Consider the following 57,671-nt stretch of genomic DNA (forward strand, 5'->3'; position numbering starts at 1 on the left):
TTCGAATTGGTGGCACGGCATTGCGACCGTTATCCAGACAATATTTATCTTTTAATTCTTCAATTATGAATGAAAAGTCGACTAGTTTTTTAATTTGGCGAAGCATATTATCTTTTGGAACAATGAGATCATAAATTCCTATATATGGGCTAAGATTAAATGAATCTTGAAAGGAAATCATTTCGGTACCACCTTTAAAGTCTTGTTACCTTAATTATAAAATAAAAAGCAGTTGAAGGGTTGATAAAATCAACCTTCAACTGCCTCAAAACAAAGGACTTTTTCAGTGCCCTCGCTTCGCGTCTGTGGGGTCTCGACTTTTCCTCTACATCCCGCAGGACAAGGAAGGCTACGGCAGCGAAACATCGCACGAAGAAAATGTGGTTTTCATTTTCGAGGAGTCAAGCACCTTTCTCTCCAATCCACTCTGCTCTTTCAATTTTAATAAGAGCAACAATCTTTTAGAAAAGAGCCTATTTTTTTTTAAAACGATTTTGGACTTTATTTTGTTTCCGGTCGCGGTGGAAAATAAATCCTGCTACAAACCCTAGTCCGCCAATAAATAAGACCATTCCGATAATAAATTGCAGCCCTAACAGAGGGATGGGCGGTTGCAGAATCCCAAAAGTCATGTCACGCATTAATTTAATCCCGTATCCAGCCAATACACCTGGGATCACTAAAATAGTTAGAGCAATAATTCGCTTCATAAAGTAGATCCTTCCAATTATTTAATAGAAAAAAAATTACCTCATGAAAAATATTAGTATATAGATAAAAATTGTCAAGGAAAGATATTAGCGATAAAATAATAAATGAAAAAAATTGCATATTATCGATTAGTAGGTCTGAAATAATTTTCTGGTTTAGAATTACAGAAGACCGATTAAAAGAAGGGGCGAAAAGATGCAAAATGTCATGGTTGTTGGTGCAGGAAAAGGTGGTACCGCTATCCTAAAAATCCTAAGGGAAACAGAAGTGTTGAATGTGTTTGCGGTTATTGACAGGGATTTGAATGCGCCTGGCATGATTCTAGCAGAGCAAGAGGGAATTAGAACAGGAACAGATTGGAAGCACTTCATAGGGGAAAATATTGATATCATTATTGAGGTTACCGGCAATGTAGAAGTCTTTCAACAACTTCGAGATGCAAAAACTAAAAAGACGGTTTTAATACCGGGCAGTGTTGCATTTTTACTTTCTACCCTTCTAGAGGAAAAAGAGGAATTACTTAATAAACATCAAAACGAATCCTATCAACAGGAATTAATCTTTAATGCCACCCATGATGGAATGGTCGGTATTGATGCTAATGGAATGATTATTTTATTTAATCGCAGAGCTGAAGAGATGATCGGTGTCAAAAAGGATCGGGTGATTGGGCGAAACATCATGGAGATAATTCCTAAAAGCCGTCTGCCCCACCTTTTGGAAACAAGACGAATGGAAACGAATCAAGAGATGGTTCTAGGCAATGGGAAAAAAATCATCACAACACGAATTCCAATAATTGAAGAGAATGGGACGTTAATTGGCGCCTTTGCTGTTTTTAAAGATATAACAGAGGCTGTTAACCTTGCAGAAGAAATCACGGATTTGAAAGAAATCCAAACCATGCTGCAGGCTATTATCCATTCTAGTGATGATGCCATTTCTGTCGTCGATGAGCATGGGAGAGGTATTCTAATTAATCCTGCATACACCCGCATCACTGGACTTACAAAAGAACAAGTAATTGGCCAGCCTGCAACTGCGGATATATCTGAGGGTGAAAGTATGCATATGAAGGTCCTTCAGACAAGGCGGGCAGTCCGCGGTGTTGCTATGAGGGTCGGCCCTAATAAGCGTGAGGTAATTGTTAATGTTGCTCCGATTATTGTAAAGGGTAAATTAAAGGGCAGTGTTGGCGTTATTCATGATATGTCCGAAATTAAAATGCTTAATAGGGAGTTAAATCGAGCAAGACAAATCATTCGCACATTAGAAGCGAAATACACCTTTGAGGATATCATTGGCCAATCAGAAGAAATGATGTTGGCTATTGAACAAGCTAGGCTTGGTGCCAAAACACCTGCTACGGTTTTACTTAGAGGTGAATCAGGAACAGGTAAAGAGTTATTTGCTCACGCTATACATAATGCGAGTGACCGAAAGTATAACAAGTTTGTTCGTGTGAACTGTGCTGCAATAGCCGATTCGCTTCTAGAAAGCGAGTTATTCGGCTATGAGGAAGGAGCGTTTTCAGGTGCTAGGCAGGGCGGGAAGCGGGGGCTTTTTGAGGAAGCTAATAACGGGAGCATATTTTTAGATGAAATCGGTGAACTGTCGGCAAATACACAAGCGAAATTACTTAGAGTATTGCAGGAAAATGAGATTATTCGTGTTGGAGGAACAAAGCCGCTAAATATCAATGTTAGAATTATTGCCGCCACCAATGTAAACCTAGAAAAGGGAATTGCAAAAGGTACTTTTAGGGAAGACTTATACTATCGTTTGAATCGTATGCCGATCCAAATACCACCATTAAGAAAGCGGCGAGAAGAGATTCCTTTATTAAGTGAGAGACTGATACAAAAAATAAATCGTGATTACGGGCGAAATGTTGAAGGGGTATCCCAATCAGCAATGTCCCAACTAATGGGATATGATTGGCCGGGGAACGTAAGAGAACTGGAAAATGTCCTAGGCAGGGCGATGATTTTTATGAGTAATTATGAGAATCTAATATGTGTGGAGCATTTGCCAGAGCTTAGGAATAAAAAAACGGACCGGGAAACACCATTAGCTTTTGCAAGTGAAGATACATACCAAGAGAGAAGGCTTTCGGATTTATTAGAAGAATATGAAGCCGAAATTATCCAGAATACATTAACTAGATTGAATGGGAACAAAACATTGACCGCAAAGACACTGGGTTTATCGGTTAGAAATCTGTACTATAAGCTTGATAAATACAAGTTTGAAAAAAATGGCATGCAATAAGTTGCATAATTTGCAAAAAATTGCAGTATCGGTAAACTGGAGTGAAGCGGTTTCACAGCTAATCAGTTTGGCACGAATCTTGCATCTAAACTTAACGGAGTGTAGAGATAGGGGTTGATGAAAACTTGTTGCTTGAATCACTCATAGACAAAGCAGCCCAACGTAACAATTATACTGTTGCCGTTGCTGCTGCCGAGGATCATGAAGTAATAGAAGCGGTATTAGAGGCGGTAGAGCGTCAACTCGCAAATTTCATTTTATATGGTGAGAAAGAAAAAATTAACACCATCATTAAAGCTCACCGACTTGACTATACCAATAGTAAAAGGATTGAGATTGTTCAAGCTGACACAAAGGAAATGGCCGCAGAGCAAGCGGTAAAAGCCGTTTCTAGTAATGAGGCAACTGTATTAATGAAGGGGAATATCCCTACTAATATTCTCTTAAAAGCGGTGTTAAACAAGGACTATGGCCTGCGTACGGGTAATGTTTTATCACATGTGGCTGTTTTTGAGGTTCCTGAATATGACCGTTTTATCCTTGTGACAGATGCAGCCATGAATATTGCCCCAGATGTGGAACAAAAGGCACAAATCATAAAAAACTCAGCTGCTGTTGCTAGGTCAATTGGAATTGAGGTTCCCAGAGTCGCACCGATCGCGGCAGTAGAAGTAGTTAATCCTGCTATGCAGGCAACACTAGATGCCGCTGCTTTAACATCTATGAATCAAAGAGGACAAATAACTGGATGTATCGTAGATGGCCCGCTAGGGTTAGATAACGCTGTTTCCTTACTAGCTGCTAATCATAAAGGAATTACTAGTGACGTTGCCGGTAGAGCGGATATTTTGTTAGTCCCAACTATTGAGGTTGGAAATGTCCTATATAAATCATTGATGTATTTTGCAAAAGCTAAGGTCGGGGCTGTTATAGCAGGTGCAAAGGCACCGATTGTACTAACGTCAAGGGCGGATACGGCAGAAAGCAAGCTATATTCCCTTGCGCTGGCCGTTTGTTCTGTAACCAAATAGATATTTATACTAGAGGAGGAATTTTGTTATGGAGATTTTCAAGTACTTAGAAAAATATGATTATGAGCAGGTCGTCTTTTGCCAAGATAAACAATCTGGATTAAAAGCAATTATTGCTATACATGATACAACGTTAGGACCAGCATTAGGCGGTACTCGTATGTGGACATATGAATCTGAAGAAGCAGCGATTGAAGATGCGTTAAGATTAGCAAAGGGGATGACTTATAAAAATGCGGCGGCAGGCTTAAATCTCGGCGGCGGCAAGACAGTCATTATTGGTGATCCTAGAAAAGATAAATCTGAAGAACTTTTCCGAGCTTTTGGCCGTTATATTCAGGGCCTAAATGGCAGATATATAACAGCTGAAGATGTTGGTACAACTGTGGCTGATATGGACATGATTCATGAAGAAACTGACTATGTAACTGGTATCTCACCTGCTTTCGGTTCCTCAGGAAATCCTTCTCCTGTAACAGCTTATGGTGTATACCGAGGAATGAAGGCAGCAGCAAAGGCAGCGTTTGGTTCAGATTCACTTGAAGGTAAAGTTATTGCGATTCAAGGCGTTGGAAATGTGGCGTATAATCTTTGCCGTCACTTACACGAAGAAGGGGCACAGTTAATCGTAACTGATATTAATAAAGAAGCTGTGCTTCGTGCAGTTGAAGAATTCGGTGCGCGTGCGGTAGAACCAAATGAAATCTACAGTGTTAATTGTGATATATATGCTCCGTGTGCTCTTGGTGCAACAATTAATGATGACACCATACCTCAACTTAAGGCAAAAGTTATAGCTGGTGCTGCAAATAATCAGTTGAAGGATACTCGGCATGGAGATTTAATTCATGAAATGGGCATCGTTTATGCGCCTGATTATGTTATCAATGCTGGGGGCGTAATTAATGTCGCGGATGAACTGTATGGTTACAACCGTGACCGTGCGATGAAAAAAGTAGAAACCATTTATTCTAATATTGAAAAGGTAATTGAAATTTCTAAGCGTGACGGTATTCCAACATATGTAGCAGCTGATCGTATGGCAGAAGAACGAATTGAAAGAATGCGTAATTCTAGAAGCCAATTTTTGCAGAATGGACATCACATATTAAGTCGGAGATAAGTGACTAAAGAATTACTTTTGCAAATTAAGCAAAGCGCTGAATGGATATTCAGCGTCTTTGTTTAATGTGAGTTTGTATTAACCATATTGGAGGTAAAGACCTTGCCTGAAAATGTATATCGAATGCTCATCATCAACCCTGGCTCCACTTCTACTAAGATAGGAGTTTTCGATAATGACAGATCTATTTTAGAAAAAAACATTCGCCATGATAGTGAAATAATTAATTCATTTGCAAATATTATTGACCAGTATGAATTTAGAAAAAGTACCATTTTGGAAACATTGGATAATGAAGGAATTAATATTTCTAAATTAAATGCTGTTTGCGGACGAGGCGGCTTACTTCGTCCAATCGAAGGCGGTACATATGAAGTTAATGAAACCATGATCTCTGATTTACGTGCCGGCTTTTCCGGGCAGCATGCATCCAATTTAGGCGGTATTATCGCCTATGAAATTGCATCGGGACTTAATATTCCTTCCTTCATTGTTGATCCAGTTGTGGTTGATGAACTAGAGCCAATTGCGAGAATATCTGGTTTTGCTCTAATTGAAAGAAAAAGTATTTTTCATGCACTAAACCAAAAGGCTGTCGCAAGAAGAGTGGCTAAAGAGTTAGGAAAAAAGTATACGGAATTAAATTTAATCGTCACCCATATGGGCGGTGGCATCACGGTTGGAGTTCACAAACAGGGAAAAGTAATCGATGTAAACAATGGTCTTCATGGTGACGGCCCTTTTAGTCCTGAACGAGCAGGAACCGTACCAGCAGGAGATTTAGTGGCTCTTTGTTACTCTGGACAGTATTACCGTGACGAAGTGATGAAAAAGCTTGTGGGCCAAGGAGGACTAGTAGGGTATCTTGGCACCAATGATGCAGTTCAAGTTGAAAAAATGATAAAGAACGGCGATGATAAAGCCAAAATTGTCTATGATGCTATGGCCTATCAGGTTGCAAAAGAGATTGGTGCTGCCAGTGCTGTATTAACAGGGAAAGTAGATGCAATCGTTTTAACGGGAGGACTTGCATACGGGAAAGGGTTTGTGAAAGCGATCACGGATCGGATCAACTGGATTGCAGATGTAATTGTTCAGCCTGGTGAAAATGAGCTTCAAGCACTTGCTGAAGGTGCTTTAAGGGTTTTAAGAGGAGAAGAGGAAGCAAAAGAATATCCCGGTACTTTTAAGACTGCAAAAATATAATTGGGGGGATAAAAGTGGCACAAGAATACGATTTAGTTATCCTTGGCGGCGGTACGGGTGGTTATGTTGCTGCAATCCGTGCTGCACAGCTGGGGCTTAAAACAGCAATAGTTGAAAAAGGGAAGCTTGGCGGAACCTGTCTTCATAAAGGATGTATTCCTAGTAAGGCGCTACTTAGAAGTGCTGAAGTATACTCGACAACAAAGCACAGTGAGGAGTTCGGGATAGTTACAGGTGAAGTTTCGCTGGATTTTGGAAAGGTACAAGAAAGAAAGAGTAAAATTATTGCGCAGCTTCATAAAGGTGTACAGCATTTGATGAGTCAAGGAAAGATTGATGTATTTGAAGGGTTGGGGAGAATATTAGGTCCTTCGATTTTTTCACCAACGGCAGGTACAATCTCAGTTGAAATGAATAATGGCGAAGAAAATGAGATGCTTTTACCAAAGAATGTGATTGTAGCAACTGGTTCACGCCCAAGAACACTTTCAGGTCTTGCAATTGATGGTGAGCTAGTCATTACCTCCGATGAGGCTTTAGAACTCGAAACGCTTCCTAATTCCATCATCATTGTTGGCGGAGGTGTAATCGGAATAGAATGGGCATCTATGCTCTCTGATTTCGGTGTAGAGGTAACGGTTATTGAGTACGCTGACCGGATTATCCCAACAGAGGATAAGGAAGTATCGAAAGAAATGCAGCGTCTAATGAAGAAAAAGGGAATAAAAATCGTAACCAATGCGAAAGTACTTCCTGAATCATTGATAAGAGATAATGGTGTTACCATTTCTGCAGAGGTCAAAGCGGGAGTTAAGGAATTTAAAGCCGAACAACTTTTAGTTTCAGTAGGACGGCAGGCAAATGTGGAAGGCATAGGGTTGGAGAATACGGATATTCAGGTTGAAAAGGGATATATCTCCACCAATGAATATTATCAAACAAAAGAATCTCATATCTATGCTATTGGCGATGTCATCGGGGGACTCCAATTAGCCCATGTTGCTTCACATGAGGGGATTATCGCTGTTGAACATATTGCGGGAAACGTTCCATCATCCTTGAAATACGAGCTTGTTTCGAGATGTATTTATAGTAATCCTGAAGTTTCAAGTGTTGGGATTACCGAGGAACAGGCGAAGGAGAAAGGTCATAAAGTAAAAGTGGGTAAATTCTCTTTTAGAGCGATTGGAAAAGCCCTCGTATACGGAGAATCTGATGGTTTTGTGAAAATAGTGGCTGATAAAGAGACCAATGATATTCTAGGGGTGCATATGATTGGTCCTCATGTAACGGATATGATATCTGAAGCAGGTTTGGCGATGGTATTAGACGCAACGCCCTGGGAAATCGGTCACACAATCCATCCACATCCTACCCTTTCAGAAGCGATTGGTGAGGCAGCACTTGCAGTTGATGGAAAGGCCATCCATTCATAGGTAATTTGTCATTGGGGATGCGAACAACGGGAGGTATATAATATGGTTGAAAATCGTCACCATGTATTAGGATTAAGTGATGAAATGGTACTTGAAATGTATGAAACAATGCTATTAGCCCGCAGGATTGATGAGCGGATGTGGCTTTTAAATCGAGCTGGAAAAATTCCATTTGTTATTTCATGTCAAGGTCAAGAAGCTGCCCAAGTGGGAGCTGCCTTTGCACTTGACCAGGATAAAGATTATGTTTTACCTTACTACAGAGATATGGGCGTTGTGTTAACCTTTGGCATGACCCCGATAGAATTAATGCTTTCTGGATTTGCCAAGGCTGAAGATCCGAATTCTGGCGGCAGACAGATGCCTGGTCACTTTGGTCAGAAGAAGAATCGCATTGTTACGGGTTCATCTCCGGTAACAACCCAGGTCCCACATGCTGTTGGAGTAGCCCTTGCTGGAAAAATGGAAAGAAAAGACTTAGTAACCTTTGTAACATTTGGAGAAGGTTCTTCTAACCAGGGGGATTTTCATGAGGGTGCAAACTTTGCAGGTGTTCATAAGCTCCCAGTTATCTTCATGTGTGAAAATAATAAGTACGCAATTTCTGTTCCAATTGAAAAACAATTGGCCTGTGAAAAGGTTTCAGATCGTGCAATTGGTTATGGAATGCCGGGATTCACTGTCGATGGAAATGACCCACTAGAAGTGTATAAGGTTGTGAAGGAAGCAGCAGACCGTGGGCGAAGCGGTGCAGGCCCTTCGTTAATCGAGACCATTTCGTATCGTCTGACACCTCACTCATCTGATGACGATGACCGTTCATACCGAGCACCAGATGAAGTGGCAAAGGCAAAAACAAAAGATCCAATTATTACATTTGGAGCATATTTAAAAGAAACCGGTGTACTAAATGATGAGTTGGAAAAAGAAATAAATGACCGCGTAATGAAGCAAGTGAATGAAGCCACTGATTATGCTGAAAATGCACCGTATGCAGCAGCCGAAGAAGCGCTGAAATACGTATATGCGGACGAGTAAGAGGGGGATGTAACATGGCTGTAATTTCTTATATTGATGCGGTTACAATGGCTATTCGTGAAGAAATGGAAAGAGACTCAAAAGTATTTGTTCTTGGTGAAGATGTGGGAGTTAAAGGCGGTGTATTTAAAGCTACACAAGGGCTCTATGAACAATTTGGTGAGGAACGTGTAATCGACACGCCACTTGCTGAATCTGCCATTGCAGGGGTTGGAATTGGTGCGGCAATGTATGGAATGCGTCCGATTGCTGAAATGCAATTTGCAGATTTTATCATGCCAGCAGTTAACCAAATTATTTCTGAAGCTGCTAAAATTCGCTATCGCTCTAATAATGACTGGAACTGTCCAATTGTTATTCGTGCTCCTTACGGCGGAGGAGTTCACGGGGCACTATATCATTCTCAATCGGTTGAAGCAGTGTTTGCTAACCAGCCTGGTTTGAAAATTGTGATGCCCTCTACACCATATGACGTGAAGGGGTTGCTGAAAGCAGCCATTCGTGACAACGATCCTGTGCTTTTCTTTGAACATAAACGTGCTTATCGTTTAATTAAAGGAGAAGTTCCAACAGAAGATTATACATTGCCAATCGGTAAAGCCGATGTGAAGCGTGTAGGTGAAGACATTACCGTTATTACTTATGGTCTATGTGTTCATTTTGCCCTTCAAGCTGCAGAAAAATTAGCCCGTGATGGTATTTCAGCACATATTTTAGATTTAAGAACAGTGTATCCTTTAGATAAGGAAGCGATTATCGAGGCGGCATCAAAAACAGGCAAAGTATTGCTCATTACAGAAGATAATAAAGAAGGCAGTATCATCAGTGAAGTATCTGCTATCATTGCTGAACACTGTTTATTTGAATTAGATGCTCCAATTAAGCGCCTTGCTGGACCGGATGTTCCGGCAATGCCTTATGCACCAACGATGGAGAAGTACTTTATGGTCAATCCAGATAAAGTGGAAAAAGCAATGCGTGAATTAGCAGAATACTAATAGGAGGTTGGAATCTTGGTTATCGAACAAATTAAAATGCCTCAATTAGGGGAAAGTGTAACCGAAGGAACAATCTCAAAGTGGCTTGTTTCTGTAGGCGATAAAGTGAATAAATATGATCCCCTGGCTGAAGTTATGACAGATAAAGTAAATGCGGAAGTTCCATCTTCCTTCTCTGGAATAATTAAGGAACTAGTTGCCGAAGATGGAGAGACTCTTGGAGTCGGTGAAATCATCTGTACCATTGAAATAGAAGGCAGCCCAATCGAAGAAGTTAAAGGCAATGAAACTAAAACAGAAGCAGCGGAACCAGCTGCTGTTACTCAAATAGCTCAACCTAATAAAGCCCGTTATTCTCCAGCTGTTTTAAAAATTTCTCAGGAACATGGAATTGACTTAACCCAGGTGACAGGTACGGGAGCCGGCGGACGAATTACGAGAAAAGATTTGTTGGAATTGGTGGAATCTGGCAATATCCCATCTGCAGGTACAAAGGCAGAAGTAGTCCAACCCGTATCAACGGAAGAATCAGTTTCAAATCCACCTGCTCCAAAACAAGCCGTACAAGTAACAGCACCTAATATTCCTCTTGGTGTAGGTGATATCGAGATACCTGTCACAGGTATTCGAAAAGCAATTGCAGCGAATATGCTTCGCAGCAAGCACGAAGCTCCGCATGCTTGGACGATGATTGAAGTCGATGCAACCAACCTAGTTGAGTACCGTAACTCCCTAAAAGATGAATTCAAGAAAAAAGAAGGATTTAACTTAACCTTCTTCGCATTCTTCGTCAAAGCGGTAGCACAGGCCTTAAAGGAGTTCCCACAAGTTAATTCAATGTGGGCAGGAGATAAAATTATTCAAAAGAAAGACATCAATATCTCGATTGCAGTCGCAACGGCTGATGCATTATATGTACCTGTAATTAAACAGGCTGATGAAAAAACAATTAAGGGAATTGCCCGTGAAATTTCAGAGCTGGCTGTTAAAGTTAGAACAGGTAAATTACGCTCCGAGGATATGCAGGGTGGAACGTTTACCGTTAATAATACAGGATCCTTTGGTTCGGTTCAGTCCATGGGCATCATCAACTATCCGCAAGCTGCAATTCTTCAGGTGGAGTCAATTGTTAAGCGTCCTGTTGTAATGAACAATGGAATGATTGCTGTAAGGGATATCGTTAATCTTTGTATGTCTCTTGATCATAGAGTATTAGATGGTCTTGTTTGCGGCCGATTCTTACAACGTGTAAAAGAAATCCTAGAAAATACATCAAAGACAACTACATCCATATATTAAATTGCTCAGATAACTGCTGCCAATCCGGCGGCGGTTATTTTTGTTTGCTTGAAAGCTAAATCTATCCTAAAATAGAGTGTAATAACATTTGTTTGAAAATTGTGTTTTTTAAACTTTGAGTCAGGGGGTTGCATATGAGTTTGGAAGAGTTAAAAAATCAAACCTTTTCTTCCTTCACCCAAGAGAATTGGATCGAAAAAGCAGAGTCCACTTTAAAAGGGAAAACAATGGAAGTACTAAAAAGTAATACATATGAAAATATTACTTTGAAACCGCTTTATTTAAGTCAAGACGAGCAATCGGTACCTAATTATCCGGGAGGCTCAGATTTTAGAAGAGGTATATATCCTCTAGGCTATGTAACAAATAGGTGGAGGGTGGCACAGCAAATTGCTGCGAACTCTCCAGCTGAGCTCAAGGAAAAGCTAATCAATGCACTTGAAAAAGGGCAAACAGCCCTATCCTTTGAAGTGACTGAAGGTTTATTAGCTGATCAGGATACACTTCAAATACTATTAGGCAGCTTACCTGAAAAACATCCCTTTGCTCTTAATGCAAAAAATCTGCAAATCCCAATTTTAAAAGAATTAATCAGGTTGACTAAGGAACTAGATCAAGGCGATAAAGTGACAGGTTATATCGCTAGTGACCCTATTTCAATGTTCGTTGAAGAAGGTGTAATTTCTGATGAATTTCTAGCTAGTTGGACTGAGGAGATTAGCTTGGTCCATAATAAAATAGCTAACTTGCGTACTGTTTTAGTAGATACATCGATCTATCATCAGGGTGGAGCAAATGCAGTTCAGGAACTGGGGATTGCAGCGGCAGCAGGAGTGTTTTACCTTCAGCAACTAAATGAAAGTGGTCTGTCACTTGAAGACATTCTATCAAAAATGGTTTTTAACTTTTCAATAGGCAGCCACTTCTTTATGGAATTGGCAAAGCTTCGTGCAGCACGTATCCTCTGGAATAAAATTACCGAGGCATATGGTGCAAAGGAAACTGTTCGGGGGATGATTATTGCTGCTGAAACATCGCCGTTTACAAAAACTGTTCATGACCCGCATGTGAATATACTAAGAGCTGGTAATGAAGCATTTGCTGCTGTAATAGGGGGAGTTCAATACTTACATGTAACTCCTTTTGATCAATTTACTGGTGATTCCCAATTAGGTGAACGGATTGCACGTAACACACAGAATATTTTACAGGCAGAAGCACATCTGCAAAAGGTCGTAGACCCGGCAGGTGGTTCCTGGTACGTTGAGTCCTTAACTTCTGAACTTGCTGAAAAAGCATGGGATTTCTTCAAGAAGATAGAAGCAAATGGAGGTATTCTCGAAGTTTTAAAAACAGGTTCATTACAAAACGAGATTAAAGCAGTCAATGAAAATCGTAAACAGGATATCTTTACTAGGAAACAAAGTATTATTGGTTCCAATGTTTATGCCAATTTAGATGAAGTTGTTATAGCACCTAAAGTGGGAACAACAGATCAATATTTTAATAGCGAAGGTGCAATCATCGAAATTACAAAAATCGAGAAAACAAGATTATCTGAACCCTATGAAAACTTAAGAAATATGAGTAAAAAGCTTGAAGAAAAACTTGGGTCAAAACCGCAGGTAGGGATGATCTGTTTAGGAGAACTTAAGCAATATAAACCGAGGCTTGATTTCATGAGAGGCTTCCTCTCAGCTGGCGGTATAAAAGCAGTTGAGAGCGGACCAAGCTTATCGTATGAAACGGCAGAACAATTTATTTCAGATGCAGAGACAAAACACTTTTGTCTATGTGGGAGCAATGAACAATACGAAACAATCGGACATGAAATTCTGACATCACTTCATTCTGCTTTTCCTGAAATAACCTTTTATTTGGCCGGATTGCCAGAAAAAGATCTCCAAACACAATGGAAAAATGAAGGAATTGCTCAGTTTATCCATATAAAAAGTAACTGTTATGAAATCCTATCTACAATCCTTAAGGAAATGGAGGTGGCGGTCAATGAAGTTACAAAAGCCTGATTTTCAAAGTATCGCATTATTTAAGGACGAAGACTTCATCACAAAGGAACAATGGCAGGAAAAAGTTGAACAAGAAATAGATTGCACGATTGATGATTTATTTTTTGAAACCAATGAGCAAATAAAGTTGAAACCACTTTATAGAAAGGAAGACCGTGAAGGAATAGAACATTTAGATGATCTTCCGGGGCTGCCGCCATATACGCGTGGACCATATCCGACCATGTATGTGAATCGTCCATGGACGGTGAGACAATATGCTGGATTTTCAACGGCTGAGGAAAGTAACGCTTTTTACCGCCGAAACTTAGCGATGGGCCAAAAAGGCTTATCTGTTGCATTCGATTTACCTACACATAGAGGGTATGACTCTGATCATCCTCGAGTCGTCGGTGATGTCGGTAAAGCGGGTGTTGCCATTGATTCTGTTCTTGATATGAAGACTCTTTTTGATGGAATTCCGTTAGATCAGATGTCTGTTTCGATGACAATGAATGGGGCTGTTTTACCGATATTGGCCTTTTTCATCGTCACAGCAGAAGAACAGGGTGTCAGTCAGGAAAAGCTGTCTGGAACGATTCAAAATGATATCTTAAAAGAATATATGGTGCGTAATACTTATATTTATCCACCAGAAATGTCGATGAAAATTATTGCTGATATCTTCGAGTACACCTCCAAATATATGCCGAAGTTTAACAGTATCAGTATTTCAGGTTATCATATGCAGGAAGCCGGAGCACCTGCTGATCTAGAACTTGCTTATACACTTGCAGATGGATTAGAGTACGTAAGAACTGGCCTGAAAGCGGGAATTGATATAGATAAATTTGCACCGCGTTTATCCTTTTTTTGGGCAATCGGTATGAATTATTTTATGGAAGTCGCTAAAATGCGGGCTGCACGGTTGATCTGGGCGAAAATGATGAAATCGTTTGACCCAAAAAATGAAAAATCAATGGCCTTAAGGACACACTCGCAAACTTCTGGCTGGAGTTTAACGGAGCAAGACCCCTTTAATAATGTGATCCGAACCTTACTAGAAGCCCATGCTGCTGCAATGGGACACACGCAGTCACTTCACACCAATGCATTAGATGAGGCCATTGCACTGCCGACCGACTTCTCTGCTAGAATTGCACGAAATACGCAGTTGTTTTTACAGGAAGAAACGGGAATTACGAATGTAATTGATCCATGGGCTGGTTCCTACTATGTTGAAAAACTGACAGATGAGTTAGTAGAGAGAGCTTGGACGCATATCGAGGAAATAGAAAAGCTTGGTGGAATGGCCAAAGCGATTGAAACGGGTCTTCCAAAGATGAGAATTGAAGAAGCTGCTGCAAGAAGGCAGGCTCAGATTGATTCTGGAAAAGAAACAATTATTGGTGTCAACCGCTATCGTCTAGAAAAGGAGGAAGCGATTGATATCTTGGATATTGATAATTCCGCAGTTCGACTAAAACAAATCGAAAAGTTAAATAGCTTAAAAGCAGCACGAAATGAAGAAAAAGTTGAAACCGCTTTAATAGMCTTAACGAAAGCTGCTGAAACGGGTGAAAGTAATCTGTTAGAACTCGCAGTACAGGCAGCCCGAGTACGAGCAACATTAGGTGAAATTTCTGAGAGAATTGAAAAAGTTGCCAGCAGGCATAAAGCAGTTATTCGCTCAATTAGTGGTGTTTACAGCACATCTTTTTCAAATGAAGAGGAAATCCTTGAAGTGAAAAAGATGACAGATGAATTCCTTGAAAATGAAGGCAGAAGGCCGCGAATTCTTGTTGCTAAGATGGGACAGGATGGTCATGACAGAGGAGCAAAGGTGATTGCAACCGCTTTTGCAGATCTTGGGTTTGATGTTGATATCGGTCCGTTATTTCAAACTCCTGAAGAAACTGCGATGCAGGCGGTGGAAAATGATGTTCATGTAATTGGAATGAGCTCGCTTGCTGCTGGCCATAAAACATTACTTCCGCAACTCATTGAAGAATTAAAAAATCTAGGCCGTGATGATATTTTAGTTGTGGCAGGAGGGGTAATACCCGCACAAGATTATCAGTTTTTATATGATCATGGAGCAGCGGCTATTTTTGGTCCGGGGACGATTATTCCGGTTGCTGCTCAAAAGGTAATTAAGGAAATATATAAACAACTAGGGTACGAGGAAGTGGCAAATTAAATGGTTACGGAAATGAAACCGGAATGGAACGACCCAAATGAACCAGACAAATTCTCAAGTATAATCAGAAAAGGGAAGGAACAGGATGGCCAGGCTGCGTTCACAGAAAAAAACATTCGGTTTCAAAAACGTAAGTCAAATGAGCCTTCTGTAGAAGAATTATTTAATGGGGTATTGTCAGGGAACAGAGGCCTGCTTGCCCGTGCCATCACACTGATTGAAAGTAATGCCGAGCAGCATTTTCATAAGGCACAGGAGCTTTTGAAGAAGCTACTGCCCCATAGTGGAAATTCGATTCGGATTGGTATAACCGGAGTGCCCGGTGCTGGTAAAAGTACATTTATTGAAGCATTTGGAACTTATCTCTGTTCTCTAAATCTTCGTGTTGCCGTACTCGCGATTGACCCTAGCTCAAGCCTAAGCGGCGGCAGTATACTTGGTGATAAAACACGGATGGAACAATTATCGAGAAATCCCAGGGCATTTATCCGCCCCTCTCCAACGGCTGGAAAGCTAGGCGGAGTCCATCGAAAAACGAGGGAAGCGATGCTGATTTGTGAAGCTGCGGGGTTTGATGTGATTTTAATCGAAACCGTTGGAGTAGGACAAAGTGAAGTGATCATTCGGGATATGGTTGATTTTTTTATGCTGCTAGTCTTAACTGGAGCTGGCGATGAGCTTCAAGGGATGAAGAAGGGAATTATGGAGCTGGCTGATGCGATCCTGGTTCATAAAGCAGATGGAGCTAATAAATCAAAAGCAGAGCAGACGAGACAAGAATATAATCGAATTCTCCACTTTCTTCAGCCTGCTACAAAAGGCTGGGAGTCAAAAGCATATACGTGCTCTTCCTTAACGATGGAGGGGATAGAAGAAGTATGGGATGTTATTCGAGAATTTGGAAATAAAGGGAAAAGTTCTGGTGTGTTAGACGAACGAAGGAATGGACAGCAGAGAGATTGGATCTATTCGCTGATTACTGACCAACTACACTATAGTTTTTTTCATCATCCTACTGTAAAAAGGATGCTGCCCCGGTTCGAGAATGAAGTAATGGCAGGTGAAAAAACAGCTGCTTCAGTAGTTGATCTTTTATTTCAGGCATTTTTATCTCGTGAAAAATAACAGCTGTTATTTGGGCAACTGTTTTAAGCTAACTATATAAATTTGAAAAAATTTATACCTTCCTAACGAATTAGAAAAACAAAAAGCACTCGTCTGAAGGACTTGGCGAATGCCAAGTTTTTCTAATGTCACAAACCTTTCTCTATTTATTTGATAAATCTATATTTTTACTGTTATCATGTAGTATATACACATAAGTAGGAGTGATTGTTATGAGCATGGATTTCAACTTTTTTATGAATGATGTAGTTAAACAGGCACGACAAGAAATCGTAGCGGCTGGTTATCAAGAATTAAAAACACCCGAAGAGGTAGGACAGGTCCTTGAACAAAAGGGTACTACGTTGGTTATGATTAATTCTGTGTGCGGCTGTGCAGGCGGGATTGCACGTCCAGCAGCTGCACATGCTCTTCACTATGATAAGCGCCCTGACCATCTGGTAACAGTATTTGCGGGACAGGATAAAGAGGCAACTGAAAAAGCTAGAAGTTATTTTACTGGATATCCGCCTTCTTCACCTTCGTTTGCGTTACTGAAAGACGGTGAGATCATTTCAATGGTCGAGCGTCATCAAATCGAAGGCTATGATCCAGCAACCGTTGTAGCTAGACTGCAAAAAGAATTTGAAGAACATTGCGAAGAAATTTAAAAATGATAATAAGAAAATGGTTATTTTCCTAGTGGAAATAGCCTTTTTTTTATGAAAATATTATTTAAGGATTATATTTAAAATTCAAAAGTGCATTGTTGATATCCTTAATATCATGTATATTTATTAAATTATATTAATAGGAGGAATAGATAAATTATGAAAGAACATTTAAAAGAATATTTAGATTCAATTCAAAGAAGTCTCTGGGAGATAAGTGATTCCATCTATCACCATCCAGAATTGGGTGATGAAGAATTCAAATCAATGGAAAAATTGGTAGGGTTTCTTGAGGAACATAATTTTACTGTTGAAAAAGGAATTGTTGGCAGACAAACAGCTTTTAAAGCTGTCTACGATAGTAAAAAGGCTGGACCGACAATCGCATATTTGTCGGAATATGATGCCTTGCCACAGATAGGACATGGTTGTGGGCATAATTTAATTGGAACAATGAGCGCGGGTGCTGGAGTGCTTTTAAGTAAAGTCATTGATGAAATTGGTGGCCGAGTAGTTGTTTTAGGAACACCTGCTGAAGAAACAAATGGTGCAAAAGTCCCTATGGCAGAACAGGGAATCTTTCAGGATATTGATGCAGCAATGATTCTTCACCCGGCAGATGAATCCTATGAAAGTGGAGATTCATTAGCAATGGATGCCATTCAATTTGATTTCCGGGGTAGAACGAGTCATGCTGCTGCTTCTCCTGAAAAGGGGATTAATGCCTTGGATGCCGTAATCCAACTATTTAATGGCATCAGTGCACTTAGGCAGCATGTTACATCCGATGTTCGAATTCATGGGATTATTAAAGAAGGTGGCGTTGCTGCTAATATTGTCCCAGATAAAGCAGTAGCTCAGTTTTATGTACGGGCAAAAGACCGCGGCTATCTAAACGAGGTTGTCTATAAAGTGAAAAATATTGCAAAAGGTGCCGCATTAATGACTGGAGCAGAGGTCCATATTGATAAATACGAGTTAAGCTATGATGATATGGTTACAAACCAAACGTTATCAAATTTGTTTACAAGAAATCTCTTAACAACCGGTGTTAAGGAGGTTAAAAAAGCGAAGGATTCATATGGTTCTATTGATATGGGGAATGTAAGTCATGTGGTTCCTGCGATTCATCCGTATATAGGTCTTGACTCCCCCGGACTAATTGCACACACTAGGGATTTTGCGAACTTAACAATAACAGATAATTCCCATAAAATCCTATCAAAAGGTGCATTAGCATTGGCTGCAACCGGATATGATTTAATTACGAATAAAGAAGAATTTGAAAAGATGAAGAATGAGTTCCGACAGAATGTAAAATAATAAAATAAATTRGACAAGTGTCACTTTTCATAAGGGGCACTTTTATATTTCCGAAATAACATTATATAAATTAAAAGACACTAAATATTCAGAATATATTTATATTAATATAATATCTTTTCAAAAATAAATCCGTGTGTTAATATGCATTCTGCTGAATAAAAAAACAAATCATTAAAACTATATCTTACTGGAGGAAACACCATGAAAAACATATTCGTATCATGTTCAATCATTTTTACTTTACTCATCATGGCTGCATGCGGTCAAAGTAACAATGATGGTGCACAAGACGGAGGGAACAAAACAGAAAAAAGCGTTTTAACAATGGCGACATCTGCTGATTTTGCTCCTTTTGAATCAAGAGACCAATCAGGTGAAATAATTGGATTCGATATAGATTTAGCAAATGCAATTGCTGGGGAATTAGGTTATGAACTTGAAATTAAAGACATGAAGTTTGATGGACTAATTGGGGCATTACAGGCAAAACGTGTAGATATGGTCCTTGCTGGGATGTCGGCTACAGAGAAGCGCCAAAAAAATGTTGATTTTTCTACTGCCTATAATCACTCAGGTGAAATGTTTATCACTCTTAAGGACTCGACAATTAAAACAATTGATGACCTAAAAGGTAAAACAGTTGGAGTACAGTTAGGAACCATTCAGGAAGAAGGAGCAAAGAAGCTTCAAGAAACTGTTGATTTTGAAATAAAGCCATTAGATAATGCAACCACTCTAATACAAGAACTATTGTCAAATCGTATTGACGTTGCATATTTAGATAAATCTGTGGCCACTGGATATATTAAAGAACAGGATTTAGCAGGTTTCGATGATCCAACAACTAGTTCACCTGGAATGGCAGTTGCTTTCCCAAAGGGAAGTGACCTTGTTGAAAAAGTAAATAACGCTCTTAAACAGATGGAGGAAAATGGAAAACTCCAAGAATTGAAAGATAAGTGGTTAAAAGAAGAGTAAAAATGCAAATGAACTAATTGCGTAGCGTGTAGAAATTGTAAAGAAAATATTGAAATGAGGTGTAAGGCATGAATTTGGATTTTAGCCAAATTGTGCCTTATATTCCTTTTATCTTGGAAGGAATATGGGTTACATTAAAATTTGTTATTATATCTATTATTTTTGGGTTTATCTTAGGAACGATATTAGCTTTATTAAAAATATCCCGAATAAAAAGTTTAAACTGGTTTGCAGACGCATATACATCCATTTTTCGAGGTACTCCGTTAATTTTACAGTTAATGCTTATATATTTTGCTGTACCACAATTAACTGGTTATGATATCTCTCCCTTTTTATCAGCTATTCTTGCTTTTGGATTGAATTCATCGGCGTATGTTTCAGAGATTATTAGAGCAGGTATCCAGGCAGTTGACAAGGGTCAAACAGAAGCGGCCCAAGCACTTGGAATCCCATATAGTTTGATGATGAAAGACCTTATTCTGCCACAAGCATTAAAAAATATTTTACCTGCATTAATGAATGAATTTATCACTTTAACAAAAGAATCTGCTATTGTATCAACCATTGGCTATTTAGATTTGATGCGTCGTGCTCAGGTTGTTGGCGCCGATACCTACCGTAATTTTGAACCGTTAATTTTTGTTGGGTTCATTTATTGGATATTGGTTATGGTTCTTACGTTGATGGGTAAAGTTGTTGAAAGGAGGATGAAATATAGTGATTAAAGTAGAAAAACTCCATAAACAATTTGGTAAGACAGAAGTATTAAAAAATATCTCTACGAGTATTGAGAGTGGTGAAGTAGTCTCTATTATCGGGCCCTCTGGATCAGGTAAGTCGACTTTCCTCCGCTGCTTAAATTTGCTAGAGGAACCTACACAAGGAAAAGTTTGGATTAATAATCAAGAGATTACGGATAAAAGAACAAATATTATGAAGATTCGTGAACAGATTGGAATGGTATTTCAGCACTTTTATCTATTTCCACATATGACGGTTTTGGAAAACCTAACATACGCACCGATGAAAGTCAAAGGGGTACCCCGAGAACTTGCTGAAAACAAAGCTCGGGAATTGTTGGCTAGAGTTGGCTTATCTGAAAAAGAGGCTGCATATCCAAATAATCTATCAGGTGGACAGAAACAGCGGGTTGCTATTGCTCGTGCTCTTGCTATGGAACCAAAGCTAATGTTATTTGATGAGCCTACTTCTGCTTTAGACCCAGAAATGGTCAAGGAAGTTTTGAATGTTATCAAAGACCTTGCTCATTCAGGAATGACCATGGCGATTGTTACACACGAAATGGGATTTGCTCGGGAAGTATCTAATCGAATTATGTTCCTAGATGAAGGGATATTATTAGAGGAAGGGACTCCTAGTGACTTTTTTAATAATCCTCAAACTAGTAGGGCTAAGGACTTTCTAGAAAAAGTCTTGTGATTTTGGAGAAAATTAGAATGTTTTCGAATCAAATGTCTTATGGTCTGATGTCTCTTGCTAAAAATGCTCTAATAAGGATAAGCTAAAGATGGTCATAATGATCATCTTTTTATTTTTTCTAAGGGAGATTACTATGAAATTTCGAATTGGATACCGAACGATAAAAACAGCATTAGGAACAGCGATTTCTATCTTAATTGCGCAAAAGCTTGGATTAGACAACTTTGCATCAGCCGGGATTTTAACGATATTATGCATACAGGTCACAAAGAGACGGTCCTTAAGAACTGCCTGGGATCGTTTTTTAGCTTGTATATTAGTCATGCCTTTTTCCGCTATCTTTTTTGAAGGGATAGCTTATCATCCTCTTGTAATTGGGCTGATGCTCCTTGTCTTTATCCCTACTGTCGTTATGCTACAAGCAAAGGATGGGGTGGTAACAAGTAGTGTAATTATTTTACATATTTATATGGCGAAGGAAATCTCAAGAGGGCTCTTCATGAATGAAGTTGGTGTTATTACAATTGGGATCGGTGTCGCTTTGTTAATCAATTTATATATGCCTAGTGTCGATAAAAAGTTAATAGATTATCAAAGGAGAATCGAAGGTAATTTTAAAATTATCTTTTCCGAGATGATCTATTATTTAAGGAATGGAGAAAGTGACTGGTCTGGTAATGAGATTACTGATACGGCAAGGCTGCTGGATGAGGCAAAATCACTCGCATTTCAAGATATAGAGAATCACTTTTTAAGAGAGGAAAATGTCTACTTCCGTTATTTTAAAATGAGGGAAAACCAGTTTGAAATTATTGAACGGGTGTTGCCGATTGTAACTTCTATAACAAAAACTGTGGACCAGGGTAAAATGATTGCAGATTTTCTAGAAGAACTATCAAGGAATATTCATTTTGGAAATACTGCCACGGTTTATCTTGAAAAATTGAATGCGATGAACAAACAATTTGAGGAAATGGAGCTCCCAAAAACAAGAGAAGAATTTGAAGTGCGTGCCGCACTGCTTCAATTAGTGAATGAAATGAATCTTTACCTTACCATTAAAAGTTCCTTTAAAGCGAATAAGGGGAATGAACAGAAAAGAACGGCAGCAAACTAAGAGAAAAAGGGAGGTGGCTTTGTATGATTAAACTGCTAACTATGTTTGTAATATTCCTTTCTCCTTTATGGCCATTAGGACCGAATCCGCTTCCTGGCGACCCCTTTGTGATTGTTAATAAAACAACCAATGAACTAGCATTCGTTGATAATAACAAGCTTCAAACGGTTGTTAGCATTGGTACTGGCAAAACTCAAGAGTTAACTCCAGAAGGGCTGTTTACTATTACAGTTAAGGCAGAAGACCCGTATTATCGTCGTAAAGATATACCTGGTGGAGACCCAAATAACCCCCTTGGTGCGAGATGGATTGGTTTTGATGCAAAAGGAACGGATGGGAGAATATACGGGATCCACGGAACAAACCAACCTTCCACCGTTGGTCAATATGTTTCACAGGGATGTATACGTACTCAAAATGAGGTAATTACCTCCCTTTATCCTTTCATCCCATTGGGAACGAAGATTTTAATTACCTCTTCCAAAAAGTCATTTGAGGTATTAGCAAAAGAATATGGAGCTATAAGGTAAAAACGAATAAAAGGGACTGTTCATCATAGAACAGTCCCTTTTTTGTATATTATACTATGATACAAATTGAGCAATTCCAATTAGCAGTGTTGAGGCCAGCATCGCGAAAAGCATTAAATAGACAATGATCTTTCTTGTTCTTTTCTTAGACAAGGTGGGTTCCCCCTTTAAATTAAATACTTTAATACTATTTTACAGGGAAAAGCCCAGTGGAACAATGGTACAACCTCTCAATTTGGGAAGGAATTATGAATTTTTTAGCGAATAAGGTAATTGTCGAACTAATTAAAAACTTTTGAAATTGAGGGGGCATTATGATCAAAAAGGTAGATCATATCGGAATTGCTGTGCGCTCACTTGAGGATGCGCTTCCTTTTTACACAGAGGTACTGAAATTGCCTTTGCTAGGAATTGAGCTAGTAGATAGCCAAAAGGTGAGAGTTGCCTTTCTTAAAGCAGGTGAAACAAAACTAGAACTTTTAGAGCCTATTTCAGAGGAAAGTACGATTGCAGGATTTATTGAAAAACGTGGTGAGGGGATACACCATGTTGCTCTAGGGGTTGAGTCAATTGAAGAGCGAATAATGGATATGACATTAAATGGAATTAAAATGATTGACGAACAACCAAGGCTTGGAGCTGGGGGAGCACATATCGCTTTTATGCATCCTAAATCAACTAAGGGTGTTTTATATGAATTATGTGAAAAGAAGGAGATGGAAACAGAATGATCGATATCTATGAAAAAATTAATGAGTTATACGATAAGCGCCGTGAGGTAGAACTTGGCGGCGGTGATAAGAGAATCGAAAAACAGCACGAGAAAGGAAAGCTGACAGCCCGTGAAAGAATTGAAATATTAGTAGATAAGGGGTCATTTGTTGAGCTAAGTCCTTTCATTGAGCATAGAACAAATGATTTTGGTCTTGATGAGCAGAAAGGACCTGGTGACGGTGTTGTTACTGGCTACGGAAAAGTAAATGGCCGTCCTATTTACCTTTTCTCACAGGACTTTACAGTTTTTGGCGGTGCATTAGGAGAAATGCATGCAAAGAAAATAGCTAATGTAATGGATCTGGCAGCAAAAAATGGTACCCCGTTTGTTGGTTTAAATGATTCAGGCGGTGCCCGGATTCAAGAGGGCGTTGTTTCGCTTGATGGTTATGGGCATATCTTTTATCGAAATGCTATTTATTCTGGAGTGATACCACAAATTTCCGTTATTATGGGCCCGTGTGCAGGGGGAGCGGTGTATTCTCCAGCGATTACAGATTTTGTATTTATGGTAGAAAAAACAAGTCAGATGTTTATTACTGGTCCTAAAGTAATTGAAACTGTAACAGGTGAGAAAATTTCTGCCGAGGATCTTGGTGGAGCACATGTTCATAATAGCATTAGTGGTAACGCACATTTTCATGCTAAAACGGAAGAAGAAGTATTAGAAGATGTCCGTTGTCTTCTTAGCTACCTGCCGCAAAACAATGAAGAAAAGCCGCCAAGACTTGAATTTGAAAATGAAAACGATTACCGACCGGATTTAACGGATGTGATTCCTTTTGATGCGCTAAGGCCTTATGATGTGCGCAGAGTCATTGAACAGGTAGCAGATGCCGACTCGTTCATGGAAATTCAAAAGAACTTTGCAAAGAATATTGTTGTGGGTTTTGCAAGGATTAAGGGAGAAACCGTTGGCCTTGTTTGCAATCAGCCAAAGGTAATGGCTGGAGGACTTGATATCAACTCCTCGGATAAGGCGGCTAGATTCATTCGTACTTGTGATTCTTTCAACATCCCCATTATTACATTTGAAGATGTAACGGGCTTCTTCCCTGGAGTTAAGCAGGAGCATGGTGGAATTATCCGACATGGTGCTAAGATTCTGTATGCTTATTCAGAGGCCACAGTTCCTAAACTGACCGTTATTCTTAGAAAGGCTTATGGGGGGGCATATGTTGCATTAAATAGTAAATCGATTGGAGCGGATTTAGTCTTTGCATGGCCTAATGCTGAAATTGCGGTGATGGGGCCACAAGGGGCTGCCAATATTATTTTTGCAAAAGAAATTCAAAATAGCGAAAATCCAGAGCTGGTAAGACAGCAAAAAATTGAGGAATATCGTGAGAAATTCGCTAACCCATATGTAGCAGCAAGCAGGGGTATGGTTGATGATGTGATTGACCCGCGTGAAACTAGAATAAAGATTATTCAGGCTCTCGAGATGCTTCGCAATAAAAAAGAATCAAGACCCTATAAAAAACATGGAAATATTCCGCTTTAAAAGAAGTTAAGTCTTTCATTTGATGACAGGTTTATGAAGGGGTATACTGAAACTGATACGGAACAGTGAGTATACATAAATGGAGGTTTCACAGAATGGTGAATCATGAGCGTCTTTTAAATGAATTTTTAGAGTTAGTTCAAATAGACTCAGAAACAAGGTATGAAGCAGAAATAGCGAAGGTTCTAAAGCAAAAGTTTACTGATTTAGGTGTAGACGTTTTTGAAGACGATACTACTGCGGTAACAGGGCATGGTGCTGGAAACTTAATCTGTACACTCACCGCTACTAAAGAGGGAGTGGACCCAATCTATTTCACTTCGCATATGGATACTGTTGTACCGGCAAAGGGTGTTAAGCCTTCTATTCAAGATGGGTATGTCGTGACTGATGGTACTACGATTTTAGGAGCAGATGATAAAGCAGGTTTAGCCGTTATGTTAGAAACCATTCGTGTGTTAAAGGAACAAAATATTGCCCACGGCATGATTCAATTTATCATTACGGTTGGAGAAGAATCTGGCCTAGTTGGTGCTAAAGCACTTGATTCTTCTCTATTGAAAGCGAAATATGGTTACGCATTAGACAGCGATGGGTTAGTTGGAAATGTAGTGGTTGCTGCACCTACTCAAGCAAAAGTAAAAGCGACCATTTACGGAAAAACAGCACATGCTGGTGTCGCTCCAGAAAAAGGAGTTTCTGCAATTACGATTGCTGCAAAATCAATTGCCAAAATGCCGTTAGGCCGGATTGATTTTGAAACAACGGCGAATATCGGCCGCTTCGAGGGCGGAACACAAACAAACATTGTTTGCGACCGTGTCGATATCTTAGCAGAAGCACGTTCACTGATCCCTGAGAAAATGCAAACCCAGGTGGCAAAAATGAAAGCTGCTTTTGAAACCGTTGCTGCGGAAATGGGCGGAAGAGCAGAAGTAGAGATTGAAGTTATGTACCCAGGCTTTAAATTTGGCGAAGATGACCAAGTGGTTGAAATTGCACGGAAAGCGGCCTCTGCTATTGGCCGAAGCTGTGAATTACAGCATAGCGGAGGGGGTAGTGATGCGAATGTTATTGCTGGCTTTAACATTCCAACCGTAAACCTTGCAGTTGGCTATGAGGAAATCCATACAACAAATGAGCGCATGCCAATTGAAGAGTTAAATAAGCTAGCAGAAATGACCTTAGCCATTATTGATGTAGTTACAAATCAATAGCCATTTTTCACGGGGAGCCATGAGGCTCTCCTTTTGTTATACTATAGATATATTCACCCAAGGAGTGACCTCCTCATGAAGGAAATGTACCCAAAAAAGGGCAGAGTCATTTTACATGTTGATATGAACAGCTTTTACGCCTCAGTAGAGATGGCTTATGACCCATCACTTAAGGGAAAGCCTCTTGCCATCGCTGGTAATGTGGAGGAAAGACGGGGAATCATTATTACCTGCAGCTATGAGGCGAGGAGATTTGGTGTTAAAACAACCATGCCATTATGGGAGGCAAAAAAGCTATGCCCACAGTTAATTGTTAAAAAGCCTACTTTCGATCGATACCGAGCGGCATCGATTGGAATGTTTGAAATCCTTAGAAACTATACTGAATTAGTGGAGCCTGTTTCGATTGACGAGGGCTATATGGATATTACAGAATCTTATCAGCTAGGCAGTCCAATCGAGATTGCCCAAAGTATTCAAAAAAGAATTCTTGAACAATTGGATTTACCGTGCAGTATCGGAATTGCACCTAATAAATTCTTAGCTAAAACCGCATCAGATATGAAAAAGCCAATGGGTATTACTATTCTTCGAAAACGTGATATTGCAGCGGTATTGTGGCCGTTAAATACAAATGAAATGCATGGGGTTGGAAAAAAGACAGCTGAAAAGCTGACAACAATCGGCATTCACACCATTGGCGAACTAGCTAAAGGTAACGAGATTCAACTTAAATCATTGCTAGGTATTAATGGTATCAGGATAAAGGAAAGGGCTAATGGGATCGACACCCGCCCCGTAGACCCTGAGTCTGTTTTAGAATTTAAGAGTATTGGTAACTCAACTACCTTGCCCAAAGATACGGGTAATCAACAAGAACTTTTTCGTGTTCTAGATTCGTTAGCAGAGACAGTTTCTGTAAGGCTGAAACGAAAAAATGTACTTGCATCAACGATAGGTATTACCGTTCGCTTTAAAGATAGAAAAACCATTACCCGCAGTAAAAAACTAGCTAATCCCATTAACCATCAAGAAGATGTAGCGACACAGGCAAAACAGCTGTTTTTAAAGCATTGGAATGGCGATGCCGTTCGTTTGTTAGGAATAACGGGCTACGACCTTGTCGAAGAGGAATTAGCCTTTAAACAGCTTGACTTATTTTCGTTTGAAAAAGATGCAAAAAAAGAACCGCTTCTTAACACCCTATCCGCATTACGTGAAAAGTATGGAAAGAGTATTATTGAAAATGCTGGTTCGCATAAATTGGGTGCTGCTGACAATGTTGGGACAGGAACAAGCTTTAATAAAGACTTTTTACGCTCCTTTCCACAGAAAAATGAAGAGTAAAAAGCTCCGCTTCTATTAAAGAAATGCGGAGCTTTTATATTTTATTTACTTACAAATATCTACAGCTAAATCGGTCACTGGCCACCAGAAGAAACCATCCTTCTCGAGTAATTCTTCAGCAGCTCTTGGACCCATTGAGCCTGATGGGTAATTTGGAAAGTTCTCAGACTTTGTTTTCTCCCAAACTTCCGAAATCTTATCAACGAATGCCCAGGAATAGGCTACCTCGTCCCAATGAGTAAAGTTGGTCGCATCACCTCGCATGCAATCGTAAAGCAGCTTTTCATATCCCTCAGGAGTGTTCATTGCATGAATTCCTGTATTAGCAAAGCTAAGCTTGACCTCTTGCGCATCGAGGTGACCGCCAGCCTTCTTCGCGTTTAGATGAAGGGTTATCCCTTCTTCTGGCTGGATATGAATAACCAGTAGGTTCGGATTTAACATTTTCTCTGGCTGATAGTATAGATTCATTGGAATATCCTTAAATTGTACAACAATCTTTGTGGATTTCGTTGTCATTCTTTTTCCAGTTCGAATATAAAATGGAACACCTGCCCAGCGGAAATTATCAATCATTAACTTTCCAGCTACAAAGGTTTCCGTATTGGACTCCTTGTTTACCATTGTTTCTGCACGGTATTCAGGCACCTCTAGATCTTCAACCAAACCGGCCCCATATTGGCCCCGAATGAAATAATCATTCACTTCATCATGAGAAATGTTTCTTAATGAACGAAATACCCGGACCTTTTCTGAACGAACTTCATCAGTTGTTAAACTAATAGGCGGTTCCATTGCCAATAATGCAACCATTTGCATCATATGGTTCTGTACCATATCTCTTAAAGCCCCACTTGTTTCGTAATATCGTCCTCGTTCTTCAACACCAAGAACTTCACTGGAAGTAATCTGGATATTGGAGATATAACGATTATTCCACAGCGGTTCAAAAATGGCATTAGCAAAACGAATCACTTCAATATTTCGTACCATTTCTTTTCCTAAATAATGATCAATTCGATAAACTTCTTCCTCAGTAAAAGCGGTTCGAATTTGTTGATTTAACTCTTCTGCCGATGGAAGGTTATGACCGAATGGCTTTTCGATTACAAGGCGTTTATAGCCTGTTACATCTGTGAGCCCGTCTGATTTTAGATGCAAGGCAATTGGACCGAAGAATTCAGGTGCCATTGCTAGATAAAAGATTCGGTTCCCTTCAAGTCCATATTTCTCATCAATCTGATTTGCCATGTTCTTTAATGAAACATATGAGCTTGAATCTGCTACATCATGTGACTGATAATAGAAATGAGAAATAAACTCATCGATATTTTCCTTATCCCCCAAAGCAGTCATAACAGAGTCTTTGACGGAATTTTGAAATTCAGCTTCTGTTAGTGACCTGCGGGCAACTCCGATTACGGCAAATTTGTCTAGCTTACCTCGTGCAAATAAACGGTATAAGGAGGGGAAGAGTTTTCTTATTGCCAAATCTCCTGTTGCACCAAATATCATAATCAATGAAGTCATATTCTCAGAGTGTTTCACGTTCCATACCTCTCTTTTTATGTATTCAATTTAGATTTAGCAAATTGTTGCCTAAGCATGTATGAAAATATCATATCACACTTTACTTTATTAAAGGATATTGGACAGGGAGCATTTATGCAAGTGATATGCTATATTATTTATAATATCATTTCAATTTTAGTGAAAGGGGGCATCATATGGATCTGTTTTTCCTGGGAACGGGTGCAGGCATTCCAGCTAAACTCCGAAATGTGACCTCAATTGCCTTAAAATTATTAGAAGAGCGGGGATCAATTTGGTTATTTGATGCAGGCGAGGCAACACAGCATCAAATTTTACATACCTCGATAAAACCACGAAGAATCGAGAAAATATTTATCACCCATCTGCATGGTGATCATATTTATGGTTTACCTGGTCTGTTATCAAGCCGTTCGTTTCAAGGGGGGGAGTCAGAGGTAACTGTATTCGGCCCGGCGGGGATTAAGCAATATATTGAGGGCAGTCTTGCTGTTAGTAAGACTTATTTAAAGTATCCATTAAATATTATTGAAATTGATGAAGGAAATATTTATGAAGACAATCAATTTTTAGTGGAGGCAAAATTACTAGACCATGGTATTGCTTCCTATGGCTATCGTATTGTTGAGAAAGATAGACCGGGAACCTTATTGGCGGACAAGCTTGTTGAATCGGGTGTCCAGCCAGGGCCTATTTTTAGGAAACTAAAGAGCGGAGAAGAAGTCACGCTAGAGGACGGTAGAGTACTCATTCCTGCAGATTTTCTTGGTCCGGAACAGAAGGGAAGAATTGTAACCATTCTAGGAGATACTAGATACTGCGAAAATGCAATTGCACTAGCAATGGGAGCAGATGTATTGGTTCACGAAGCAACCTTCTCAAAAGGTGAAGAAAGGCTTGCTTATGATTATTTTCATTCGACCACTTGTCAGGCTGCAGATGTGGCTAAGCAAGCAGATTGTAAAAAGCTTATCCTGACGCATATAAGTTCTCGGTATGATCGAGCTGCTTGGCGAGAACTGATGACAGAAGCTCAGGAGATTTTTCCGAATACGGATATTGCGGAGGACTATAAAGAGATTAACATCCCACTTTTATGAAAAGAAGCACTACCATTACGGTAAGTGCTTCTTTATGTTTTAAATCCAACCGCGTTCGTACTGTTTTGGACCTTCGATTTTAACGTTTAAATCTTTAGCAGCTGTTCGTGGCCAGTATGGATCTCTAAGTAATTCACGAGCTAGAAACACCAAATCGGCACGGTCATTTTGTAAAATTTCCTCTGCCTGGACACCCGTTGTAATTAAACCTACTGCACCAGTTGGAATCTCTGCTCCGTGTTTAATGGTTTCTGAGAATGGTACTTGATAACCAGGATAGGCGTGGATAGCGGCAGGAACCACTGCTCCAGAACTAACATCAATCAAGTCTACTCCTTGCTCCTTCATCCATTGACAGAATACCACATAATCCTTAGGTGTTAATCCATTTTGATGATAATCATGAGCGGACACTCTTACAAACAATGGACCTTCCCAAACCGTTTTTACTCCATCAATTACTTCACGCAGGAAGCGATAGCGATTCTCAGGCGAACCTCCATACTCATCGGTTCTTTCATTTGAGAGAGGTGAAAGGAATTCATTAATTAAATATCCATGCGCACCATGAATTTCGATGATATCGAAACCAGCCAATGCAGCGCGTTCTGCACCTTGTTTAAATTTCCCAACTGTTTCGGCAATTTCTGCTTTTGTCATTTCTTTTGGGGTCTTCATATTCTCATTAAAAGCGATGGAGGAAGGTGCAAGGATTTCTCCCTCTAATACGGCCTTTCTGCCAGCGTGGGCAAGCTGAATTCCTGTCTTAGCTCCATGCTCTTTCATTAGCCCAACAAGTTCTTTGAACCCTTCGATATGGTCGTCATGCCAGATTCCAACGTCTTTAGATGAAATTCTTCCCTCAGGGGAGACAGCCGTTGCTTCAACAATTATAAGACCAACCTGGCCAACTGCCCTGCTTGTATAGTGGGTGCGGTGCCAATTCTGGATATGGCCATCCTCAGTATGACTGGAATACATGCACATTGGAGCCATGACAATTCGATTCTTTAACGTTATACCCTTAATCGTATAGGGAGAAAATAATTTTGCAGGCATAAGAAAAGCCCTCCTTTTTACTATACTAACCACACTTTAGTATAGCAAAAAGGTGAGAGCTTATGAAAAAATCTGATTTCTAATCTCTTTCCCGCAGGTCCCTCAACCGGTAGGTCGTGCCTCTCCAAACAATCCCGCCTCTTTTAAAGGTTAAGATACTCGCACGCAGGATACTGTATATAAACAGTAGTGCAGTAAAAGGAAAAACCAAAAATAAAGCAGGGGAGAACAGAGTTAATTTTCTTATCACAATTACATATAGAATTCCACAAAGGATAATATTAGCAATACTCAAGACAGCAACAGTTTTATTTGCAGAAAACATGGTAATGAAAGGTAGGACATTTGTGGTGAAAATGCCAAAGATCGCCAGAAATACCATGCTGACTCGATAATATAATCCAGCGAAGGTATTCTTTTCGAGGCCAATAAGGGCTTCCTTTAAGCTTCCGTACCACTCAACTTCAATAAGGGTAAGGGCTGTGACGATCTTTTGTCGAAAACCAGCTCTTTTTAATTTTATTCCAAGCTGTAAGTCATCATCTGGTCTCATTTTTATTTCTTCGTGTGTACCAAACGTAGTATACGCCTCTTTTGAAACAAGCATAAAAGCACCGATACCAGTACCTGCCTTAGACTTTGGATTATTGGCTGACCAAGGGCGCTTAAAATAGGAGAATCCGAACAGAAAGAAGGCAACGAATGACTTTAGCCAAAATGCATGAGCGTTCAAGTTTGGGGCTGCTGTTAGATGGTCAAGCTGGTGCCGTTCGAAATAATGGATTGCTTTTGCAAATGCCTGTTTTTTAAATTGTACATCTGCATCTGTGAATAATAGCCATTTTCCAGCTGCTTGATGAGCTCCTATATATAGGGCATGATTTTTTCCCAGCCAGCCCTCTGGAAGGTCATCTATATGGACTACAGATATCCGTGAATCTTGTTCTTTTGAATCATCCATTATTTTCCCCGTTGCATCGGTGGAACGGTCATTCACGAGAATCCACTCAACATTTTTGTATGATTGGTTTATCTGACTTTGAATACTTGATTTAATATGCTGTTCTTCATTGCGTGCTGCAACAATTACCGACAATAATGGTCCAGTTTCCGTACTTGTTTCATTTTCAAGAGAATCTATTTTTCGTAAACCGATTACACCATCTAGAAGAAATACGATCCATACAAGAATTCCAACTGAAAATAGAATAGTAAGCATTTAGACACTTCCCTGACTTTTTGTTACTGGTTTAACGGTAGGAACATCGTGCCATTTTAGGATGACTGGTCTACCGTTTCAAGCATAGCACTTAACGCTGCTCCCATTTTCTTCGACTGGTCAGTGGCTGCTCTAATACACGAAATAATTGCTTCCTGTACTCCATGTTCCTCTAAAATTCGGATACCAGCTTCAGTTGTTCCGCCTGGGCTTGTTACTTCCCTGCGCAATTGGCTTGATGTTTTACTAGAGTTTTTCACCATTTCTGCTGCTCCTAGGAGTGTTTGGACAATTAACTCGCTAGCCATTTCTTTTTCAAGACCTACCTCGACAGCACTTTTTTCCATCGCTTCGATTAGATAGTAAATGTATGCTGGACCGCTCCCAGACAGGCCTGTTACAGCATCCAGCTGTTCTTCCTCGACAATGGCGGCTAAACCTACTGAATCAAAGAGTTTTTGGGTTGTTTCCATTTGTTGTGGAGAGACGCGTCCATTTATTGCAACCGCAGTTGCTGACTTTCCAACGGCAGCTGAAGTGTTTGGCATTGCCCTGACAATTGGAAGTGGAAGTCCAGCTATGGTTTCAATCGTATTCATGGAAACACCGGCTAAGACAGAGACAATTAACATTTGCTCTGTTAGATGACCTTGAATGTACTGAATAGCAGTAGCCGCATCTTTAGGCTTCATAGCTAAAATAACGACGTCTGTTCCCTCAAAAAGCTCGTTTAAATGATAGGTACTATTGATGCCATAGCGGTTTCTTAAGTTCTCTAGCCTCTTTTCATTGGCATTATTCGTTACCCAAATGTTTTTTTGATCAATTAATTTATTTTCTAGTATGCCTGATATTAGTGCCTCAGCCATTGATCCTGCACCGATGATTGCTAGCTTTTTCATACTATTTCCTCCCGAATTTAGAATAAACAAAAAGACCTTTCATCCATAAAGGACGAAAGGTCTGTCTTCCGCGGTACCATGGATTTTACTCACTTTTGCCATTTCTCATTTACTGGTCTTATTCATCGCGTACTTTAATGTGAATTTTATTAGTGATTATGCAAGATAAACTGCCTGTCTGTCAAGAAATTAGTTTTTTAAATTTTTCGTCTCTTTCAAAATTTGTTCCTTCCGTTTAGAAGTAAACTTATCTTAAAATGCTGCTTAGCTTGACTATTTAACCTCAATCAGCGAGATTATTACTAAGGACCACAAGTCCGTTCTCTCTTTCATGAAAGGTGGGAGGGGAGAGAGGGAAACAAGCTGGATGAGGTGTTAACATGGTAAGGGAACAACTAAAGGAAAAAAATATCATCATTACAGGTGCTTCAGGTGGAATTGGTGCAGAAATCGCAAAGCTTTGTGCGGCGAGCGGTGCCAATTTGGCTTTACTTGCTCGAAGTGAGGATAAGCTTGTACGTTTACAAACAGAATTGCAGGAAAGCTACCAGGTAAGGGTGGAGGTTTTTCAGCTTGATGTTGCTGATTCGGAAAAAATAAAGGAAGTCTTTACGACTATTAACTCAAGATTTGACCATATTGATATACTCGTTAATAATGCTGGTTATGGTGTTTTTCGAGAAGCGCATTTAGCGACAATCGAGGAAATCAAAGGGATGTTTGATGTCAATGTAGTCGGGTTAATGGCCTGTACGAGTATGGTGCTGCCGAAAATGCGCGAACGCCGCTATGGTCATATTATCAATATTGCCTCTCAAGCAGGTAAAATTGCCACTCCAAAATCAAGCGTCTATTCTGCCTCCAAGCATGCCGTTCTCGGGTTTACCAATGCCTTACGAATGGAACTTAGTGATTTAAATGTAAAGGTGACAGCTGTTAATCCTGGGCCAATTGCGACCAATTTTTTTAACATCGCCGATGAAAAGGGCACTTACGTGAAAAATGTCCAAAGGTTTATGCTCAAACCTGAATTTGTAGCGAAAAAAGTAGTCGATTGTATGCTCACGAATACAAGGGAAATTAATTTGCCGCGATGGATGAACATGGGAAGCATTGTATATGTGCTGTTTCCACGGTTGTTCGAGCGTATTGGTAAGAAAGCCTTTAATCAAAAGTAACAGTAAAAAGCATCCCTTTTCAATTTTGAAAAGGGATGTCTCGTTTTAGGCTTCTTTTAGCTTTGCTTTATAGGTGCTGAATTGTTCCTCAATTTCTTTAGACGGGGCTCTGTCTATAAGGCTGACGATTACGATGGAAAGAGCTCCTAATAAGAATCCAGGTGCTAGTTCATATAAATCGAATAGGCCGCCACTAATCTGTGACCAAATAATAACGGTCAGGGCCCCGACGATGATACCAGCAAGTGCACCATTCCTAGTCATTCGTTTCCAGAACAGACTCAGGATGATAACAGGTCCAAAGGCAGCACCAAAACCTGCCCATGCATAGCCTACAAGCTCGAGAACCTTGCTCTCAGGATTGTAGCCTAATAGGATTGCAACAACGGCAATGCCTAGAACAGCAATTCTGCCAACAATCATTTCTTCCTTTTGGGAAGCATTTCTTCTGAATATGGACTTATAGAAGTCTTGTGCGAGTGCACTTGAAGAAACGAGTAATTGTGAGTCAACTGTACTCATGATTGCTGAGAGAATGGCTGCAAGTAAAAATCCAGCTACCCATGGATTAAAGAGAACTTGTGAAAACATAATGAAAACAGTCTCAGAGTTTGCTAGTGGTGCATCCGCGAAATAAGCAATACCTGCAAAACCAACAAAGATTGCACCGAATAAGGAAAGAATCATCCAGCCCATTCCGATAAATCGTGCTTTTGCAATTTTCCCTGTTGATTTAATTCCCATAAAGCGGACGACTATATGTGGCTGCCCAAAATAACCAAGACCCCATGCTAATAGCGAGATAACACCTATTGCAGTCGCACCTGAGTAAACATTTAGGTAGGACGTATCAATATTTCCTATTCTTTGAATGGTTTCGCTCCAACCACCAAGCTCACCGATTGCTACAATTGGAATAATAATTAAAGTTAAGAACATCAAAATTCCCTGAACAAAATCTGTCCAGCTGGCTGCTAAGAAGCCGCCAAAAAAGGTATAGGACACAATAACGGCTGCTCCGATCCATAATGCGAGTATATAATCCATTCCAAATGAATTTTCTAATAGGATGGCACCGCCAACAAGACTTGCAGATGTATAGAATGTAAAGAATACTAGAATGACGATTGCAGAGATTACCCTTAGTGATTTTGACGTATCACGGAAGCGGTTTTCAAAGTACCCTGGTACCGTAATTGAATCATTTGCTACTTCAGTATATACACGCAATGGTTTAGCAATAAACTGCCAGTTTATATACGCACCGATGGCCAAGCCGATTGGCAGCCAGATGGAACCCATACCGCTTACGTAGATAGCTCCTGGCAATCCTAGCATTAGCCAGCCACTCATATCAGAGGCTCCTGCACTTAACGCGGTTACACCTGCACTGAGGCGCCTTCCGCCCAGAACGTAATCAGATAGATTCTTTGTCAGCCTTGCTGCCATCCAGCCGATGATTACCATTCCGATTAAATAAATGATGATTGAGATCAAAGTTGGTAAATTAATACTCATGTTTGGTCACACTCTCCTTTTTGGTAGAATAATAACTAATAAATGATAATACTAATAGAAGCGGCATGGGGATCATAAGCCAAGCCCAAGTTGCTGATGTTAAGTCCATCTTTCTCACCTCCTTTCAAGTCCATTTCACAAGGGACAACTGCTAGCGTATTTGGCCGTTTCCTTTTATTAAGAATTTAACGGTGGTTAGTGCGGGTAATCCCATTGGACCTCTGGCATGGAGCTTTTGGGTAGAAATGCCAATTTCTGCTCCAAATCCTAATGCACTGCCGTCTGTAAAACGAGTCGAAGCGTTGTGGTATAGTGCAGCGGCATCGACTATTTTCATAAATCTCTCCGCTGCTTGTTCATTTTCAGTAATAATGGCCTCAGAATGCTTTGTGCCATACTTCTCAATATGACTGATGGCTTCATCTAGATGGTCGACAACTTTCATGGCGATGGCCAAGCTTAAATATTCATTTGCCCAATCATTTTCTCCGGCTAAAACTGCATTTGGAATAGTAGCAATTGCTCGCTCATCAGCATGAATAGTGACTGAATGTTCATTCAATGTTTTTACGAGAGCATCTTTATGTTTGGTAAGCCAATCCTTATGAATAATGACTGTTTCTACTGCATTGCAGACAGCGGGGCGATCTGTTTTAGCATTTACGAGTATTGGCAATGCTTTTTTTACATCGGCATCGGAATCAATGTAAATGTGACAATTTCCAACTCCAGTTTCGAGCACAGGAACGGTTGCATTCTTGACAACAGACTGAATTAATGAGGCACCGCCACGGGGAATTAATACATCAATATAATCATTCATGGTAAATAATTGTTGTGTTGCTTCACGATCTGTCCGATCGATAAATTGAATGGCTTCTTTTGGAATCTTTGTTTTGTCTAGGGCTGTATGCATTGTTTTCACAAGTGCTTTATTAGAGTGAATGGCTGATGACCCACCTTTAAGGATAATGGCATTTCCTGACTTTAAGGCTAATCCTGCAGCATCTACTGTGACATTTGGGCGGGCTTCATAAATCATTCCGATAACACCCAACGGGACTGTAATCTTGGATACAGCCAGCCCATTATCCAGCGTCCAGCTGGACTCGGTTATGCCTGTTGGATCTTCTAATTTTGCAACTTGGCGTAGACCCTCAGCGAAATCGAAGATACGCTCTTTTGAAAGTGCTAATCGATCCATGAGAGAATCGGAAAACCCTTTTGCCCGGCCTTCTTTTAAATCCTTTTTGTTTGCTTGTAAAATTTCTTGATGCTGTAATTCCAACGTATCTGCCAATAGGTTTAATGCTTTGTTTTTCTCTTCAGTTGAGGCAAGGCTCAACTGTTTTGCAGCTTTTTTCGCTTCTATTGCCTGTAGTTCAACAGATGTTCGTTCTTTTAACTTTGACATATAATCCCTCCCAATTTCTCACCTTACTCTTTTATACTGTTATTTGTGCTTCTGAATGGCAGACAAAATCTTCCTTTTTTATTGCGAATTCCGGTGTTATAGCTGAGATTACCTTCTGCTCTAGTAATTTCTTTAATTCTGCAGATGAATAATTGACAATACCAAGACCTATTTCAGTACCCTGACAATCATTTACGCGAATAACCGATCCTTTTTCAAACTTCCCCATTACTTGGTGGATGCCGGAAACGGTTAAGCTTTGACGATTTTTTATCATTATTTCCTTTGCGGGTTGATTAATGACGATGTCGCCCTCGGGGCCTGAATGGAAGGCAATCCACTTTTTCTTTTGATTTAACTTATTTGAAGTTGATTTTCTTTTAAAGTAAGTACCTTTAGCCATACCTGAAACAGCATCGATGACAATATTCTTCCTGCTTGCTTTCCCTATAAATGTTGGAATCCCTGAGGCCATGGCAATTTTAACCGCTTCAATCTTTGACTTCATTCCACCTGTACCCACATAGCTTCCAGAGCCGCCAGCTGCGGCCTCTAATTCAGGGGTAATTTCTTCCACAAGCTCTAATAGAGTAGCGTTAGCGTTCGAAGTGGGATTTGCGTTATACATCCCGTCGATATCAGATAAGATAACTAAATGATTGGCATCAACTAAGCCAGCTACTTTTGCGGAAAGGGTATCATTGTCTCCGAATTTTAAACGATCAATTGTAACGGTGTCGTTTTCATTGACGATGGGGATCATTCCTCTTTCAAGTAAAACATTTAGGGTGTTTCGAACATTTGTATAGCGAACTTCGTCTGAAAAATCACTTCGAGTGATTAATATTTGTGCTGCAATATAGCCATGGGATAAAAATAACTCTGAATAAGATTCCATTAATAATCCCTGACCAATTGACGCGGCCGCTTGTTTTTCCGGTAATGTATGCGGTCGCTCTAGGCAGCCAAGTTTGCGGTATCCTGCAGCGACAGCTCCTGAGGAAACTAGCACCACTTCATGGCCTATGTCTTTTAAATAGACAACTTCATCTGCCAGCTTCTCAAGTTTTTTTCTGCTGATTTCTCCATGTCGACTTGTAAGGGAACTGCTGCCGATCTTAATTACGATCCGTTGTTTCTTTGTGTTTCGGATCATCAAATCACTCCAGTATCAATTTTTATTTATTTCTCTTTTTGGAAAATTCGGATATTTGTTTTTGCACCAATGCTATATGGCTGTTCTACTATCTTTCTCAACTTGAACAATTAGGTTTGAGCTGATTTCTTTAGAGCGTTTAGCGGCCTCCTTAATTGCTTGAGCAATTGCCGTGCCACCGCCGTGCTTTGCCAATGCATCTAAACCTGCAGCTGTTGTCCCGTTTGGTGATGTAACATTTTCTCTAAGAACCTTAGGTGTTTGATCTTTTTCCTGAATCATTCTTGCCGCACCAACCATTGTTTGTGCAATAATCTCACGAGTGATCTCTTTATTTAATCCGGCTTTTACACCTTCTTTTTCCATATGCTCCATTAAATAATAAAAGTAAGCAGGGCCGCTTCCAGCTATTCCTGTGAAAACATCCATTTTTTCCTCAGGGATCACGTACACTTCTCCAATACTTTGAAGTAACTTTGCTGCAATATTCATGTTTTGTTTTGACGTGTTTGCTCCTGAAGATATGGCGGTAGCAGATTCACCAATCATACTAGATGTATTCGGCATCACCCGAATGACTTGTTGTCCTGGTGGTAAATGTTGTTCTAGAAATGATGTTGTAACTCCAGCTAATACTGATAAAATCAGTTGATGTGGCTTAATGGAATGGTTGATGGATTGTAAAGAGGCTGCTGCATCTTTTGGTTTCATTGCGAGGACGATTATATCCATTTTACCTAAAGGTAAGTCTTCTTTCGTTAGCCCGTTAATCCCATACACTTCTTCAAGGTGTTGTAATCGCTCCAGGTTACTTCGATTGGATACGTAAATTTGATTTTGCGGGATCTGTCCAGCTTCCACAATTCCTGAAATCATAGCTTCCGCCATAGAACCCGCTCCTAGAAAGGCAATCTTTTTTTTATTTATCATCCAATCTCTCCCAACTCGTTCGTGTTTTTGTTCTTGTTTTTTCCAATGCCCTTATACTAACATGATGAAATTCTATATCAAGGGTTTTGAGGGAATTTATGTGTATTTGATCCAATTAGTGAGGATTAGCGCTCATATTGCTCCTATTTTGGTCTAATGCGCTCTCAAGCCAAAATATCCCCGCTTAGGAGGAAATTTGAAGATTTTTTAGCTTCAGCCGCAGCTCTAATATCACTTATCCAGTCAAAAATTCATAAACGATATCGTTTACAACCTCGTACAGATCGGACTTAGGCTGCTCATTTTTTATTAGAATGATTTGTTCCGCAAGGCTCTCTAGGTCTTCATTACTCAATGGCAGTGAATCAGACTCGGTATAATACTGTTTAAAGCAATTTTTGATCATTTTGATAATTAGCAGTTTCTCCATTCACTTCACCTCTAGAATATTATAGCGCTTTCTCAAAAATTTTCCATTGAATACGAACGCATATTCGCTTAAGATATGAATATAATATTCTAGAACGGGTGTTCTTATTTTAGTGTGGAGGAAATAGTCATGGTTGATTACAGTGCGCTACCGAAAAATAAAATTTTATGTATAGATATGAAGAGCTTCTATGCAAGTTGTTCGGCTGTGATACTTGGCCTGGATCCTCTGAACTGCTACCTGGCTGTTGCCGGCAACAAAGAGCGGAATGGGAGTGTTGTGCTTGCAGCTTCACCACGTTTGAAAAAAGAGTTCGGAATCAAAACGGGTTCGAGGCTTTTTGAGATTCCTGATGACCCCCGTATTCAAGTTGTCGAGCCTAAAATGTCGACCTATTTACGTATTTCGACAGAAATCACCCGTGTGTTTAATCGCTATGTGCCAAAGGAAGCGATTCATATGTATAGTGTTGACGAAAGTTTTATTCAAGTCGATGGAGCTATTCATTTGTGGGGGGATGCAAAAACGATTGCCGAGAAAATGAAGGCTGATATCGAGCGTGAATTCCAACTGCCGTGTGCTGTTGGAATTGGTCCAAATATGCTGATGGCAAAGCTATGTCTTGATCTAGAAGCAAAAAAACAGGGGATTGCTGAATGGACATACGAAGATGTTCAGCAAAAGCTCTGGAATGTATCACCGCTTAAGGAAATGTGGGGAATTGGCAGACGGGTTGAAAAGACATTAAATGGAATGGGTATTTTTACTGTTGGCCAGCTCGCTCGCTATGATTTAGGAAAGCTTGAGAAGAAATTTGGAATCATGGGCAATCAGCTGTACTATCATGCCTGGGGTGTCGACCTTTCAGAATTAGGAGCACCAATTGTCGCAGGGCAAATAAGTTTCGGGAAAAGTCAAATCTTATTAAGAGATTATAAGGAGGAAGAGGAAATCAAGCATGTGATTTTAGAAATATGTGAGGAGGTCGCACGAAGAGCGAGATCTCATCGGAAAGCAGGGAGGACCATCAGTCTTGGGATTGGCTATAGTCAAGATGAATTAGGAGGTGGCTTTCACCGCTCTAGAACAATCAAGCAGCCGACGAATGTGACAATGGACTTATATCGCGTTTGTCTAGAATTATTTCATGAGCATTACACCGGAAAGACCGTGAGACAAATTTCGATTACGATTGGAAATATGGTAGATGACCATCAACTGCAGCTTGACCTCTTTGACATGGGGGCTTATAAACGAAGAAAACTGGGATATGTAGTCGATTCAGTCCGCAGGCGATTTGGTTCCGGTTCGCTGCTGCGTGCTGTTTCTTATACGGCTGCAGGAACTGCTAAGCACCGAGCCACGCTCGTTGGCGGACATAAGCGATAGCAGAAAGGTAAATGTCTAAAGCTAGTAGATAAGACAAGAAGGAGAGTAGAATTTATGATTCGTGATCGCGGGAGAATCAAATGGACTTCGATGATGCTTCCTGAGCATGTTAAAATGCTTAGGGATTGGGTAAAAGAAGATCAGGACGAAGAGAAAAGAGAAATGGATGAACAGCAGCTGGAGCTTATGAATGTGATTTTAGCGGAGGCAATTGAATTTAATCAGCTTGTTGCGATTACCCATTACCGGAATCGAAATTATGAAATTGTCATTGGGAAAATTCATTACTGGGATGAAGTAGGGCAAAAGCTCCATATTGTCGACCATTTCAAAGAAGGTCACCGGATTCCACTTTCAAATATCGCCGACATCCGCCTAACAAATGGATAACAAAAGAAAAAGCGACTTTAAGCAAAAGCCGCTTTTTTTAGATTAATCTTGCGAAACTCGAACTTGTGAGTCGAATTTTCCTTTATGCGATCCATCACAAAATGGTTTGTTATTTGACAATCCGCACCTGCATAGCGAAAAGGCAGGCTTTGTTTCATAGACCTTACCTTCTCCATCTACTAATTCGACATCACCAGAAATTCGCAATGACCCATTGTCATTTACTTTGATTTGAACCTTTGTCATCCTCTAGCACCCCTTATACAAAAATCATATTCTCTTTGAGATTATATGGAAGGGGAGGAAATTGCAAGCAATGTGCCAAGTGTGAGGGCTAAGATTGTTCGACGTATTTTAACAAAAATTCGTCAATGACCCGCTCGTAATCTTTAGGATTTTCATTATAGGATTGAGCGTGCTTACCGTTAGCAGCTAGATATAGCATCTTTGGTCCTTGTTTTTGTTCATACAATTCCTTTGTCATTGTCGGAAGGATGAAATCATCATGCTCACTATGAATAAACAGAATGGGATGTTTGATATTTTGTATAACCGATATCGGAGAAACATTTCTAATGGAGTATTTGTCACGTACGCGCAGAATAATGTCTGCAATCGGAATTAATAGCTTAGGAACCATCTTAAAATCTTTTTCCAACTGGTAGGAAACTTGTTCCTTTAGGTCGGAAAATGGGCAGTCAGCAATATAAAAATCCGCACCATCTTCAAGCATACCTGCATACAAAAGCATTGTCGCTGCTCCCATCGACTCGCCGTGAATTCCAAGCAGGAGATCAGGGCCTTTCGCTCTTCTAAGCCAATCAGTAACTGCCTTTAAATCAAACTTCTCATAATGTCCAAAGCTGGTTGTTTTGCCGCCAGATTCCCCGTGGCGCCGGTGATCGTAAATAATTGCATTAAACCCGCGCTCTAAGAAAAGATTCATATACTTTATTGAATTGATTTTTGTTTCTGTTACTCCGTGAGAAATAATGACATAACGGTTGGACTCGTGCGGCTCGACAAGCAGAGCTTTAATTGGATATCCGAAGGCGGAAGCGATGGTTACTTCACGCTTTGAAAGAGAGTCAAATCGATCCGGATCAAATCTGCCTGCCTCTTTTTCCCGCATGACAATAAAATGCTCATCCTTCTTTTTCATATACATAAGTCTATTTGTGAAATAGATTCCTAAAGAAAAAGTGAATAAGAATGAGATAAGAAGAGCCCGCAGCAGCTTACGCACAAGAACACCTCCTAATATAGAGTATCACCAGCATTTGGTAAATTCGGATGATTTTTATTTTACCATAGGAAAAGCCGCTAACTCCATTTAGCGGCTTAAAGTTGCAAATCTTATCCCTCATTAACGGGCAGTAAGCCCCCACCTCAAGGTTATGAGTGAAAACGAGAAATCTAGGTGGGGGATAACTGCCCGTAAATGCCCGATAAGTTCAACTAACCATCAGTGGAGGAGGAAAAAACCCGCACTGATGGAAGTTTCACTTTATTGCTCTGAATTTTGGCGTTTGGTAGGGTGAATGGCTTTTTCGATTTCTTCAGCAGAAATCATCCGCTTTCCGGTACCAGCAGATTCTGAATAGTCTTTACCTTTTTGGCTGTATCCTTTATCCCGTTTTTGGCTCATAATTGTTAAGACTCCCTCCTGAGATGGTTTCACTTATAACATGCTTATCAAGAAGGACGATTATGCATAGGCGCAAAGCTTAATACTGAATATCCAAAAATTAAATGGTGTTAGCATGAAGCTTGAAGTATCCGGTTTCAATTTTTCTTGAAAGATGAGGAAGGATGATTTCAAGTGCCTGAACGAGCTTGTTAAGGTCGACGCCGGTCTGTATTCCCATTCGCTCAAGCATGTATACAACATCCTCTGTTGCTGCATTCCCAGCAGCACCTGGAGCAAACGGACAGCCGCCAAGTCCGCCAGCGGAGGTGTCGAACCGATCAATACCTGCTTGTAGAGAGGCCAATATATTAGCTAGTGCAAGCTTGCGTGTATCATGGAAGTGAGCGGTTATTAAGGTTTCGCTAAATTCTATTTTTAATTTTGAGAACAGGGAATACGCCTCATTTGGTGAGGCCATGCCAATGGTATCGGCGACACTTAACTCATCCACACCAGCACCGACAAATTCACGGCAAAGCTCTAAGGCAGCAGACTCTGAAATTCTTCCTTCATATGGACAATAGAAAGCGGTAGAAATACAAGCACGGACATAGTAGTTTTTATCTTTTAATTCTTTAATGATCGGTTTAAGCTCTAAAAGACTGTCAGCAGTAGTTTTATTAATATTTTTTTGATTAAATGTATTGCTGACACCTACAAAAACGGCAACAGCCCTGCAATCTGTTGAATAAACACGATCAATACCTCTTCTGTTTGGTGCTAAGACAATATCTAGCGCATCAGGCTTAAGGCAGTCTCTAACAATTTCAGCCGCATCTGCCATTTGCGATACCCATTTAGGAGAAACAAACGAGGTAAGTTCCATTTCCTTAAGACCAGCATGTCTCAACCCCGCAATAAACTCCCCTTTAATAGCTGTAGGAACAAATAACTTTTCATTTTGCAGTCCATCTCGCGGGCCAACCTCAATAATCGTTACTTTCTCAGGTAAATTCAGCATCATTTTCCCCCTTGAACCTTCATAACTTTATTGTAGTGGAAATAATTTCCGAATAGCAAGAATAGAATAAACTTTGACAAATTAAAGTCTGTTCTTTTTCTAAAATGGTATAATACTACCGGAGACTTTTTTATGGAGGAGTTTAGTATGAAAAAGAGACAAAAACAAAAAACTCAATCAAAACCGAAGAAAGACGAAGCAGCGGTTACGCTTAAAGATATGATTAATCCAGCTTTAATTAAACAGTTAAAGGAACAGCAGGATGAATTGAAAGCTGCTGAGGAAAGAAGGAAGGAAGAGGAACAGCAAAGAAAGCGTGAGGAACAACGCTTGAAGGAGAAAAACAAATCATTTGAAGAGCTTCTAAATGAAAGTGGAATGAACTGGAAGGAATTTAAAAATTAGACGAGAAAGAAGAAGAGCTTAGCAGCTCTCCTTCTTAACGATGGTCCTGATAATAGGTTTCTTTCGCAATAGCTTTAATAACAGCAAGTTCATCATTTGTCAGAGGATTTCCTCTGACAGCTTTAGCGTTATTCTTCACCTGTTCAACACTGCTTGCTCCAGCAATGACGGAGGCAACGGCTGGATTTGCTAAATTATATTGGAAGGCAACCTCTGTAAGGGTACGAGGAAATGCCAAGCTTTCCTTTAATGCTGGTAGCACCTCTGCTAATTCTTCATAACTATAATCCTGGTAGCCCTTCTGTGATGCTTTTTCCAGCATTCTCTCACTAAGTAATCCCTTTGCCAATGGTCCTCGTGCAACAACACTGATGTCATTTGCTTGAAGGTGCGGAAGTACTTCTTCCTCCGGCCGGCGGTCTAGAAGACTATATTGCATCATGACAGACACAATATTAGATTTCTCTACATATTCACGAATGACATTTGGGCGAATCGAAGAGATGCCATAATAACGAATAAAACCCTCGTCCTTTAATTCTTCAAACGCTTCAATCGTTTCTTCAATCGAATCCTCCATCGTACCGCCATGCAACTGATAAAGGTCAATATAATCAGTGCCTATTCTATTTAGACTTTGTTTTACAGCTTCTTTAATGTAGGCTTTGGACGGATCCCAAGACCAGCCGGTTTGTTCTTGATTCCAGCGGTTTCCTGCTTTTGTTGCGATAATGACCTGTTCGCGTACATCTTTTAGGGCTTGGCCAACCATTTTTTCATTTTGCCCAAAATCATATAAATCGGCAGTATCAAAGTAATTGATCCCCTCAGCTAACGCAGTATGAATTATTTTCTCTGCTGTTTTCTCCTCAATGCCAATGGACATGCATCCAAGGCCTAGTTCTGTTACATATAGTTCTGATTTGCCTAACCTTCTTTTCTTCATTAAAATCACCCCATTCTTTATTTACAATTTTAATTAAGAACAGGGAAGACTACAAATGGAACGATATTATTTTTTTGCCACATCTTGAATCCAATCGGTAACAGTGGCATATTGCTTATTGTATTCTTGTAATTTGCGTAATACTCCCCAGCATTTTCCAGAAATGATAATTCCTTTTTCATGAACATAAACCTTCACTAATACCCCTCCAATCTGATATGGTAAAATGTATGAGCATAATAGGGTGGGTTAGAACAGGAGCTGATAATAAATGAGTAATCTTGAAGAAAAGACATTACATAGTGAAGAAATTTTCTCTGGTAAGGTCATTAGCCTTCATCTGCAGGAGGTAGAACTGCCTAATGGCAAACAGTCCAAACGAGAGATTGTTAAGCATCCAGGTGCTGTAGCAATATTAGCGGTTACAGATGATCAAAAGATTGTGATGGTGGAGCAATATAGGAAGGCGTTAGAAAGAACGATTGTGGAAATACCTGCTGGGAAGCTGGAAAAAGGAGAAGAACCTTCTTTATGTGCTATGCGCGAATTAGAAGAGGAAACTGGATATGTTTGTGAAAACCTCGAACTTTTACTCTCCTTTTACACATCACCAGGATTTGCTGATGAAATTGTTCATCTCTTCGTGGCGAAGGGCTTGGTAAAGAAGGAGGACTCGGCAGCACTTGATGAAGATGAGTTCGTCAATCTTGTTGAATTAACATTACCTGAGGCCGTTCAATATGTTAAAGAGCAAAGAATATACGATGCGAAAACGGCTTATGCTGTCCAATACTTACAATTACAAGAGGTATTAGGAAGAACATGAATCATTACTATGTAGACTTACATATTCATATCGGAAGGACATGGACTGGTAAGCCGGTTAAAATAACCGGTGCAAAATCGCTAACGTTTACGAATATCATTGAACACGCACGACATGAAAAAGGCTTAAATATGGTTGGGATTATTGACAGCCATTCTCCAGAAGTCATACTAGAAATGGAAAGTCTAGTTACAAATGGAGATATTGTTGAACATCCAGATGGAGGGCTGTTTTTTGGAGATTTAACCGTCATTCCCGGCTCAGAACTAGAAATTTACGATGAGCAATGCAATGGGCCGATCCATGTTCTTTGCTATTTTCCGACGATTAAGGTGATGCGGGAATTTTCTAATTGGCTTTCGGGCCATTTGAAGAATGTTCAACTTAGCTCACAACGAACGTATGTGACGGGTTTAAATTTACAATCGAAGGTGAAAGCATTAGGCGGGATTTTTATTCCGGCACATGTATTTACTCCTTATAAAAGCTTGTATGGTAAAGGTGTAAACCGATCCTTAACGGAAGTATTTGATCCAGATATGATTGATGCGATTGAACTTGGGCTAAGCTCCAACAGCATGATGGCAGATCAAATAAAAGAACTGCACCAGTATACATTTGTGACAAATTCTGATGCCCATTCATTAGCGAAAATTGCACGTGAATACCAGGTGGTGAAGATGGTAGAGCCAACCTTTAAGGAATTGAAGAAAGCGTTAAAACGTGAGGAAGGCAGAGGAATAGCTGCGAACTATGGCTTAGACCCGCTGCTAGGTAAATATCATAAAACCGTTTGTGCAGAATGCTTACAGCCTGCTGGTGAAGAAGATCAAATCTGCCTACAGTGCGGACATAAACATATTGTTAAGGGAGTCGCGGATCGAATCCTTGAACTGAAAACTGCAAATACATCTCCAACGAACCGCCCTCCATATGTCCATCAAGTACCGCTAGAGTTCGTACCTGGATTAGGGCCTAAATTACTTGAGAAACTGGTCAACCACTTTGGTTCAGAGATGGCAATCTTACACAAAGTTCCCGGTGAAGCTTTAAAAGAGGTTGTTCTTCCAAAAATAGCTGACCTCATTATCAAAGCAAGAGAAGGAAAAATTAACTTCGCAGCCGGCGGCGGTGGAAAATACGGGAAAATAGCAGATTAAAAAAGTTTTTTAAACAACCTCCAGCAGATGCAACTCTGCTGGTTTTTTGATTTGTGCGGAATCTGTGGGACTCCAGCGGTTAAAATTTAAATCTAGTAAATGATGTCATAGATTTACTAGATAGGCATAGAATGTAATAACTAATTACAGAGAGTTTAGGAGGATCGCAAATGAAGAAACGATTGTACCAGAACGATGTCGCTAGTTATTTCCGTGAGCATTCCTCAATTTTTTTATTTGTTGTCATACTATTTTTGATGGGGGTCATTTTTGGGGCAATTGTGGTAAATAGTATGAGTTTTACACAAAAAGAGGATCTGTTTTATTATTTATCTCAATTCTTTGGACAAATCTCAACAGGAAAAACAGCTGACAACAACGACCTCTTTATGCAAAGCTTTTTTCATAACAGTAAATTTATCGGTCTAATTTGGATTCTAGGAGTATCAATTATCGGCCTCCCTGTCATTCTCATTATATTATTTATTAAAGGGATGGTTGTTGGTTTTACCGTAGGCTTTTTAGTCAGTCAGATGGGTCTTAAAGGATTTATGCTAGCGTTTGTATCCATCCTTCCACAAAATTTAATTATCATTCCCGTTTTCATATTAATGGCTTCCTTTTCAGTCATCTTTTCACTGAGAATGATTAGAAGACAGTTTCTCAAAAAGATTGGGGAACCCATATACCCTTTTTTTAAACGCTATATTATTACCTTAGTGGCAGCGTTTATTCTTATTTCGGCAGCTTCTGGGATTGAAGCATACTTATCACCTTGGTTAATGGAATCTGTTATCACTTCTATAGGTTTATAATAGTTATTATTTAATAATTATTATTTTATCTTATTTATAATTATTTTATTTTTAATCTCTTTTGCCTTCTGTTATAATGAGAATTAGCAGTGGCGAGGGAGGACTTCGAATGGAAACTAGAATCGAAAGAATAAAGAAGCAGTTGCATTCATCGAGTTACAAGCTAACACCTCAACGAGAAGCAACCGTTCGAGTATTGCTGGAAAATGAAGAGGATCATTTAAGCGCAGAAGATGTATACCTCCTCGTTAAAGAAAAATCGCCTGAGATTGGCTTAGCAACTGTATATCGAACTCTAGAATTATTAACTGAACTAAAAATAGTCGATAAAATTAATTTTGGTGATGGTGTATCTCGTTATGATTTGCGTCAGGAGGGAGCTGCACATTTTCATCATCATTTAGTATGTATTGAGTGTGGAGCTGTTGATGAGATTCAAGAAGACTTGCTTGAGGATGTCGAGGCTGTAGTAGAAGATAGGTGGAATTTTAAAATAAAAGATCATCGTCTTACTTTTCATGGCATCTGTTACCGATGTCAGGACAAGAGCAAAGAAGAAGAAATAGAAGAATAATCGTAAAAGTCCTTTTATAGAAAAAAAGGGCTTTTTTCTATCTATGAATCTGAAAATGATATTTGAGAGTGATTTTTAGCATAAAAGAAGATCACTAAGGTATAAAACCTGGACAAATTGGCATATCTTTTACTAGGCTAATTTGTTTGGGGGATGACTTATGGGTGATTTCATGAAAGCGGCTTTTCAGACCGTCAAGGTTTTTATACTATTCACGGGGTGCACGGTCCTATTTTATTATGGTATTATGTGGGTTAGTGAGGAATATCAAAACTACCATCGCTATGAAGAACCGAGTGGAACGGCATTAAAAGTTTCAAATTCTGTAAAAGATGGAAATTTTTTATGGTTAGATAGACTAAGATTGTTTTATCTAAATGGGGAGTAATCATATGGAAGATAATTTAAAAGACTTTATGCATTTTATGCTCGTTGAAAAAGGTCTAGCTAAAAATACACTATTATCGTATGAGCGGGACTTGAAGAGCTATATGCGCTATTTAAAAAGTGTAGAGTCGGTTGAATCTTTAAATAATGTTCAACGTGTCCATATCGTACATTTTCTTGGGTTTTTAAAAGAACAGGGGAAATCGGCGAAAACATTGGCTAGACATGTCGCTTCTGTTCGAGCTTTTCATCAATTTCTTTTAAGAGATAAGGCAACAAACCAAGATCCAACTGTCCATATCGAAACACCAAAATTGGAAAGATCATTACCTAAAGTTCTAAGCTTACAAGAAGTAGAAAAACTACTAGATACACCGAATAAGCAGGGTCATTTTGGTTTGAGGGACAAGGCTATGCTTGAACTTCTATATGCTACAGGAATCCGTGTTAGTGAGCTTATAAATATTGATTTGGAAAATGTCCACTTAACGATGGGCTTTGTCCGTGTTATCGGTAAAGGAGATAAAGAAAGAATTGTTCCAGTAGGCAGAACAGCATCTGAAGCGATTCAAGCATATTTGAATAATGGCAGACCACACTTTATATCTAAAAAGCATCGAAGTAACGCATTCTTCTTGAATAACTTAGGGAATCGCTTAACAAGGCAGGGCTTTTGGAAAATCTTAAAAAAGTTAACGCAAGAGGCTGGTATACTAAAGGAACTAACACCGCATACTTTAAGGCATTCATTTGCAACTCATTTATTAGAAAATGGTGCTGACCTAAGGGCAGTCCAAGAAATGCTGGGTCATGCGGACATCTCTACAACCCAGATCTATACACATGTAACTAAAACAAGATTAAAGGATGTTTATAGTAAATTTCATCCAAGAGCTTAATAGATATGTAGATTTTGTTAACGTATTCGAAATGTTAAAAAAGCTGCCATAAATTTATGGCAGCTTTTTCTTGTATTTATTGAAACTTTTAGTAAAATAAAGAAGTCAGACTTCTGACTTGATAAGATATTAAAGTTTCATAATACCTTTAGAAAAGGGAAACATATCTGGTATGAAATGTTTTCTATATTTGGATGCGCTTTCGATAGAAAAAGGAGGAAAACTCGAATGACTGTTGGTACATATAAACGGATATTTCTCATTGTCATGGATTCAGTAGGAATTGGAGAAGCACCTGATGCTGAGAAATTTGGTGATAAGGGATCCGACACACTTGGGCATATTGCAGAAAGAATGAATGGTTTAAAGATGCCTAACATGGCCAAGTTGGGGTTAAGTAACATTCGTGAGATAAAGGGAATTGAAAAGCAGGAAAAGCCATCAGCTTACTATACTAAAATGATAGAAGCATCTAATGGTAAAGATACCATGACTGGGCATTGGGAGATTATGGGACTGAATATTCAAACACCTTTCCGCGTGTTTCCAGATGGGTTCCCCGATGAATTGCTTTCTGAATTAGAGGCACGTACGGGAAGAAAGATTATTGGGAATAAGCCTGCAAGCGGAACAGAAATACTAGATGAACTTGGCGAAGAGCATATGAAAACAGGAGCGTTGATCGTCTACACTTCTGCAGATTCGGTTCTCCAAATTGCGGCACATGAAGAGATTATTCCAATCGAAGAACAGTATAAAATTTGTAAAATTGCTCGAGAGTTAACACTTGATGAAAAATATATGGTAGGACGCGTGATAGCAAGACCATTTTTGGGTGAACCTGGAAATTTTAAGAGAACAGCAAATCGCCACGATTATGCCTTAAAGCCATTTGACCGCACGGTTATGAATGAAATGAAGGATTCGGGGTTAGATGTGATTGCAATCGGGAAAATTTCTGATATTTATGACGGCGAGGGTGTTACGAAATCCCTTAGAACCATTTCAAATATGGATGGAATGGATAAATTAGTTGAAACATTAGATATGGAATTCACTGGCATGAGCTTTCTAAATTTAGTTGATTTTGATGCCCTATATGGTCACAGACGTGATCCTGAAGGGTATGGAAAGGCACTTGAAGAATACGACGCCCGACTGCCAGAAGTGTTTGCTAAGCTAAAAGAGGATGATTTACTAATCCTCACCGCTGACCATGGAAATGATCCAGTTGCACCAGGGACAGATCACACAAGGGAATATGTTCCATTAATCGTATATTCCAAACAAATGCAAGTGGGTAAAGAGTTGCCAATACGAGAAACATTTGCAGATATAGGGGCAACGGTTGCAGATAATTTCAAAATTAAGATGCCCAACTTTGGGAAAAGTTTTTTACAAGAATTGAATTAAAGGGGTATGAAAAATGAACACTGAAAAAATCCAAAATGCAGCAGGTTTTTTAAAAAAGAAATACCAAACAACACCAAAAGTGGGTCTGATCTTAGGCTCTGGTCTGGGAGTATTGGCAGATGAAATTGAAAACCCTGTCAAAATCCCATACAACGAAATTCCTGACTTTCCTATTTCAACGGTTGAGGGTCATGCCGGTCAACTGGTTTTCGGACTATTAAATGGAATAGAAGTCGTAGCGATGCAAGGCCGTTTTCATTTTTATGAGGGATATGGAATGGATAAGGTGACTTTCCCAGTCCGCGTTATGAAGGAGCTTGGGGTTGAAATGTTAATCGTTACAAATGCTGCTGGAGGAGTGAACGAAAGTTTTGAGGCTGGGGATTTAATGATTATCAATGATCATATTAACTTCATGGGGACGAATCCATTAATCGGTCCTAATGATTCCAAACTTGGCGTTCGTTTCCCAGATATGTCTGAAGCTTACTCCAAGGAACTTCGTTCGGTTGCAAAGGTAATCGCCTCTCAGATTAACCTTAATGTGAAAGAAGGCGTTTATTTCGGTAACCCTGGACCTGTGTATGAAACCCCTGCAGAAGTTAGAATGGTCAGAGCACTTGGAGGGGACGCGGTCGGAATGTCAACAGTACCAGAAGTGATTGTGGCCCGTCATAGTGGTATGAAGGTATTAGGAATTTCTTGTATATCAAATATGGCAGCAGGTATTCTTGACCAGCCGCTGACACATGATGAAGTAATCGAAACTACAGAAAAAGTAAAAGCAAACTTCCTATTATATATAAAAGAAATTGTAAAAAGCATAGCGAAATAATTTGAACTTATTATACTAAAGTGGTGATAAAAATGAGAATGGTTGACTTAATAGAGAAAAAAAGGGATGGACACGAATTAACATCTGAGGAAATAAAGTTTATTATCAATGGTTATACAGATGGCTCAATCCCAGATTATCAGGTTAGTGCCCTAACGATGGCAATCTTTTTTAAAGGAATGACAGAGAAAGAAAGAGCAGATTTAACATTGGCAATGGTTGAATCTGGTGATCAAATTGATTTATCTCAAATTGAAGGGATAAAAGTTGACAAGCATTCAACTGGCGGTGTTGGCGATACTACCACTCTTGTTCTTGGTCCGCTGGTTGCAGCATTAGATGTACCTGTCGCGAAAATGTCTGGCCGTGGTCTAGGTCATACTGGAGGTACCATTGACAAGTTAGAAGCTGTTAAAGGCTTCCATGTTGAAATAGAAAATCAGGAATTTATTGATCTTGTTAATAAAAATAAAATTGCCGTTATTGGACAGAGCGGCAACTTAACCCCTGCTGACAAAAAGCTATATGCACTAAGAGACGTTACAGCAACAGTGGATAGTATTCCATTAATTGCGAGCTCGATTATGAGTAAGAAAATTGCTGCTGGTGCTGATGCCATTGTACTTGATGTAAAAACTGGTGCGGGTGCATTTATGAAAACGCTTGATGATTCAAGAGAGTTAGCTAAAGCAATGGTAGGGATCGGTAAAAATGTTGGCAGAAGAACCATGGCAGTTATTTCTGATATGAGCCAGCCCCTCGGTTTTGCTATCGGAAATGCTCTTGAAGTAAAGGAAGCGATTGATACATTAAAGGGAGAAGGACCTGAGGATTTAACTGAACTTTGCTTAACTTTAGGTAGTCATATGGTTTATCTGGCTGAAAAAGCAAGTTCTTTAGCTGAAGCTAGAACAATGCTTGAGCAGGTAATCAAAGATGGTTCCGCTCTTAATAAGTTAAAAGTCTTTCTTAGTTCACAAGGTGGAGATGCCTCCATTGTGGATGACCCTTCTAAAATGCCGCAAGCTCAATTCACTATTGAACTAGAGGCGAGAGAAGATGGATATGTTTCTGAAATCGTTGCCGATGAAGTTGGTACAGCAGCAATGATTTTAGGAGCAGGAAGAGCCACTAAGGAATCGGTTATCGATTTAGCTGTGGGTCTCGTTCTAAGGAAGAAAATTGGCGACCAAGTGAAAAAAGGTGACTCATTGGTTACGATTTATAGTAATTTTGAAGATGTTAGCGAAGTAAAAGAAAAGCTTTATGAAAATATTAAAATTTCTACTTCTAAAGTAGATGCCCCAATTTTAATTCATGAAGAAATAACAGAATAAATGATTATCCAAAAATCCAGGAGCCATCCTGGATTTTTTATTTTGCTTACAGGAAATAATTGTATAAAAATGATTCATTTGGAAAAAATGAAACTTATAAAGAATGGAGGGTTATGCAATGAAACGATATATCTCTTTACTAGTAATATCTTTGATGTTAACAAGTTTATCGATTCCTTCTGTATCTGCTGAAGAGAAAAAAAGCTCTGATATCACCGAAAATGTTAGGTCAGCGATCTTAATTGAACGTGATACAGGTAATGTTCTTTATGAAAAAAATAGTAATGAAGAGCTTCCGCCAGCAAGCATGACAAAAATCATGACTATGTTGTTAATTATGGAAGCCATCGACCAAGGTAAGTTGACTTGGGATGAGAAGGTCAGAACAAGTGAGTATGCAGCATCTATGGGAGGATCGCAAATCTTCCTAGAGCCTGGAGAAGAAATGACCACCAAACAAATGCTTCAGGGTATTGCAATAGGATCCGGGAATGATGCTTCAGTGGCGATGGCTGAGAGAATTGCTGGTTCTGAAGAAGGTTTTGTCGATATGATGAATGATAAAGTAAAAGAACTTGGTTTAAAAAATACAGTTTTCAAAAATACGACAGGGCTGCCTGAAAGCGGTCATTACAGTTCAGCAAATGATATGGCAGTAATGGCTAAAGAATTATTAAAATATGAAGAGATTACAAAGTTTACTGGTTCATACGAGGCGTATCTTCGCGAGAATACTGATAAAAAGTTCTGGCTCGTCAATACAAATAAATTAGTTCGCTTTTATCCAGGAGTTGACGGCCTAAAGACAGGTTTTACAGCCGAAGCAAAATATTGTTTAACGGCAACAGCTCAAAAAGACGGTATGCGAGTGATTGCAGTAGTGTTCGGTGCGCCAACTTCTAAAGAGAGAAATGCACAAGTTACGAAAATGCTTAACTTTGCATTTAGTCAATATCAAACACATCCAATGTTTAAACGTAACCAATCTCTTGGAATAGCCCACGTGAGTAAGGGAAAAGAAAAAACAGTTGAGGCAGTCACAAATGAGCCGCTTTCATTGCTAACCAAAAAAGGTGAAAAAACAGAAGATGTAGAACAAAAAATAACGCTTAAGAAGAACCTTGATGCTCCGATTCAAAAAGGAGATAAGGTTGGCAGTGTCAAACTGATGAAAGATGGGAAAGTAGTTTTACAGAGCGATTTAGTTGCAAAGAATGACGTAAAAGAAGCAGGCTGGTGGACTCTTTATAAACGTTCGTTTGGAATGTTTACAAAAGCAGGAAAATAAATTTGTCGAAATACTAAGATTCTCCACTACTTTTAGCAGAATACAACTAGTTTTGTCTTGAATGAAGGAAATGTTTGATTCCATAACGAATTGACTCATATACCAGTTGAAGGAGGCTAGGATAAGTGAGTCTAAACATTGATATGGAAATAAAACATGATGTTCTATGTATTCGTTTAAGTGGGGAGCTAGACCACCATACTGCGGATGAATTACGCGAAAAAGCCGCTATTGCAATTGAAAAAAATGATATTCGTCATATAGTGTTAAATTTGGAACAACTTGCTTTTATGGATAGCTCAGGACTCGGGGTTATTTTAGGCAGATATAAGCAAATAAAGCAGGTGCACGGCGAAATGGTTGTTTGTGCTATTTCCCCTGCTGTACAAAGATTATTCGATATGTCGGGGTTATTTAAGATCATCAAGCTTGAGCCGACAGAAGAATTTGCTTTGCAAAGATTGGGGGTGGCCTGAGTGAAGAATCAGATGAATCTTCAATTCAGTGCGTTAAGTCAAAATGAGTCATTCGCACGTGTTACAGTTGCTGCTTTTATCGCACAGCTCGATCCGACTATGGATGAGTTGACAGAAATAAAAACCGTTGTGTCCGAAGCGGTTACGAATTCGATTATTCATGGGTATGAGAATGACCCGCATGGAATTGTATACATTCAAGTTTCCATCGAAGACAATATTGTAGATATTTCAATAAAGGATGAGGGACTTGGAATTGTAGATGTGGAGGAAGCTCGCCAGCCATTATTTACAACAAAGCCAGACTTAGAAAGATCTGGCATGGGATTCACCATCATGGAAAATTTCATGGATGAGTTAGAGGTTCTCACACAGCCAGGTAAAGGAACCGAAGTGAAATTAAGAAAGCATTTACAAACTCGCAAAATGCTGTGCAATTAAGGAGACTTGCCGATGGATGTGGAGGTCAAAAACGATAAAAGTCACACGTATCTAAAGGACCATGAAGTAAAAGAACTGATTAAAAGAAGTCAGGATGGAGACCAAGATGCCCGGGACCTTATAGTCGAAAAGAATATGCGTCTCGTCTGGTCCGTAGTTCAACGTTTTCTTAATAGAGGCTATGATCCTGACGATTTATTCCAAATTGGCTGTATAGGTTTATTGAAATCTGTCGATAAGTTCGATCTTTCGTATGACGTTAGATTTTCAACCTATGCTGTACCAATGATTATTGGCGAGATTCAGCGGTTTATCCGCGATGATGGAACAGTTAAGGTCAGCCGCTCCTTAAAGGAAATGGGAAACAAGATAAGAAAAGCCAAGGATGAACTATCGAAAAACCTAGGCAGAGTTCCGACAATCAATGAGATTTCTAAGCACCTTGAACTATCACCAGAAGATGTGATTCTTGCTCAGGAAGCAAGTAGAGCACCATCTTCCATTCATGAAACCGTATATGAAAATGATGGTGATCCGATAACATTGCTTGATCAAATTGATGATGGTAATGAAGGAAAATGGTTCGATAAAATCGCACTTAAAGAAGCCATCCGCGAATTAGATGAACGTGAGAGGTTAATTGTTTACCTAAGGTATTACAAAGACCAAACACAATCAGAAGTTGCGGTAAGGCTGGGCATATCACAAGTGCAAGTTTCAAGGTTGGAGAAAAAGATTTTACAACAAATGAAAGACCGCATGGATATTTAATCCAAGCGGTCTTTTTTATGTGGATTAAGTTGTTTTTATCCAATTTTTGGTCTTCATGAAAAAAAAGGTAATGACAAATACTAGTGTTACAAAAGAAATCTGTGTATGGGGAGTGTATGTTTTGGAAAAAACAATTTACATCCGCATGCGGAATCGTGTTCTGGTTAAACCGGGAGAGACTATTTTCTTATCTGATCTCGCACAGGTTATTGCGCCTGAAACAGTCATTCCACAATTGAAAAAAGTGCCTATATATCAAATTACGGAAGATGATAAGAATATCGTGATCATTGATGTAATGAAAATAATAGGTATAATTTCCCAACTAGTTAAAGATACCGAGATTCAAACAGTTGGGCCGCCACAAACGATTATAGAAGTAGTATATAAGAAAAAAATGATGACATATCCATTATTCCTCTTAATCTGGTTCTTGCTATTCTTTGGATCAGCTATGGCCATTATGAACTTTCATGACGATGTGAGTATGCAGAGCGTTCAAGAAAAACTCTATACGATCATTACTGGCGTGAAAGATCCTAAGCCCTGGATATTTCAAATTCCCTATTCAATCGGCTTGGGACTAGGGATGATTTTGTTTTTCAACCATGTATTTAAAAAACGGATTAATGAAGAGCCTAGTCCGCTAGAGGTAGAAATGTTTAATTATCAAACAAGCTTAGATAATTACGTCATAATACATGAAAATAGAGAAAGCATGAAGCGGATAAAATGACTATAAAGGTAGTTGCAGTAATGTTTGTCGGTCTAGCGAGTGGATTAGCGGTAGGATCGGGATTTGTTGCTTTTTTGACGGTATTAGGTATTATACCAAGGCTGACTCAGCTAACGAAAACAATGAAGATGATTCACCATTATGA

60 protein-coding genes (1 of these 60 running past the window's edge) are annotated in these 57,671 nt (G+C 39.5%); 42 read left to right on the forward strand and 18 right to left on the reverse strand.

Annotation, left to right across the window (positions count from 1 at the left end; translation table 11 throughout):
• Together BTR25_RS09920 and BTR25_RS09925 are read right to left on the reverse strand one after the other, a co-directional pair.
• Positions 1 to 181, reverse strand: a 181-nt coding sequence (locus BTR25_RS09920) for a transposase (RefSeq protein WP_483295249.1), incomplete at its 3' end; no start/stop codon positions are given.
• A 292-nt stretch (positions 182 to 473) separates the two neighbouring features.
• A complete protein-coding gene (locus BTR25_RS09925; RefSeq protein ID WP_075687919.1) occupies positions 474 to 710 on the reverse strand; it encodes a DUF2627 domain-containing protein in 237 nt (78 codons plus the stop codon).
• A gap of 196 nt (positions 711 to 906) precedes the next feature.
• Here BTR25_RS09925 and BTR25_RS09930 point away from each other — a divergent pair, with 196 nt between their 5' ends.
• From BTR25_RS09930 to BTR25_RS10015, 18 genes are all read left to right on the forward strand, one after another.
• A complete protein-coding gene (locus BTR25_RS09930) occupies positions 907 to 2,982 on the forward strand; it encodes a sigma-54 interaction domain-containing protein (protein ID WP_075687920.1) in 2,076 nt (691 codons plus the stop codon).
• Between the two features lie 125 nt (positions 2,983 to 3,107).
• Entirely contained in the window at positions 3,108 to 4,013 is a 906-nt protein-coding gene (yqiS, locus tag BTR25_RS09935) for a phosphate butyryltransferase (protein ID WP_075687921.1), read from the forward strand.
• A gap of 28 nt (positions 4,014 to 4,041) precedes the next feature.
• Positions 4,042 to 5,136, forward strand: coding sequence for a branched-chain amino acid dehydrogenase (gene bcd, locus BTR25_RS09940; protein ID WP_075687922.1), 1,095 nt, complete (start codon positions 4,042 to 4,044; stop codon positions 5,134 to 5,136).
• Positions 5,137 to 5,259: 123 nt separating this feature from the next.
• Positions 5,260 to 6,342 (forward strand): butyrate kinase, encoded by a 1,083-nt coding sequence (gene buk, locus BTR25_RS09945; RefSeq protein WP_483295251.1) that lies wholly within the window; start codon positions 5,260 to 5,262, stop codon positions 6,340 to 6,342.
• Between the two features lie 14 nt (positions 6,343 to 6,356).
• Positions 6,357 to 7,778 (forward strand): dihydrolipoyl dehydrogenase, encoded by a 1,422-nt coding sequence (lpdA, locus tag BTR25_RS09950; protein WP_075687924.1) that lies wholly within the window; start codon positions 6,357 to 6,359, stop codon positions 7,776 to 7,778.
• 42 nt (positions 7,779 to 7,820) lie between these two features.
• Positions 7,821 to 8,816, forward strand: coding sequence for a thiamine pyrophosphate-dependent dehydrogenase E1 component subunit alpha (locus BTR25_RS09955; RefSeq protein ID WP_075687925.1), 996 nt, complete (start codon positions 7,821 to 7,823; stop codon positions 8,814 to 8,816).
• 14 nt (positions 8,817 to 8,830) lie between these two features.
• Entirely contained in the window at positions 8,831 to 9,814 is a 984-nt protein-coding gene (locus tag BTR25_RS09960; protein ID WP_075687926.1) for an alpha-ketoacid dehydrogenase subunit beta, read from the forward strand.
• Positions 9,815 to 9,829: 15 nt separating this feature from the next.
• Entirely contained in the window at positions 9,830 to 11,113 is a 1,284-nt protein-coding gene (locus BTR25_RS09965; protein ID WP_075687927.1) for a dihydrolipoamide acetyltransferase family protein, read from the forward strand.
• A gap of 134 nt (positions 11,114 to 11,247) precedes the next feature.
• On the forward strand, positions 11,248 to 13,140 hold the full coding sequence (locus BTR25_RS09970) for a methylmalonyl-CoA mutase subunit beta (RefSeq protein WP_075687928.1): 1,893 nt from the start codon (positions 11,248 to 11,250) through the stop codon (positions 13,138 to 13,140).
• Positions 13,121 to 15,319, forward strand: a complete 2,199-nt coding sequence (gene scpA / locus BTR25_RS09975) for a methylmalonyl-CoA mutase (RefSeq protein ID WP_075687929.1) — start codon at positions 13,121 to 13,123, stop codon at positions 15,317 to 15,319. The genes BTR25_RS09970 and scpA overlap by 20 nt, the downstream gene beginning before the upstream one ends.
• A complete protein-coding gene (gene meaB / locus BTR25_RS09980; protein ID WP_075687930.1) occupies positions 15,320 to 16,444 on the forward strand; it encodes a methylmalonyl Co-A mutase-associated GTPase MeaB in 1,125 nt (374 codons plus the stop codon). It abuts the gene before it with no gap.
• A 212-nt stretch (positions 16,445 to 16,656) separates the two neighbouring features.
• The gene (locus tag BTR25_RS09985) at positions 16,657 to 17,094 is read left to right on the forward strand and encodes a BrxA/BrxB family bacilliredoxin (protein WP_075687931.1); all 438 of its coding nucleotides are present in this window, start codon (positions 16,657 to 16,659) and stop codon (positions 17,092 to 17,094) included.
• 159 nt (positions 17,095 to 17,253) lie between these two features.
• Positions 17,254 to 18,417 carry a M20 family metallopeptidase gene (locus BTR25_RS09990; protein ID WP_075687932.1) on the forward strand — a complete coding sequence of 388 codons (1,164 nt, stop codon included), beginning with the start codon at positions 17,254 to 17,256 and terminating at the stop codon, positions 18,415 to 18,417.
• Positions 18,418 to 18,621: 204 nt separating this feature from the next.
• Complete coding sequence (locus tag BTR25_RS09995; protein ID WP_075687933.1) at positions 18,622 to 19,398, forward strand: basic amino acid ABC transporter substrate-binding protein; 777 nt, start codon at positions 18,622 to 18,624, stop codon at positions 19,396 to 19,398.
• A gap of 68 nt (positions 19,399 to 19,466) precedes the next feature.
• Positions 19,467 to 20,126 (forward strand): amino acid ABC transporter permease, encoded by a 660-nt coding sequence (locus BTR25_RS10000; RefSeq protein WP_075687934.1) that lies wholly within the window; start codon positions 19,467 to 19,469, stop codon positions 20,124 to 20,126.
• Complete coding sequence (locus BTR25_RS10005) at positions 20,119 to 20,841, forward strand: amino acid ABC transporter ATP-binding protein (protein ID WP_075687935.1); 723 nt, start codon at positions 20,119 to 20,121, stop codon at positions 20,839 to 20,841. Before BTR25_RS10000 ends, BTR25_RS10005 begins: the two co-directional genes overlap by 8 nt.
• A 133-nt stretch (positions 20,842 to 20,974) precedes the next feature.
• Positions 20,975 to 21,958 carry an aromatic acid exporter family protein gene (locus BTR25_RS10010; protein WP_075687936.1) on the forward strand — a complete coding sequence of 328 codons (984 nt, stop codon included), beginning with the start codon at positions 20,975 to 20,977 and terminating at the stop codon, positions 21,956 to 21,958.
• A gap of 23 nt (positions 21,959 to 21,981) precedes the next feature.
• Entirely contained in the window at positions 21,982 to 22,488 is a 507-nt protein-coding gene (locus BTR25_RS10015) for a L,D-transpeptidase (protein ID WP_075687937.1), read from the forward strand.
• A gap of 54 nt (positions 22,489 to 22,542) precedes the next feature.
• Here BTR25_RS10015 and prli42 read toward each other — a convergent pair whose 3' ends face one another.
• Positions 22,543 to 22,641 carry a stressosome-associated protein Prli42 gene (gene prli42 / locus BTR25_RS27530; protein WP_175596747.1) on the reverse strand — a complete coding sequence of 33 codons (99 nt, stop codon included), beginning with the start codon at positions 22,639 to 22,641 and terminating at the stop codon, positions 22,543 to 22,545.
• Between the two features lie 161 nt (positions 22,642 to 22,802).
• On the opposite strand from prli42, the gene mce reads away from it, so the two are divergent.
• From mce to BTR25_RS10035, 4 genes are all read left to right on the forward strand, one after another.
• Positions 22,803 to 23,219 (forward strand): methylmalonyl-CoA epimerase, encoded by a 417-nt coding sequence (gene mce, locus BTR25_RS10020; protein ID WP_075687938.1) that lies wholly within the window; start codon positions 22,803 to 22,805, stop codon positions 23,217 to 23,219.
• Complete coding sequence (locus tag BTR25_RS10025; protein WP_075687939.1) at positions 23,216 to 24,766, forward strand: acyl-CoA carboxylase subunit beta; 1,551 nt, start codon at positions 23,216 to 23,218, stop codon at positions 24,764 to 24,766. The genes mce and BTR25_RS10025 overlap by 4 nt, the downstream gene beginning before the upstream one ends.
• Before the next feature lie 95 nt (positions 24,767 to 24,861).
• Positions 24,862 to 25,983 carry a tripeptidase T gene (locus BTR25_RS10030; protein ID WP_075687940.1) on the forward strand — a complete coding sequence of 374 codons (1,122 nt, stop codon included), beginning with the start codon at positions 24,862 to 24,864 and terminating at the stop codon, positions 25,981 to 25,983.
• Positions 25,984 to 26,058: 75 nt separating this feature from the next.
• Complete coding sequence (locus BTR25_RS10035; RefSeq protein ID WP_075687941.1) at positions 26,059 to 27,330, forward strand: DNA polymerase IV; 1,272 nt, start codon at positions 26,059 to 26,061, stop codon at positions 27,328 to 27,330.
• A 45-nt stretch (positions 27,331 to 27,375) separates the two neighbouring features.
• On the opposite strand, the gene zwf is transcribed toward BTR25_RS10035, so the two are convergent.
• A complete protein-coding gene (gene zwf, locus BTR25_RS10040) occupies positions 27,376 to 28,845 on the reverse strand; it encodes a glucose-6-phosphate dehydrogenase (RefSeq protein ID WP_217696966.1) in 1,470 nt (489 codons plus the stop codon).
• Positions 28,846 to 29,057: 212 nt separating this feature from the next.
• On the opposite strand from zwf, the gene rnz reads away from it, so the two are divergent.
• Entirely contained in the window at positions 29,058 to 29,981 is a 924-nt protein-coding gene (gene rnz / locus BTR25_RS10045; protein ID WP_075687942.1) for a ribonuclease Z, read from the forward strand.
• A gap of 39 nt (positions 29,982 to 30,020) precedes the next feature.
• Here the strand turns inward: rnz and namA are convergent, their stop codons facing one another.
• The 3 genes from namA to proC (BTR25_RS10060) all read right to left on the reverse strand — a co-directional run bounded on the left by namA (position 30,021) and on the right by proC (BTR25_RS10060) (position 33,161).
• The gene (gene namA, locus BTR25_RS10050) at positions 30,021 to 31,040 is read right to left on the reverse strand and encodes an NADPH dehydrogenase NamA (protein WP_075687943.1); all 1,020 of its coding nucleotides are present in this window, start codon (positions 31,038 to 31,040) and stop codon (positions 30,021 to 30,023) included.
• A gap of 79 nt (positions 31,041 to 31,119) precedes the next feature.
• The gene (locus tag BTR25_RS10055) at positions 31,120 to 32,259 is read right to left on the reverse strand and encodes a glycosyltransferase family 2 protein (RefSeq protein WP_075687944.1); all 1,140 of its coding nucleotides are present in this window, start codon (positions 32,257 to 32,259) and stop codon (positions 31,120 to 31,122) included.
• A gap of 56 nt (positions 32,260 to 32,315) precedes the next feature.
• Positions 32,316 to 33,161 (reverse strand): pyrroline-5-carboxylate reductase, encoded by an 846-nt coding sequence (gene proC, locus BTR25_RS10060; protein WP_075687945.1) that lies wholly within the window; start codon positions 33,159 to 33,161, stop codon positions 32,316 to 32,318.
• 380 nt (positions 33,162 to 33,541) lie between these two features.
• On the opposite strand from proC (BTR25_RS10060), the gene BTR25_RS10065 reads away from it, so the two are divergent.
• Positions 33,542 to 34,339 (forward strand): SDR family NAD(P)-dependent oxidoreductase, encoded by a 798-nt coding sequence (locus tag BTR25_RS10065; protein ID WP_075687946.1) that lies wholly within the window; start codon positions 33,542 to 33,544, stop codon positions 34,337 to 34,339.
• 45 nt (positions 34,340 to 34,384) lie between these two features.
• Here BTR25_RS10065 and putP read toward each other — a convergent pair whose 3' ends face one another.
• The 5 genes from putP to BTR25_RS10090 form a co-directional block, all read right to left on the reverse strand.
• Positions 34,385 to 35,857, reverse strand: coding sequence for a sodium/proline symporter PutP (gene putP, locus BTR25_RS10070; RefSeq protein WP_075687947.1), 1,473 nt, complete (start codon positions 35,855 to 35,857; stop codon positions 34,385 to 34,387).
• A 151-nt stretch (positions 35,858 to 36,008) separates the two neighbouring features.
• On the reverse strand, positions 36,009 to 37,271 hold the full coding sequence (locus BTR25_RS10075; RefSeq protein ID WP_075687948.1) for a glutamate-5-semialdehyde dehydrogenase: 1,263 nt from the start codon (positions 37,269 to 37,271) through the stop codon (positions 36,009 to 36,011).
• A gap of 31 nt (positions 37,272 to 37,302) precedes the next feature.
• Positions 37,303 to 38,427, reverse strand: a complete 1,125-nt coding sequence (proB, locus tag BTR25_RS10080; protein WP_083652321.1) for a glutamate 5-kinase — start codon at positions 38,425 to 38,427, stop codon at positions 37,303 to 37,305.
• 72 nt (positions 38,428 to 38,499) lie between these two features.
• Positions 38,500 to 39,357 carry a pyrroline-5-carboxylate reductase gene (gene proC, locus BTR25_RS10085; protein ID WP_075687950.1) on the reverse strand — a complete coding sequence of 286 codons (858 nt, stop codon included), beginning with the start codon at positions 39,355 to 39,357 and terminating at the stop codon, positions 38,500 to 38,502.
• 235 nt (positions 39,358 to 39,592) lie between these two features.
• The gene (locus tag BTR25_RS10090; RefSeq protein ID WP_075687951.1) at positions 39,593 to 39,787 is read right to left on the reverse strand and encodes a YqzH family protein; all 195 of its coding nucleotides are present in this window, start codon (positions 39,785 to 39,787) and stop codon (positions 39,593 to 39,595) included.
• Positions 39,788 to 39,916: 129 nt separating this feature from the next.
• On the opposite strand from BTR25_RS10090, the gene BTR25_RS10095 reads away from it, so the two are divergent.
• The gene (locus BTR25_RS10095; protein WP_075687952.1) at positions 39,917 to 41,176 is read left to right on the forward strand and encodes a Y-family DNA polymerase; all 1,260 of its coding nucleotides are present in this window, start codon (positions 39,917 to 39,919) and stop codon (positions 41,174 to 41,176) included.
• Positions 41,177 to 41,230: 54 nt separating this feature from the next.
• The gene (locus tag BTR25_RS10100) at positions 41,231 to 41,566 is read left to right on the forward strand and encodes a YolD-like family protein (protein WP_075687953.1); all 336 of its coding nucleotides are present in this window, start codon (positions 41,231 to 41,233) and stop codon (positions 41,564 to 41,566) included.
• Positions 41,567 to 41,608: 42 nt separating this feature from the next.
• Here BTR25_RS10100 and BTR25_RS10105 read toward each other — a convergent pair whose 3' ends face one another.
• The 4 genes from BTR25_RS10105 to BTR25_RS10115 all read right to left on the reverse strand — a co-directional run bounded on the left by BTR25_RS10105 (position 41,609) and on the right by BTR25_RS10115 (position 44,220).
• Complete coding sequence (locus tag BTR25_RS10105) at positions 41,609 to 41,812, reverse strand: CDGSH iron-sulfur domain-containing protein (protein ID WP_075687954.1); 204 nt, start codon at positions 41,810 to 41,812, stop codon at positions 41,609 to 41,611.
• 88 nt (positions 41,813 to 41,900) lie between these two features.
• The gene (locus tag BTR25_RS10110; protein ID WP_075687955.1) at positions 41,901 to 42,812 is read right to left on the reverse strand and encodes an alpha/beta hydrolase; all 912 of its coding nucleotides are present in this window, start codon (positions 42,810 to 42,812) and stop codon (positions 41,901 to 41,903) included.
• Between the two features lie 261 nt (positions 42,813 to 43,073).
• On the reverse strand, positions 43,074 to 43,214 hold the full coding sequence (locus tag BTR25_RS27535; RefSeq protein WP_175596748.1) for a hypothetical protein: 141 nt from the start codon (positions 43,212 to 43,214) through the stop codon (positions 43,074 to 43,076).
• A 100-nt stretch (positions 43,215 to 43,314) separates the two neighbouring features.
• On the reverse strand, positions 43,315 to 44,220 hold the full coding sequence (locus tag BTR25_RS10115) for a hydroxymethylglutaryl-CoA lyase (protein ID WP_075687956.1): 906 nt from the start codon (positions 44,218 to 44,220) through the stop codon (positions 43,315 to 43,317).
• Positions 44,221 to 44,364: 144 nt separating this feature from the next.
• Here BTR25_RS10115 and BTR25_RS10120 point away from each other — a divergent pair, with 144 nt between their 5' ends.
• Positions 44,365 to 44,622: a YqkE family protein gene (locus BTR25_RS10120; RefSeq protein ID WP_075687957.1), complete on the forward strand. Its 258-nt coding sequence runs from the start codon at positions 44,365 to 44,367 to the stop codon at positions 44,620 to 44,622.
• Between the two features lie 34 nt (positions 44,623 to 44,656).
• On the opposite strand, the gene BTR25_RS10125 is transcribed toward BTR25_RS10120, so the two are convergent.
• A complete protein-coding gene (locus BTR25_RS10125; protein ID WP_075687958.1) occupies positions 44,657 to 45,568 on the reverse strand; it encodes an aldo/keto reductase in 912 nt (303 codons plus the stop codon).
• 66 nt (positions 45,569 to 45,634) lie between these two features.
• Positions 45,635 to 45,766: a Z-ring formation inhibitor MciZ gene (gene mciZ / locus BTR25_RS10130; protein ID WP_075687959.1), complete on the reverse strand. Its 132-nt coding sequence runs from the start codon at positions 45,764 to 45,766 to the stop codon at positions 45,635 to 45,637.
• Positions 45,767 to 45,839: 73 nt separating this feature from the next.
• Between mciZ and BTR25_RS10135 the strand changes: the two genes are divergently transcribed.
• The 15 genes from BTR25_RS10135 to BTR25_RS10205 form a co-directional block, all read left to right on the forward strand.
• The gene (locus tag BTR25_RS10135) at positions 45,840 to 46,394 is read left to right on the forward strand and encodes an NUDIX hydrolase (protein WP_075687960.1); all 555 of its coding nucleotides are present in this window, start codon (positions 45,840 to 45,842) and stop codon (positions 46,392 to 46,394) included.
• Positions 46,391 to 47,554 carry an endonuclease Q family protein gene (locus tag BTR25_RS10140; protein ID WP_075687961.1) on the forward strand — a complete coding sequence of 388 codons (1,164 nt, stop codon included), beginning with the start codon at positions 46,391 to 46,393 and terminating at the stop codon, positions 47,552 to 47,554. The genes BTR25_RS10135 and BTR25_RS10140 overlap by 4 nt, the downstream gene beginning before the upstream one ends.
• A 170-nt stretch (positions 47,555 to 47,724) precedes the next feature.
• Positions 47,725 to 48,369 carry a stage II sporulation protein M gene (gene spoIIM, locus BTR25_RS10145; protein WP_075687962.1) on the forward strand — a complete coding sequence of 215 codons (645 nt, stop codon included), beginning with the start codon at positions 47,725 to 47,727 and terminating at the stop codon, positions 48,367 to 48,369.
• Between the two features lie 109 nt (positions 48,370 to 48,478).
• The gene (gene fur, locus BTR25_RS10150) at positions 48,479 to 48,943 is read left to right on the forward strand and encodes a ferric iron uptake transcriptional regulator (protein ID WP_075687963.1); all 465 of its coding nucleotides are present in this window, start codon (positions 48,479 to 48,481) and stop codon (positions 48,941 to 48,943) included.
• A 160-nt stretch (positions 48,944 to 49,103) separates the two neighbouring features.
• On the forward strand, positions 49,104 to 49,331 hold the full coding sequence (locus BTR25_RS10155) for a YqzK family protein (protein ID WP_075687964.1): 228 nt from the start codon (positions 49,104 to 49,106) through the stop codon (positions 49,329 to 49,331).
• A 4-nt stretch (positions 49,332 to 49,335) separates the two neighbouring features.
• A complete protein-coding gene (gene xerD / locus BTR25_RS10160) occupies positions 49,336 to 50,229 on the forward strand; it encodes a site-specific tyrosine recombinase XerD (protein ID WP_075687965.1) in 894 nt (297 codons plus the stop codon).
• A gap of 228 nt (positions 50,230 to 50,457) precedes the next feature.
• Positions 50,458 to 51,642, forward strand: coding sequence for a phosphopentomutase (deoB, locus tag BTR25_RS10165; RefSeq protein ID WP_075687966.1), 1,185 nt, complete (start codon positions 50,458 to 50,460; stop codon positions 51,640 to 51,642).
• Positions 51,643 to 51,655: 13 nt separating this feature from the next.
• Entirely contained in the window at positions 51,656 to 52,477 is an 822-nt protein-coding gene (locus BTR25_RS10170; protein WP_075687967.1) for a purine-nucleoside phosphorylase, read from the forward strand.
• 32 nt (positions 52,478 to 52,509) lie between these two features.
• On the forward strand, positions 52,510 to 53,814 hold the full coding sequence (locus BTR25_RS10175) for a pyrimidine-nucleoside phosphorylase (RefSeq protein ID WP_075687968.1): 1,305 nt from the start codon (positions 52,510 to 52,512) through the stop codon (positions 53,812 to 53,814).
• Positions 53,815 to 53,932: 118 nt separating this feature from the next.
• A complete protein-coding gene (locus BTR25_RS10180) occupies positions 53,933 to 55,102 on the forward strand; it encodes a D-alanyl-D-alanine carboxypeptidase family protein (protein ID WP_075687969.1) in 1,170 nt (389 codons plus the stop codon).
• A 125-nt stretch (positions 55,103 to 55,227) separates the two neighbouring features.
• Complete coding sequence (gene spoIIAA / locus BTR25_RS10185) at positions 55,228 to 55,578, forward strand: anti-sigma F factor antagonist (RefSeq protein WP_075687970.1); 351 nt, start codon at positions 55,228 to 55,230, stop codon at positions 55,576 to 55,578.
• The gene (gene spoIIAB, locus BTR25_RS10190; protein WP_075687971.1) at positions 55,579 to 56,019 is read left to right on the forward strand and encodes an anti-sigma F factor; all 441 of its coding nucleotides are present in this window, start codon (positions 55,579 to 55,581) and stop codon (positions 56,017 to 56,019) included.
• Between the two features lie 12 nt (positions 56,020 to 56,031).
• Positions 56,032 to 56,790, forward strand: coding sequence for an RNA polymerase sporulation sigma factor SigF (gene sigF / locus BTR25_RS10195; RefSeq protein WP_075687972.1), 759 nt, complete (start codon positions 56,032 to 56,034; stop codon positions 56,788 to 56,790).
• A gap of 121 nt (positions 56,791 to 56,911) precedes the next feature.
• Positions 56,912 to 57,526, forward strand: a complete 615-nt coding sequence (locus BTR25_RS10200; RefSeq protein ID WP_075687973.1) for a stage V sporulation protein AA — start codon at positions 56,912 to 56,914, stop codon at positions 57,524 to 57,526.
• A protein-coding gene (locus BTR25_RS10205) for a stage V sporulation protein AB (protein WP_075687974.1) crosses the window boundary here: on the forward strand, positions 57,523 to 57,671 show its start. Its footprint extends 274 nt past the window's final position; 149 of the gene's 423 nt are visible here — the first part of the coding sequence; the start codon lies at positions 57,523 to 57,525; its stop codon lies off the right edge, out of view. The genes BTR25_RS10200 and BTR25_RS10205 overlap by 4 nt, the downstream gene beginning before the upstream one ends.

The sequence above is a fragment of the Bacillus sp. MRMR6 genome (assembly GCF_001940785.1).
Classification (GTDB): Bacteria; Bacillota; Bacilli; order Bacillales; family Cytobacillaceae; genus Neobacillus.

Excerpts from the sequence above, each read along its gene's own strand:
- BTR25_RS09925 (WP_075687919.1), bottom strand. The coding sequence starts at position 710 with ATGAAGCGAATTATTGCTCTAACTATTTTAGTGATCCCAGGTGTATTG.
- BTR25_RS09930 (WP_075687920.1), top strand. The coding sequence starts at position 907 with ATGCAAAATGTCATGGTTGTTGGTGCAGGAAAAGGTGGTACCGCTATC.
- bcd (WP_075687922.1), top strand. The coding sequence starts at position 4,042 with ATGGAGATTTTCAAGTACTTAGAAAAATATGATTATGAGCAGGTCGTC.
- buk (WP_483295251.1), top strand. The coding sequence starts at position 5,260 with ATGCTCATCATCAACCCTGGCTCCACTTCTACTAAGATAGGAGTTTTC.
- BTR25_RS09955 (WP_075687925.1), top strand. The coding sequence starts at position 7,821 with ATGGTTGAAAATCGTCACCATGTATTAGGATTAAGTGATGAAATGGTA.
- BTR25_RS09960 (WP_075687926.1), top strand. The coding sequence starts at position 8,831 with ATGGCTGTAATTTCTTATATTGATGCGGTTACAATGGCTATTCGTGAA.
- BTR25_RS09970 (WP_075687928.1), top strand. The coding sequence starts at position 11,248 with ATGAGTTTGGAAGAGTTAAAAAATCAAACCTTTTCTTCCTTCACCCAA.
- meaB (WP_075687930.1), top strand. The coding sequence starts at position 15,320 with ATGGTTACGGAAATGAAACCGGAATGGAACGACCCAAATGAACCAGAC.
- BTR25_RS09985 (WP_075687931.1), top strand. The coding sequence starts at position 16,657 with ATGAGCATGGATTTCAACTTTTTTATGAATGATGTAGTTAAACAGGCA.
- BTR25_RS09990 (WP_075687932.1), top strand. The coding sequence starts at position 17,254 with ATGAAAGAACATTTAAAAGAATATTTAGATTCAATTCAAAGAAGTCTC.
- BTR25_RS09995 (WP_075687933.1), top strand. The coding sequence starts at position 18,622 with ATGAAAAACATATTCGTATCATGTTCAATCATTTTTACTTTACTCATC.
- BTR25_RS10000 (WP_075687934.1), top strand. The coding sequence starts at position 19,467 with ATGAATTTGGATTTTAGCCAAATTGTGCCTTATATTCCTTTTATCTTG.
- BTR25_RS10010 (WP_075687936.1), top strand. The coding sequence starts at position 20,975 with ATGAAATTTCGAATTGGATACCGAACGATAAAAACAGCATTAGGAACA.
- BTR25_RS10015 (WP_075687937.1), top strand. The coding sequence starts at position 21,982 with ATGATTAAACTGCTAACTATGTTTGTAATATTCCTTTCTCCTTTATGG.
- mce (WP_075687938.1), top strand. The coding sequence starts at position 22,803 with ATGATCAAAAAGGTAGATCATATCGGAATTGCTGTGCGCTCACTTGAG.
- BTR25_RS10025 (WP_075687939.1), top strand. The coding sequence starts at position 23,216 with ATGATCGATATCTATGAAAAAATTAATGAGTTATACGATAAGCGCCGT.
- BTR25_RS10030 (WP_075687940.1), top strand. The coding sequence starts at position 24,862 with ATGGTGAATCATGAGCGTCTTTTAAATGAATTTTTAGAGTTAGTTCAA.
- BTR25_RS10035 (WP_075687941.1), top strand. The coding sequence starts at position 26,059 with ATGAAGGAAATGTACCCAAAAAAGGGCAGAGTCATTTTACATGTTGAT.
- zwf (WP_217696966.1), bottom strand. The coding sequence starts at position 28,845 with ATGATATTTGGTGCAACAGGAGATTTGGCAATAAGAAAACTCTTCCCC.
- rnz (WP_075687942.1), top strand. The coding sequence starts at position 29,058 with ATGGATCTGTTTTTCCTGGGAACGGGTGCAGGCATTCCAGCTAAACTC.
- namA (WP_075687943.1), bottom strand. The coding sequence starts at position 31,040 with ATGCCTGCAAAATTATTTTCTCCCTATACGATTAAGGGTATAACGTTA.
- BTR25_RS10055 (WP_075687944.1), bottom strand. The coding sequence starts at position 32,259 with ATGCTTACTATTCTATTTTCAGTTGGAATTCTTGTATGGATCGTATTT.
- proC (WP_075687945.1), bottom strand. The coding sequence starts at position 33,161 with ATGAAAAAGCTAGCAATCATCGGTGCAGGATCAATGGCTGAGGCACTA.
- BTR25_RS10065 (WP_075687946.1), top strand. The coding sequence starts at position 33,542 with ATGGTAAGGGAACAACTAAAGGAAAAAAATATCATCATTACAGGTGCT.
- putP (WP_075687947.1), bottom strand. The coding sequence starts at position 35,857 with ATGAGTATTAATTTACCAACTTTGATCTCAATCATCATTTATTTAATC.
- BTR25_RS10075 (WP_075687948.1), bottom strand. The coding sequence starts at position 37,271 with ATGTCAAAGTTAAAAGAACGAACATCTGTTGAACTACAGGCAATAGAA.
- proB (WP_083652321.1), bottom strand. The coding sequence starts at position 38,427 with ATGATCCGAAACACAAAGAAACAACGGATCGTAATTAAGATCGGCAGC.
- proC (WP_075687950.1), bottom strand. The coding sequence starts at position 39,357 with ATGATAAATAAAAAAAAGATTGCCTTTCTAGGAGCGGGTTCTATGGCG.
- BTR25_RS10090 (WP_075687951.1), bottom strand. The coding sequence starts at position 39,787 with ATGGAGAAACTGCTAATTATCAAAATGATCAAAAATTGCTTTAAACAG.
- BTR25_RS10095 (WP_075687952.1), top strand. The coding sequence starts at position 39,917 with ATGGTTGATTACAGTGCGCTACCGAAAAATAAAATTTTATGTATAGAT.
- BTR25_RS10100 (WP_075687953.1), top strand. The coding sequence starts at position 41,231 with ATGATTCGTGATCGCGGGAGAATCAAATGGACTTCGATGATGCTTCCT.
- BTR25_RS10105 (WP_075687954.1), bottom strand. The coding sequence starts at position 41,812 with ATGACAAAGGTTCAAATCAAAGTAAATGACAATGGGTCATTGCGAATT.
- BTR25_RS27535 (WP_175596748.1), bottom strand. The coding sequence starts at position 43,214 with ATGAGCCAAAAACGGGATAAAGGATACAGCCAAAAAGGTAAAGACTAT.
- BTR25_RS10115 (WP_075687956.1), bottom strand. The coding sequence starts at position 44,220 with ATGATGCTGAATTTACCTGAGAAAGTAACGATTATTGAGGTTGGCCCG.
- BTR25_RS10120 (WP_075687957.1), top strand. The coding sequence starts at position 44,365 with ATGAAAAAGAGACAAAAACAAAAAACTCAATCAAAACCGAAGAAAGAC.
- BTR25_RS10125 (WP_075687958.1), bottom strand. The coding sequence starts at position 45,568 with ATGAAGAAAAGAAGGTTAGGCAAATCAGAACTATATGTAACAGAACTA.
- BTR25_RS10135 (WP_075687960.1), top strand. The coding sequence starts at position 45,840 with ATGAGTAATCTTGAAGAAAAGACATTACATAGTGAAGAAATTTTCTCT.
- BTR25_RS10140 (WP_075687961.1), top strand. The coding sequence starts at position 46,391 with ATGAATCATTACTATGTAGACTTACATATTCATATCGGAAGGACATGG.
- spoIIM (WP_075687962.1), top strand. The coding sequence starts at position 47,725 with ATGAAGAAACGATTGTACCAGAACGATGTCGCTAGTTATTTCCGTGAG.
- fur (WP_075687963.1), top strand. The coding sequence starts at position 48,479 with ATGGAAACTAGAATCGAAAGAATAAAGAAGCAGTTGCATTCATCGAGT.
- BTR25_RS10155 (WP_075687964.1), top strand. The coding sequence starts at position 49,104 with ATGGGTGATTTCATGAAAGCGGCTTTTCAGACCGTCAAGGTTTTTATA.
- xerD (WP_075687965.1), top strand. The coding sequence starts at position 49,336 with ATGGAAGATAATTTAAAAGACTTTATGCATTTTATGCTCGTTGAAAAA.
- deoB (WP_075687966.1), top strand. The coding sequence starts at position 50,458 with ATGACTGTTGGTACATATAAACGGATATTTCTCATTGTCATGGATTCA.
- BTR25_RS10170 (WP_075687967.1), top strand. The coding sequence starts at position 51,656 with ATGAACACTGAAAAAATCCAAAATGCAGCAGGTTTTTTAAAAAAGAAA.
- BTR25_RS10175 (WP_075687968.1), top strand. The coding sequence starts at position 52,510 with ATGAGAATGGTTGACTTAATAGAGAAAAAAAGGGATGGACACGAATTA.
- BTR25_RS10180 (WP_075687969.1), top strand. The coding sequence starts at position 53,933 with ATGAAACGATATATCTCTTTACTAGTAATATCTTTGATGTTAACAAGT.
- sigF (WP_075687972.1), top strand. The coding sequence starts at position 56,032 with ATGGATGTGGAGGTCAAAAACGATAAAAGTCACACGTATCTAAAGGAC.